Genomic DNA, 57,671 nt, shown 5'->3' with positions numbered 1-57,671 from the left:
AGCTTCTTGTTTGTGCTTTTCATCTTTACACTGTTCATTAAGCACTACTAAATATTCCCCACAAGTTGAACAGAAACCTTTAGCAAAATCTTTTTTCTCTTCTTGCTCTAATTGTTGGTTAAAACAGGCTCAAGAGCAATAGTAAACAGTATTGATAACTTTCCTGCCCTTGGGGTTTTCTTTAACATTTCCGATATAGACTTCTTTCAGGATTTGTCCGTGTTTACCTTGAAACTGATTTTCTTTAATTCATTCATTTACTGGAGGCTTGACTTTTAGGCTTTGACAGACTAAGCATTGTTTTTTATTCATGTTTATTCCTCCACTTTCCATTAATTTTCTCTACTTCATCTTGGGTTGTGAAGGTGAAGGTTGTGGGGCATTCTTTTGAGAGGTCTTTCCGGTAGTAAGTGATTTGCGGCAAAGTTAAATCTTTTCAACTTAAATCCGGAGTTAAAGCATCTGAACTTTGGTCTAGTTTAGCAAATACTCTGATTTTTTTCTTATGGGTAGTGAAAGATATTCAACCATTTTCTAACTTAAATCCTTGGCTGCCAAAGCTGCCTTGGAATTGTCGGTCTTCGGTGATTTCGTGTCAGTACTCTCCCTGTTGGTATGCTAGGGTATTATTTAAGTAGTGATATTTAAAATGAGGATACTTGGGCTGACAAGGGGCAGTAGACTTTTGATATTTACTCATTTTCTCCTGTTTCCTTCCAATCCACTAAATAATAACTCCCTTGGTAATTGCGGCAAGAGAAAAGATATTTTTTGCCTATATAACTGTCTGATTCTAAGGCTTTTCAAACGGTTATTTTGATTTTGTTTTTAAAAGCAAAGATTTTTTGGGGATGAATATAGCCTTCTAACTTTACTTTTAACTGGTAATAGTGCTGAGCATATTCGGGATTTTTACGTTGGTTTTTCTTTTGAATAGTTCCCGTGAATTTGTAGAGATATTGCGTGCGTTTTTTAGTCATTAGAGCTGTTTCTCCTCACAATTAGGGCAAGATTTGGCTTTTTTTCAGGGTTGAAAGAAGTCCTTTCAGCCTAATCATTGGTGGCATTTGGGGCAATGGTTGTATTTAAACATCTTGCCCTCCTCAGTTTAAAGGTGATTTGCCTTTCTTGATTTGTTTAGTTTGGCAAGAATGGCAAGTATAAATGAAATAGTTATTGCCATTTAGGTGAAACCGGTCATCTATTCATGCTCGACCACAGCCATTAGAGAGGGGTGGTTGGATTTGCTTTGGTCTGATGGCTAGAAAACTAAGAGGGCTTTGGTTAGTTTCCATTATAGTTGTTTCCTTTCAATGGTTCTATTTCTCTGGATAATTAAGGCTTGCTTAGTGAACTTTTTGATAAGTTTTTTATAGTGTTTTTGGTTAAGAACTAAATTACGAGAATTTTGCTGTTTAACGGGAATATTATCAAGCTGTGCTTCTAGAGCTTTTAGTTGGTTTTGGTGTTTTCTTTCTAGGTTAAATGGTGCTGATTGAAGAGGCTTTTTAACTGATTTGGGTTTAAATAAGCCTTTAATTAAGGTTAAAAAGTTAATCATAATCCTCCTCTTCTTGGCTTTCTCAGTCATCCATTAGAGAACACAATCCTTCTTCATGTAAAGGTTGACCAAATTCATCGCTCTTGCCCTTGATTTCTTGGTCTTGGAGGAGCTTTAGGGCTTCTTTAAGGTTTTCGGTGAGATTGTAAAGGGTATCACTATCTCAGGTATCAGAGTCATTGGAGTCTATGACTTGGGCTTCAATTATGCTGTCTAATAGTTTGCTTAATTTATCAAGCTTTTTTTCAATTTGTCTTTGGAGTTTTTTATTCATGGTGAACTTCCTTAGGTTTTAGAGAGTGTTTTCTCTGATAGTGTTTTTCTATAGTTTGATTATTTTTGGTTGCAAAAGAACAGCCATAAAAACAAGGGATTTGTGGTTTAATTAGAACACAGATTTTACATTTTCTTGGGGGTTGGTTTTTGAATTTAATTCACCCGGAGCCATCTCCGCACTCTGGACACTGATTTTGTGCGTATCTGCTGCCATTTATAGCACAATTACGGCAATAATCATAATTATCCTTTTGGTAGCAGGTGAAACTATCGTCACAAGCAGTGCATATTTTTTTTATTCTTTTAGGCATTTTTTGCCTCCTTATTTATTGCTTGGTTAAGCATGTTTTTTAATCCTTCACAACGAGTGGGTTCACAAGCAGAGTGGGAGTTTATTACTCTATTCATTACTTTTATCCATCTTTTGAATAGTATTTTAAGCAATGTTCTAAATACTTAGTCAAGTCTTTTTGGTTTAAAATTTCTATTCCTTGCTTTAAAAATATATCTAACTCTTCAAAAGTTCGTGGTTGATACTTTTCAATGTGCTGTCGAAGGAAATTGAAACACAACTCAACTGGGTTCAATTGAGGAGTATACGGTGGAAGATAAAGTGGTATAATCGCTTTACTTCTCAACAGTTCTTTAATCGTGACTAGACCTAAATCTAAGCAGGATTGTCTAGCCCGATGAACTGGCACATTATCCATTATCAGATAATGTTCTCTATCTGGTGGAAGCCTGAGGTTAACAATAAAGTCGTGAAATCTTTGGGTTTCCAATCCACCTTCAAATAGTTCATAGCTAATTATTCCTTGTTCTTTTACAATCTGAATACAAAGGACAAATGTTATGTTAGAGCCTTTATTGCCAGGTCGATGAGAAATAGCTCGTGAGCCTTTGTAAGAATAGCCTCTTCTAGGAGCCTCATTCAGATGGAAAGACATCTCATCTAAAGCAAAAATAAAAGAATTTGAAGGCAGAGACTTGACTTTCTTTTTAAATAATTCGATTTCTTCTATTTTTGGCTTTTGTTCTGAGTATTGATAAGCAACTTTCTTATAAGTAACTTCTTCCCTTTTCAAAAATCGAGAAATAGTAGGTTGGCTTATCTTCAATCCTAATTGCTGACAAATATAGTTAGCCATTGCCTGCTGGTTTTTAGTATTGTTTTCTTTAATAAAATCAAGTAGTAGTTTCTTTATTTCCTTATCAATCTTAGACTTTCGTCCTGATTTTTTCTTTAAACCATTATTCTTTCTTCACCTTTGAAGAGTTCTTTCGCTAACTTGGCAAAAGTTAACAACTTCTTGTTGGGTTGACAAACCCTTTTGTGGTGATGATTTACACCTTACTATATAAAACTTTTCTTTACTCATATAATTATATTTTACGCTCTATTTAGTTTTAACGATAAAAAAAACAAGTCAATTTAATCAAATTTTCTCTTTCTGCTTATAAAATAAGAATATAAGATAATTATTGAAAATCTATTTTTGTCTTATATTAAGCGAGGATAATAACCTAATTTAAAATAAAAGAATGCTACCAAGGTTCATTATCCTCATTTTTAGGACTAACTAAGAAACTAGAATATATGGTTGGAAGCAAAAGTGACCATACATCTAAACCTAGTTAGTCATGTATACCGACCAAGCAAATGGGGTAGATAGAACCAATCAAAGAACTACACGCCCAAGAGTGGTCGGTATATATTATTTTTAACGTTTCATAAAGTTCCTTATGAAAAATTGATAACAATATTCCTCATGTAAGTTAGTAATTTATTACTAACTTTTTTTCTTTTTGCTTACAAAATAAAACACTAAGCTGCCAACAATAGCACTTGCTATTAATCCACCACCAATTATTCAAGGCAAATAGTTCTTCTTTGTTTGTTGTTCTTGACTACCACTCAATAAAGCATCTAGTTCACCTTTGCCGTATTTATCCTCAAAAGTTTTCATTGCTTTTTCTTCACTACTTTTAGCTAATTCATAAAATAAGTTAGCCGTTTCCTTTTCTTCCTCATATAGTTCTTTATCAGTGACTAGCACAGTAGTCTTTTTCTCTAATTTTTTGCTAAGTGCTATTAGAATTAAGATTTCTTTTTCAGAATATTTTTTTTCTATTTCTGCTTTGCTTACACTAGATTTATCATCAACAGATAAAGTCAACGATACAGGGAATAACTTAGTTTTCTTAGCTAAAAATTTAGCAATTGTAAGTTTAGGTTTTGGTGAACTAGATTTTGTCTTTGTTGTATTAGGATGCTTACATTCACCAAANTATAATTCTGAACCTTTTAAGCCTTCTCATTTAAAATGAATTTCTTTTTTACAATCATTACAAAGTTTATCATATTTTTTGCTACCAGTTCAATAACCACCTAAGTTTGTTTCACCACATTTACTACAAATAGCATCTTTGTTTGTATCTTCATCCTCAAAAGTGGCAGAATTATTTTGTTTAGTTTGGTTTCTTTCAGATAACTTTCATATGCTTTTATCTGCTAGTTCTTTATGATATTTATAATTACAACTTGGTGAACAAAATGTTATTCTTAGTTCAAAATCTATAGCTCAACCTTTTTTCATCTCAGGTCATTCTCTTTTGCCACAGTAACCACAATCTTGTTGGTGATTTCTTTTAAATTCCTCAGCACAAGAACAATTTTTATCACTGAAAATATGAACCTCTTTCTTGAAATTACCATAAGGGTCATAATACTCATACCTTATTGTTCTGTAAAGATAAGCATTTTCACTTTCAACTCAGCAGGATATATCACATTTTTCACAAATATGTTTGCGTCTGTTTAAGTTAGGGTTATTTCTGTTTGGGTTTGGCTTATTCATGTTTTTTCTAAACTTCTCAAAGCAATCATCACAAAGTTTTTCTTGAGGTCCAGGACCAACAAGGTCTGATAGTTTATTTAACTTGTTAGTTTCTTTTTTACACATATCACATTTGGGATTTGTGGGCTTTGGTTGTTCTTTGGGTTTTTCATCAATAGTGTTTTCAGGTTTTTGTTCTTTTTCTAATGCTTTAATTTTATGTTCAATTTCAGACAAAAAACAGCCTGCTTGGCGACCATGTTGTTGCTTTCCTCTTAATGCCTTTTCTAATTCAGGAGTTGCTTTTTGATATTCATCTAAATTACTTTCTAAAAGTTCTTTAAATGCTATTAGTTCTTCTTTACTTAAACCTTGCTTGATATTTTGTCTATTTTGTGTATCAAGATATTTATCTAGTTTCCTTTCTAATTCAGCAACCTTATTTTCATCAACTTTTAGTTTCTTATAACAATCTTCACAGACATAAAGTTTTTTTTTATCCTTAATTACTTGTTTAATTTTACCATCTGTTCCTACACAAGATTTAGTTTTACACTCTTGGCATTTTAATAATTCTTGAAGACATGGGTCACAGAGATTACCATCTCAAATTTTTTCTCCTTCTATACTTAAACCAGCATGTTGGGCTTCATTTATCTGGCATCTACTACATTTAGGATTGTCATTATTTCCATCACTGGAATTTTGATTATTCCTATTAGAATTGTTGTTATTGCGAGAATTGTTGCGGTCTTCAAACCAAACTACTCTCTCTCTCTCTCTCTTGCTGTGCTAATCATACTCATATTTTTTCCATATATAAAATTTTAGTATTGTTCTTAGGAATTGTCTTATCTTTTGTCTTAGGAATCATCCCTAGAATTGTCTATGAATAATGTAATTTCCAAGTTATAAAAACATAAATAATAGTATAAAAAAACTATATGGAACGAAAATGATATAAGAAGTTTTCTAAAAACAAAGAACCTTCTGAGTTGTCTAAATTAGTAAGTAAAAGAGGACTTCCTAAACCTTTAAAAGTTAAGTGCTTTCAGTGTAAAAAAACTTTTTTTATTAAATATGTGGTAGTTAGCAAAGGATATAGCAAAAAAAACAATTGAGAATACTGAACTAATCCTGAAGCTGATAATCTTGAGTTTTGAAAAGATAAAGAAGCTAGGAAGAAAGACAATCAAGTATGCGATGCCTGTCTTTTAGCCCTTTATTACAATAAAGAATTATTTTGAGAAACTATTAAAGATCCAAAGAAAAAACAAAGAATGAGAACCTATGTATATACTGGAACAATTTCAGAATAAAAACGACGCTTAATTTGAATAATGTAGTAAGTGCTTATTGATGATTCCTTTGATTTTGAATATGATGTCTCAATCCTGCTGTTGTTTTCAATGCCTATAATCTTCTTGGATTTGTTGGCTGTGAGTTAAACAATAAAATCCTGTTGCTATTATTTGGTTGGGACAAATTAAGCATTTTTCATTTAGCCGTTGAGGGTCGTGGTCGGCCAACACCCCGTTTTGGTTTATTTCTTGTTCTGTTTCTTTCATAATTATTTGCTTGGCATAATTTTGGTCAGTTTATGCCGAAACTGTTGGTTGCCTTCATAGCTATTAAGCAGTATTCCAGGCAAGCAGGCAACCAGGAGGGCACAAATTGTAGTTTGTGGAGGATTCTTTTGTTTTAGCAAAAGGTTCCTCAGCAGATTACTCTGGATAGTCAGAAACGCCTAACCAGTAGCTTCATCCTTAAACTCACCTGGGATAAAATGTGCTTTATAGCATAGCTCCTCCTTGTTCATTTTTTCAGGGAATGTGATAATTTAGGTTTCAGTGATTTAGGTAAGCATTACGGCTTTGGATAGGATTAGAGAAGCGGTTATCTTGGAAATTTTGTTTTTCTTCAATGTCAAGAAACTCTTGGGCTTGGTTATCAAGGTTGAGGACGAATTCTTTGATTAGAGGGGCAGTTTCTTTGCTGAATTGGAAGTGGAGAACCGGCTTTTTTTGGAAATGGTTGTAACCTAATTGGTCGCATTTAGTGCTTGTTTTTGGCACTTGGGTTTGTTCGAGAGGGAGATTAGCAAAAGTGGTTTTTTTACAGAGGAGCAAAAGGCTGGAAATTAGGTATTCTTGGAAATCAATCGGGGCTATTTTGATTGCTGGTTTGCGACGAAAGGCTAAGTTTTCTTTGAGTTTGGTTTCCTGGACTAGTTTTATTAGTGGTTGAGTATTTAAAGCATGATAGCCTAAACGATAACTTTTCTTAATGATTAAGGGCTTGGCGCAGTGTCCGATTAGGGTTTCATTAGTGCGATAATAATAGGTGTTATCTTTTCTGCGAAAGATATGCTGATTATGAGCCAAGAATTGTCCGGTTAGTTGGTCGCGTTTTGAGCCGTTGATTAGAATGGCTTCTCGGGTTTCATACTCGTAGAGGTTTTTGAAGAAACGATAAGTTTTATGTTTGGCTGTTAATCCGTGTTGCTGGTAGAGGTTACGGAGATGGAAACTTTTAGAGAGATATTTGGCTAAATATTGGCTAATTGTTCTCCTTCCTGTGCTGCGACTTTCTACTCGGCCTCAGGGTCATAACTTGCTGATATAAGCCCGACAGTTCCAGCAAGATTTAAAGTTTTTGGTGAGAGTGCAGTTATGAGCATAAGGAACGATGGGCGTGGAGAGGAAATGAAAGTGTCAATGACCATTCTTTTGGAGTTCAGCAATTACTGCTCATTTTCAGTGGCTTGGTTTGAATACGCGGCGTACTTTTCTTAAAAACTGGCTTAAAACTTTGGAAGCAAGGGGTCAATTACTGGCAGTTTCTGAGGAGGTTTTCAGGATTTTAATCTTTAAAGGCTCGGCAGCAGGGTCAACAGTTTTAACTCATTTAGTTAATCAAGGCAATTTACTTTTGAGTGGTGCTCAACAGCTATCTTTTTGCGACCAATTGGTAGTGAAAGAATACAGGTTATCCTGGGTGGTATTGAAAGTTAAAGTGAGGAAAAGAAGTGGACGGGTTTCCGCTGTGCCTTCAAAATTAGCTTCAATTTTGTCTTTAAAAATGGTGTGTAAGCGTTTTTCTTTGCTGGAAAAGAGAGCAAAGTAGTGGCAGTTTTGAGCATCTTTTCGGCAATCAGAAGGCAAAGTTTCTTGGGGTTTAAGTGATGCTGGTTTAGTGGGCTTGTTTTTATCTTTTAAATAGAAACTTTTAGCACTATTTTTAGATATACTTACATATGTGCGTTGGGTGCTTGGGATTTGCTTAAAAGAGAGGGTAAGGACATTGAAATCTCGGTGGTCGCTGATTAGAAATTGGCGTAAGTTTTCTTTTTTTACTTGTTTTATTTTAGTTAATGCGTCCATGAGGATTTTTGGATCATGGAAATTCAAACTGGTAGTTATGTTTGCATTAAATAACACAACTTCCTAAATCAGCATCAGCAAGCCTATATAATAATTTTAGTATACACTCTCTAAACTATTTATTTTTTTGTTTCCATTACCTCTTTTTATTTAAAAATAAATAATTATGAATAGTAATGATCAAGAAATAAACCGAATTAAAGAAATATTAAATAATCCTAATTTAGCTAAACCAAACAAAATAATTTTAGAAAAAAGATTAAAAGAGTTGGAACAAAATAATCATGACTAAAATCTTTGCTGTTTCTTGCCCTAAGTGTGAAACAGAAACTCCTCTTTCTAGTAAAAATAAAGAAACTTTAAAAGAAATGAAAGTAGAATGTAATAAGTGTGATTGAGCAGGAATAGCCTAGGAAGGAATTATTAAAGAGAAATCTTTTGAAGAATGATTTTAAAAATTAAGTATTATGAGAGTTAGTGAAAATTTAAGAGAAGAAAAACAAGAACAACATAATCTACCTAAAAAAGAAATGGTTAGAAAAACATTAAAAAAAATGATTGAGTTATTAGAGAAAGAAGCCCCTATTTCTCAAAAATATCCTTTTTGTGCTACTTCTCACATTCAATATTACAGCCATTTAAGGACAAATTGTCTAAAAAAATATGAAGAACTCTATACTTTAAAATGCTTTGATATTCGACAAAAAAAACTATTAGAATATTTAAAAGAAGGTTTAAATAGAATGCCCCAAGAAGAAGCAGAATATAACCGACAATTATCTCTGTTAGCTTGTCAAACTATATTAAAACGAGAAGAAAAAAACGAAGTATTAAAATGTTAGGCTATATCAAGTGTCCCAAATGTCAAGAAATCAATCCTTTATATACTCCTTATCCTAAATGTTATCAGTGTGGGCATACTCAATATATTGATAAAAACAAAACAGAACAAGAAACTCAAAGCAAAGTAAAAGAAATGGTCAAATATTTAATACCTACTGGCACACCATTAGTAGACTTTCCCGAAAGCAGTATAAATCCCATAACTAACGAAAGCAATGCAGGTTGAAGTTGTAATATAATTAGCGGAGGGATTTCTACTAATACTATTTCTATTCCTCGAAATACTCTTTATATGTCAAGGAAAATAATTGTTGATACCACGGCTCATGAATCGGCTCACATTCTAACTTGGGATGAAGACATAGCTCATGGTCCTCGTCATGAAAAACAGACTGAAAAATTTGTTGGCAAGTTGAATAATAGGTTTGGCTCTTGAATTAACCAGCCAAATCCTAATGTTAAATACTTAAAAAATTATTATAAAAAACACCCTGAATATAGTTTAGAAGAAAGTGATTTATTATTTGACCCCTATGAAGACTAATCTTCAGTATCTTTACCTTTATAGCCTTCTTTTCAATTCATAATCATTTCTTTCACTTCCTCAGGCAACTTCCTCTCTTCCTTTTCACTAACTCCTAAAAATACTTGGTCATGTTTTCACTTCAAAGCCTGTAATCATTCATTAAAACTCTCTCAATCACTAAAATCACTCCCCACTTCCATTTCTAAAACTAAAAATATCATTTTACCACAATGATTACACTTTTTATAAATTCTCATAGTTTCCTCCTAAATTTCTCACAGGCTTACTACCCCATCAATACTCATCAGGTCAATCATTAACAAAATAATCACCTGTGTCAGCATTCGTTCCTGTGATAATTTCTTTAACCTTCTTTTCTTGACCAAATTCATCTTTAACAGTTCTTTCTTCAATCCCAATTCTTTTAGTAAGGGTTAAAGTTCTTGTTTTGCCATTTAGATTATAAGATAGTCGGATAACTCCATTTTCATCTTTCAAATATTTTTCTACGGGAGTTTCGTATAAATCGTCATACTCTTCTAATTTCTCTAAATAACCTGTTTGTTTATCTACTTCCAAAACCTCTAAAAATCTCACAGTAGCAGCTACATTATTAATCCCTCCTCTAATTCCTCAGGTTTCAGTTATACACATTTCAATAAATCTATCAGTGATTTTATTTAGCAAGTGTCCTAACTTAAACCTTCTCAACTCTTTCTTAAATCTGCTTCTTAAAATGCCTTTTCTTTGTTCCCAAGTTAAAAGTTCAATATTGATTGGTAATCCTCTATCTCGAACGAATTGAGGCACTTTATCTAAATAGTTAGCAGTCAATAACATCTGACACTGACTTAAATCTAACCTAAAATTAAAGTATTTATCCATAAAAGAAAAGTTCATTTCTCTATCGGTCATTTTACCAATCACATTCATTACATCATCTCGGCTACACTTTTCAAACTCATCTAATAAGATAATAGGGGCTCGGCTTCTTTGAGGTTTATTTTTGGTTAATTTGGGGTCTTTGCCTGTCCTTTGTCTTTCTTGGTTTTCTTCTTCTCAATCTTTAATATCTTCTTCCAATTTTTCTATCCTTTCTTCTTCTCATTCGGTTAAGTTTTCTTCGGGTCGTTCTTGTCGGTTGCCGTTCTCATCTACATAAGTTTTTATTTCTTGGATTTCTAGTTGTAAGTCTTGGATAGTAATTTCTGCTAAAATGCTTCTCTCGACAAAGGCTTCCATAACTTTTCCGTAGTTGGCAGATTGTAAAGTAGCTCGTTTGCCTTCTAATTCTCCTCCATCGTCCATACCTCCGACATTTATCATTTGGATAGGTCTTTTGTAAGCTTTGGCTAGATTTCGAGTTATTTCTGATTTACCTGTTCCAGGTGGTCCTAGCAAGTAAGGAAAGACTTGAAAAGGAGTAATTCCTAAACTTCTTTCTCGGTGAAAGACTTTTAAGTTTTCTCACATTTGAGACTTAAACTCCTTAAAGCCTATTACTTCGGCTTCTAAGGTATCTCCAATGTTTATGTCCATTCTTTTTTTGTTGGCTTTGGCTATCTCGATATTTTCAGCATCTACCACATATTCTTTTCAGTCATAATCAGGGCTTCCCATAATACTTTCAAAGACACTCACGGCAGGAACATAAGGACTTCGGTAAAAAGCATCTAAAAGAGTTTCACAAAGTTCTAAACGGGCTTGGTCAGTCTCATCTTTATTGGGCTTTTTTTCAATTCTTTTCTTATTTCGGTAGATTTGCTCTAAATACCAAGTAGGCATACAAGGCTTTTCTTTTTCTCTTCAGAGTTCATTTCATTCATCCTCGGAAATATCTTGGTCTGGGTCTTTTTGGGGTTTTTCTTTCTTTTTCTTGGGTTCTTGCTCCTCTATTAGTTGCTGTCGGGTAATGTAATCATATTGAAAGGTGTTAGAATTAAACCTAAACTCTCCTTGGGGTAAATAGAAAGAGTGGAAAAGATAAGAAAAATCAGTAAGGTCATCCATATTAGTTTCTACTAGTGAGAAAGAAGGCATAATCCTTGCTAATTGTTGATAAAAAACAGGTTGTTCTTGAGTAGTGATAGTTTTATCTATTTTGCCGTATTCAGTGTTTTTGCTGTCTTCTTTGGTTTTGTCGGTTTTATGAGAAGTATCTTTATTTCTTCCTCGACCTGTTCTTTTAGTTCAGTTGGGATTGATTATTTTATTGGGCTTGCCATCTTCACCTAAAACAGGGTTGCCTTNATTTTTCTATCCTTTCTTCTTCTCATTCGGTTAAGTTTTCTTCGGGTCGTTCTTGTCGGTTGCCGTTCTCATCTACATAAGTTTTTATTTCTTGGATTTCTAGTTGTAAGTCTTGGATAGTAATTTCTGCTAAAATGCTTCTCTCGACAAAGGCTTCCATAACTTTTCCGTAGTTGGCAGATTGTAAAGTAGCTCGTTTGCCTTCTAATTCTCCTCCATCGTCCATACCTCCGACATTTATCATTTGGATAGGTCTTTTGTAAGCTTTGGCTAGATTTCGAGTTATTTCTGATTTACCTGTTCCAGGTGGTCCTAGCAAGTAAGGAAAGACTTGAAAAGGAGTAATTCCTAAACTTCTTTCTCGGTGAAAGACTTTTAAGTTTTCTCACATTTGAGACTTAAACTCCTTAAAGCCTATTACTTCGGCTTCTAAGGTATCTCCAATGTTTATGTCCATTCTTTTTTTGTTGGCTTTGGCTATCTCGATATTTTCAGCATCTACCACATATTCTTTTCAGTCATAATCAGGGCTTCCCATAATACTTTCAAAGACACTCACGGCAGGAACATAAGGACTTCGGTAAAAAGCATCTAAAAGAGTTTCACAAAGTTCTAAACGGGCTTGGTCAGTCTCATCTTTATTGGGCTTTTTTTCAATTCTTTTCTTATTTCGGTAGATTTGCTCTAAATACCAAGTAGGCATACAAGGCTTTTCTTTTTCTCTTCAGAGTTCATTTCATTCATCCTCGGAAATATCTTGGTCTGGGTCTTTTTGGGGTTTTTCTTTCTTTTTCTTGGGTTCTTGCTCCTCTATTAGTTGCTGTCGGGTAATGTAATCATATTGAAAGGTGTTAGAATTAAACCTAAACTCTCCTTGGGGTAAATAGAAAGAGTGGAAAAGATAAGAAAAATCAGTAAGGTCATCCATATTAGTTTCTACTAGTGAGAAAGAAGGCATAATCCTTGCTAATTGTTGATAAAAAACAGGTTGTTCTTGAGTAGTGATAGTTTTATCTATTTTGCCGTATTCAGTGTTTTTGCTGTCTTCTTTGGTTTTGTCGGTTTTATGAGAAGTATCTTTATTTCTTCCTCGACCTGTTCTTTTAGTTCAGTTGGGATTGATTATTTTATTGGGCTTGCCATCTTCACCTAAAACAGGGTTGCCTTCTTTATCTTTCTCTATTCCGATGTATCCTGTATCAATATTAGCTTCTACACCTAGTCAATCAGCTCTATCTTGGATATGTCCGTAATCTCCATGAATAAGGTCAATTGTGCTGTAAGGCTTTTCTTTGTTAGTTATTCTTTGACTATCTCTTCGGTCTTCTCTATCGAAAGTGTTGTGAGTAGTAGTTCGGTCTCAATCTCCTGTTAAGCTTCGGTTAGCATCATATCACTTAGTTCTATCGTCTTGAGTGTATTCAGTAGTTTTAATGTCAATTAACTTGCTCATTTCTAATTTGAGGTGTTCAAAGATGTTGTTTCATAGTCTTTCTCTTTTTTTAAAAGTAAAGAATTTGCTAGCCATGCCACTTCATAATTTACTGAAAAATACTTCAGGTTGGTTATAGTGGGGGTTTAATTTCCATCTATCATAAACACAGTAGGAGTAAAAGGAGAAGTTAGTGTCATCTTCACTGCTAGAAAGTATTTTTTCCACACAATTTAAGGCTTCTTGGTGGAATTCCTCGAAAGTAGGGAATTGGTGGTAGATGGTTTTTTGTTGGATATCTAATTCTTGGTTTACCATATTTTCCTCCTTTGGTTAGTGGGACAATAACAATCAAACTCATTGCCTTAATAAGTGTCTCTTCCTTCACTGGTAAGAGGGCAATAGTAGTCAGCTTTGATGGCTCGGTAGGTTAAGCAATCTTGGCAGATTAAGGAGATTTCTCTTGGGTCATGATTAGGAAGGTTTTTGATATGACGAGGTTTTAAAGAAGTTTCAGGTTTGAGTTGGTGGCAAAATTGACAGGGTTTAGTTGGTTCAGTTTTGGTTTCTTTTTGGGTTTCGATAGTTAATTCTTTACCTGTGGCTTGGATAGTTTCTTTAAGCATTTCTTCCATACAATCAGGACAGTATTTATTTCCTTGCTTGTCAATTAGTCTTATGAATTCTTGATTTCATTCTTGTTGGCAATCAGAGCAAGTGAAGGTTTTTGTTTCTGGTTGGTTTAGGGGTTTGGCTTTTTTTAAGAGTTGGTTTTGTTTTTCTAATTCTCTTATTCTTTGGTTGGCTTCTATGAGGGCTTTTTCAGCTTCTTGGCTGAGGGTTTGGGACTTTGGTTTTGTTTCTAGTTCTTTTATTCTTTCTTCAGCATTGAATAACTCAGCAGAAGTTTTAGAGAGATTTAACAAGTGAGATTGAGCTGTTTTGCTCCAATAGTTTACTTGTTGCTGTAAGTCTTTTAGATTGTTGGCTGGTTTGCTGGGCTTGGTAGGTTTTAAGAGAGGACTGTCTGGGGGAGTAGGATATTGGACAATAGGGGAGGGTGAATTGTTAGTTTTTATTGGTTTCAAAGGTAGTGTTGGTGGGGGAGTTAGTAATTGATTAGTTTGGACTGGTCCCAATACGGGACTGTCTGGGGGAGTAGCTAATTGTTGGTTGAATTGGCTGTTCTTTTTCTGTTTTTTCAGGTCACTAGGCTTCACTCCCAACTTTACCTTCCTTTTTAATTCCTCAGCTAATTGTTGCTTAGTCATATTTACCTCCTAACTTCTTTTCTAACTTTCCAATTTCCTCTTTTAATCTTTCAATTTCAGCTAATTCTTTGCCGTTCTTTTTCTCTAATATGTCGGTTCGTTTGCTTAATTCAACACTTTTTTCTTTGAGTTTTAGGGAATAGTTGAAAAACATGGCTAACATGGCTAGTAAAACTCCACACAGAGTTAAGCAAAGGTAAAATAAAGGTAGACAGTTATTCATACTAACCTCCTATCCTTCCAAATTTAAAGTTATAGTTGCCTTTGCCTTCTTCAAATATTCGGTTGTATTCTCTAATAGACTTCCATAACAACCGATAGATTTTCTTTTCTTGGGCATCAAAATTAGCCTGTGAACTAAACACTTCACTAACACTTGCCCTCTCTTCCTTATTCTCCAAAGTATCATGCCTAATCCCATAAGCTCTCTCCATATTAGTTCACACAAAAGCAAACTGACTTCGATATTTCTCTTCATGAAACTCCTTAGGTTCATAGAATTCAGTTTTGATTTGGTGAGGAGCTATTCCTAATTTTCCTTTATCTCCCTCTTGAGATTTAGGTAAACACATAAAAAAGAATGGTTTCTTGCTAAATGATTTCATAATAAGACTAACATCAGCATCATCGGGTCACTGAGGGAGAGTGACCATGATACCTTTTTCATTCATAAAGATTTCTTTTTCCATTTGGGTTAGGATATTTACTAGTCTTTTGGTTCAGAAAGACAAGCCTTTTAGGATGGGTGTGGCTTCTTTGTTAAACTTAAAGATTACTCATTTAGTTAGGTCTTTGCTTTGGTAGGTTAGATTAGAGTTTTCCAGTAAAGTAAACTCATAAGAAATAACAGGTTCAATTGGTTCACTTCCTTTCTCCCCTTCTACTTTTTCTTTTAAAAGAGTTTGTTGGATGAGCTTAGGAATGGCTAATAGTTTTTGCTTGCCTACTTCGATAATGGCAATTTTTCCTCTTTCAATGGCTTCTTCAATGATTTCATCAAAATACTCCAATAAAGTTCCCTCACCAGTCAAATGAGCATTACCTACTAAGCAATTTAGGAGGTATTTTTTGGTAAGATTAGTAAAGGTTTCGTAATTACTCTCCACCTGTGATAAATCAAACATTTCTTTTTTAATAGTTCCATTTCAGTCATTCATAATTATTCCCTCTCTTTCCTTTCTTTATCTTTTTGTTTTTGTTTCTCTTTTTGTTCTCTCCTTGCCTTTTCTTTTTCTCTAACTCGGGCTTCTCTTTCTTTCCTATCTCGTTCTTTTTTGTCTTTTTCTCATTGCTGGTCTCGTTGTTTTTTCTCTTTTTCAGCCTGTAATTCTCGTTCTCGTTGTTTTTCCTTTTCAGTTTCTTTCTCTTGCTCTCGTTCCCGTTCTTTTTCTCTTTCAAGTTCCCGTTCAAGTTCTCTTTCTTTTTCTTGCTCTTTTTCCCGTTCTGCTTCACGTTCTTTTTCTTTTTCAAATTCTCTTTCGGCTTCACCTTGGCTTTCTTTAATATCAGTTTCTTTATCCTCTCAATCTTTTTCTTCAAGTTCTTGGTCAAATTCTTTTAATTTTTCAGCTTGTTCAGGATCAGTTTCACCAATATTAGAGTTAAATTGAGTATTATCATCAGTTCATTCGGGTTCTTCAAACTCTCTTTCCTTATATTCCTTTTCTCTTTCGGCAACTATTCCTTCAATAACAAATCGTCGATTATAAGTTCCGTCAGTGCTTTCTTTAAGTCAAGTAATAAGGTTAGTAGTAGCATCTCCTAAAATTAAAGTAAAGCCATTAATTTCTTTTCCCTCATCAGGGAAAGCTTGTAGTCCTTTACAATGTCAGTAAATATTATACTTTCCTCGGGGAATATCATAATCTTTTTCAAATGATAATCCCGACTTTAAATCTCAACCTGTGGAAGTAGAAGCAGTCATTCCTCCATTAGTAGAATTAGCATTCATATCATCAGCACACAATTCAGAAAAGTAATCTTTATTTGGGTCATTCATAGGAAAAATTCCCATATGTCCTGAACTTCCATATCACTTATATCCTCTGCTACTGTGTTCGGTTATTCTAGTAGCACCTCAATTAGGAGCTCCAATCATACTACACACTCAAGTAGCCGAATTAGCAGGAATTTCTCTATCTTTTTCTTTCTTTTCTTCACCTGGCACATACTCAACATCTTCCTGACCTGGGACAGTTCCTGAATTAAAAGTATCTCCGTGAGTAAAAGATTGTAAACCTTTATATTTTGGTCTTCATGGCTTAAATATTTCTTCTAAGTCGTCATAAAAGAAAGTTCCTGCTCCCAAAGCATTAGTTAAAGTATTATTGATATCATACATTAAATCAACATCACCTTGCCATTTTCCTACTTTTATACATTGCTTAAAAGCACTAAATCGACACTGAATGTTTTGAATAGGTGATTTGTTATTGTTATTGGCAAGATTATTATATAACACTTCGGAGTGTTCGAACCTAATCATAAACGGATTAGCTACACATCGATTAGCAAACTCTCAAAAGTCATAAGAAAAATCAACAGTGCTAGCATAGAAAATTGAAGGGTCTAAAACAAAATCTTGTCCTTTTCTTCCCGTGCTTTTTTTCTTTCGGTCAGTTTGAGCTTCTTTTTCTGGTTTGTCATCGTTCTGTTGCCTGCCTCCTTCAGGATTGATATTTAAAGCATCAGCATATTTGTCGGCTGTAATTAATCCTCCAATAGAAGCTCCTCCTTCACCTTTTCCCATATCTTTTATAGCTTGCTCAATTTTTTCTAAGGCTTCAGGTATCTTATCACCACTATCATCAGTGAAAGCTTTTCCTGCTCCTGTGGCTTCACTGCTTCCTCCAGNTTCATATCATCAGCACACAATTCAGAAAAGTAATCTTTATTTGGGTCATTCATAGGAAAAATTCCCATATGTCCTGAACTTCCATATCACTTATATCCTCTGCTACTGTGTTCGGTTATTCTAGTAGCACCTCAATTAGGAGCTCCAATCATACTACACACTCAAGTAGCCGAATTAGCAGGAATTTCTCTATCTTTTTCTTTCTTTTCTTCACCTGGCACATACTCAACATCTTCCTGACCTGGGACAGTTCCTGAATTAAAAGTATCTCCGTGAGTAAAAGATTGTAAACCTTTATATTTTGGTCTTCATGGCTTAAATATTTCTTCTAAGTCGTCATAAAAGAAAGTTCCTGCTCCCAAAGCATTAGTTAAAGTATTATTGATATCATACATTAAATCAACATCACCTTGCCATTTTCCTACTTTTATACATTGCTTAAAAGCACTAAATCGACACTGAATGTTTTGAATAGGTGATTTGTTATTGTTATTGGCAAGATTATTATATAACACTTCGGAGTGTTCGAACCTAATCATAAACGGATTAGCTACACATCGATTAGCAAACTCTCAAAAGTCATAAGAAAAATCAACAGTGCTAGCATAGAAAATTGAAGGGTCTAAAACAAAATCTTGTCCTTTTCTTCCCGTGCTTTTTTTCTTTCGGTCAGTTTGAGCTTCTTTTTCTGGTTTGTCATCGTTCTGTTGCCTGCCTCCTTCAGGATTGATATTTAAAGCATCAGCATATTTGTCGGCTGTAATTAATCCTCCAATAGAAGCTCCTCCTTCACCTTTTCCCATATCTTTTATAGCTTGCTCAATTTTTTCTAAGGCTTCAGGTATCTTATCACCACTATCATCAGTGAAAGCTTTTCCTGCTCCTGTGGCTTCACTGCTTCCTCCAGTAAAGAAAGCCATTGCTCCTCTAGCTAAACCTTTAATAGCTTTGCCTCCCATTTTACCCAATCACCTAGCTCCTTTTTTTAAAGTATCTCCAACAATCGAACCTACTACTGAATTAAGCAAAGAAATATCTTGAATAGAACCTTTTACTTTCAACTCTCATTTGTAGAAAATGTCCCCACTTTCAAAACAATAGAGAATACCACTAATGCTACTTCTAATTAGTATTCGATAACCTAATTGAAATCCTGAACCTTTTCTTTTCACTAATAAATGCTTTAAATTAGCTGTGAATAATAATTTCTTCTGAAAATAAAACTGTCCTGAGGAGTGATTTAGCAAATGAGGTTGTTCATGATAACATTTAGGAATTTCTTCTCAAAAGTAGTTTTGATTACTTTCAGGAAATCTCCTCGGAGAAGCACAGGCGATACCTTCAACCAACTGTCCACTTTCATTTTTAGCTTCATGATTAACATCCACGATAAAAAGCAAAGATGGCACCTTAGCATTGGTTAACATGTCTTGGCTATCTCCTTTTTTTCATTTCTTTAGCTTTAAATTAGAAGGCACAGCACAAACTAAGGGATAATCATGTCCTCCTTTCTCTCCTGCTTGACAATCAGGATTTTTGTTTTTACAAGCTTTACATTCATCAGCAGTAATAGTAACAATAGTTATATCTTGCTTGTCAGGTTTCAATAATTTTTCATAAGAAAGAGGAAAAACGGTATAAAGCAACTTAAAATCAGGTTGTCATTGGGCTGGTTTGCCTTGGGTTTGATAACCAACCGACACAGCTCTTTTTTCTCGTAAATCTCCACAGAAATCATAACAATTATTACAAGCTGGACACTGATAAGCAGGAGTATTTTAGTCTCCTGTTTCATCTTTTCAGTCTTCGTCTTGAGGTCAGTGTTCAGTTCGGTCTTTGATTATTTTACCTTCTTTATTCAAATGGTCGTTGTTAATTTGAGAAGTAGTAATCTGAGCTTGACCTTTGGAATTCATCATATCTCCGTAATTAGCTCAGATAGGGTCTTTGGTGACAGTGAGTTGGCAAAGCAAACTCCGATTATCAATGTAATCTCAGCTAGTTATTCAGTAAAGATTAGGGTATTCTATTCCTTTTCGATTAGCTTTTTCATTTCTTTTTTTGGTATCTTCAGATAGAGTATTCCGACCATAGAAAAGGACTATTCGAGGGTCAGAAAAGTCATATTGTCCTCGGTTTTGGAAGATGATAGTCATTTGATTGTTCTTGTTTCTTAATATGTAATGAGGAATACTTTCTAGAGTGCTTCAAGTTTCTTCCAAGAATTCTTTTTTGATTTCGATAAATTTATCAGGAGTAGGTAAGAACTTATAGTTAGGTTGTCATCATTTCCATTTAGAATAAATAACTAGATTTCGGTAGTTGGAATTAATTTCTTTGGTAATTGTTCCTCCTTTATCAGGTTTTTCAATGATGGGTTTCTCTCAATGTTTAGAACGGGTGAAAATATCCTTTGGTGATATTTTATTCTCATTAGTAGTTTGTAAGACTTTTTTATTTACTTGGTTCATTACTTACCTTCTCCTTTCACTAAGACTTCATCTGAAACAAATCACTTTCCCTTAGTAGCTCCCAATAATTCTTGTGGTTTTCTTTTCGTTCTTAAATCTACCACAGCTTTTTGTTGGGCATTGAAGTTCACAGCTAATCTTCCTTTACCAAACACTCCAAAAAACAAACAGGTATCATCAAACTTGGTAGATAATCCTGATAAATCTAATTCTTGTTTATTTTCTCCTACCGAATAGAATAAATAATAAAGTTTAGTTTGGTGTTGTTTAATCACTTTTAAAGCCTGTTCAGAAGGAGTTTCAAAAAAACTTAAAGCATCAGTTTTTTGGTAAATACTTAATAATTCTTTCATTTCTTTTACTCCTTTTTCTAAATTAGGATAAGTGTCAAAACCTACTTTTTTGAGAAAGTTAACTTCAGCTTTTTCTAATTTAGCTTTTTCTTGCTGGGCTTTTTTTATTTCTGTTTCAGCTCAATTTTTTCAGTAAATTCAGTGGGTGGTTCCTGTGGCTTTACCTTGAATGAATTGTTGCTTAATGTGGTTTTTTTGATTTTCTTTTTCGGCTAGTAAGTTATTGGCTTGCTGAATTAAGTCAGTTTTTTCTTGTTCTAATTCGTTTATTTCCGTTTGTAAGTCATTTATTTTAAGGTCTTTTTTGTGGCTTTTTTTGACTATCTCTTTAACTGTTTTGCCATTTAGAATAGTTCTAGCCTGAGCAAAATCATCAAAACCACATTCATTAAAAAAATCATATAAAGTTGCTAAAGTATCTTGGGCTTCTTTTAATTTATCTTCTAAATCTTTATGAGGTTTGCCTTTGCCTGCTTCTAAAACTTTAATTCTTTTTTCTAAGTGTTTAGTATAAGTTGGCTTAGTAAGAACTTGGTTATACTCTCTGGCTTTATTTAGCCAGTCATTAGCAAAATTTGGGTCATAGTTCATTTAGTCATACCTCCTAGGGCTTTTTCTTTCAAGCCAAAACATTGAAAGCAGTTATGAAGCCTCCATGGATTACGGGGTTTAAGAAAAATCATTGATTACCATTTTCAGGTTCTTCTTTAAAACGAAAGCCTTTGTTGTTTTTTCTTCTTCGGTAAAGCTGTAAACATCTTTCGTCAAAGACTAGCATGCCGTAGCCATTAGGTAAAGTGTCTTCCATAATGTTCTCTGAACCAAATCTTTTTTCTAGGTCTAGGGCTTGGAAATTAACATTTTCTTTATAGCCTCCAATGTCGATAGTGTTTTTAACCGAGCTGTCTAAAAGACAAATCATTCTTTTATAAGACCTGATTTTAGTTTCCATGGGTTCATAGCCTTTGGTTTTGTCGTCAGGATCTTTTTGGTAGCCTTTATTGAATTCTTTTGACCTTTTTTTTAGGGCAGAGGAGCCATCAAAAAGTTCTTTTAAGATTTGGATGGGGTCTTCTCAGAAAGTGTCTTCCATTTCTTTTAAATTACCTTTNGAGAGAGAGAGAGAGAGAGAGAGAGAGAGAGAGAGAGAGAGAGAGAGGAATTTATTGGATAAAAATAAACCAAGGAGTTAATTTATGAGTAAGTTAAATTGTTTAAAATGTAGCAAGTGATTTGATGAAGAAAACTTAATTATCATCCCAAAAGGAAGTTATTGTGAGGATTGTTATTATGAGAGCATTGGGTAAGGTTTTTGTTCTTAGCGTTCCAGTTAGAAAACACCTCTCTAAGTCTCGTGTTTTACAAGACCTAGCAGGCTTAACAAATAAACATGACACGATAAGGTATATAAGCAAAAACAGCATTGAAAGAGAACAAAATCTCTTATAAAAGACTATGAATAAACAAGATAAAAGATATCAAAGATTACAACCCGTCTTTAATCATCTAGCTAAAACTAAAATAATTATCTGAGGTAGAGCATCAGGCAAATCCTACTCTACTAAATACCGAGCCTTAACTGAAATAGAAAACCAACAAAAAGAATTCATCTGATTACGGAGACAGTTTGATAGTATTAGAACAGGTTCCCTAGAAAGCTGAAAAAGAGTAATTGCTAATTATTGCTTAGATAACAAAGTTCCAGAAAAAGATATTGAATTAGTTTGAGATGCTATCACCCGAGGAGTGAAATATAAAAACACCATGAAATGTTTTATGGTTGAACTATTCTCTTCTTATAAGAGTAGAGAAAACTACACCCAAACCATCTCTGAAATAATCTTTGATGAAGCCATAATTAATCCCAAAACTGGAGAAAGTTATTTAGATGATGAAGAGGGAAAAATAAAAGAGTTAATTGGCTCAGCATGAAGAGATAGAAGCCAACCAGCACCCAAATTAACTTATATTGCTAATCCTTATGAGAGATTTCGTCCTTTTATGGCTAGTTTTTTGCCAGTCATTCGTAAACAACTAACTACCTTAAAGAAAAGAGTATTTTCTAATGAAGTGGTAAACTTGGAAAATGAACAAGGAGAATTATTATCACTCTATAAACCCACTTCTTGCCAAAAAGAAAATGAGTGTAAATGTATAGATGAAAATTGTGTAGAAGTTTGGAATGGTTTTTTTGCCAAAGAAGAAGATTTAAAGATTACCGAGTTTATCAATGGTTCTATTCCTAAGTATGTTTTTATGAATTGTATTCTTTACCAAGCCAAGAAAGGTTTTTTATTCTTTTGCCATAAAGAAAATAAAGAAATCAGCAATAAAGAAGAAATCAAAAATATCCCTGAATGATATGTCAATAATGAAGGGAGATTAAAAAGTAAGCAAGTTTATAAAGTTCCTGTGGAGGAAGATTGTTTGAAAGAGGATTTACTGTATTGGTGAGAAAGTGGTAAGTTATTTTTCTGTGCTGATGGGAGCAGAGAGGTGATAATGGAGTTTATGGAAAAGGGTAAAATTACTAAAAGATAATTTACCAAGTTCTTTTTTAGGAACAGAAAAAGCTCACTTGTAGGTTCTTTAAATATCTCTATGAAAGGAAATAAATAACTAAAAAGCTTTATTTATCTTCTTTCTTTTTTCTCATTACTAATCAAATCACTAGACCAATAATTCCTGCTAAAATTATTCCACTGCCAATAATTCAAGGTCAGTAGTTTTTTTTTGATTGAATTTGGTTTAATTCTGTCAAACTAACAGACTTTTTACCTTGACTTTGTAAGTAAGATTTAATTTGTTTTAATTCTTTACTATTAGCTGAAATAGTTTTAGTTTGATTGTCATTATAAGTGATTAATAAGTCATCACCATTAAGTTCAATAGATTTAATTTTGTTGTCTTTTAAATACTGCTTGATTTCGTTTTGTTCGAAGTTTCTTTGATTTTCCCTTTCTCTATTTAAAGAACAATCACATCAAGCATTAGCTTCTTGAAAAATTTTTTTAGATATTTTTCTCTGCTTTTCACCAGCTTCAACTGAAAGATTGTGATATTTAACATCAGCTACCTTTCGACAACCTTCACACTCTTCAACAGTAAAATGAATGTTTTTATATTTAGCTTCAACATTTTTACTTCCACAGGAACTACAAAATTCATCTTCGGAAACATGACTAATAACCCCACAATTTAAACATTTTTGCTGACCTTCTTTAATTTCCTTTTCAACTTTATTTTTTATTTTTGGGTCATTGCTAACTCAATCTCAAATACCATTGCCATCTCTTTGGCATAATCTAAAATGTTCATTATTAACACATAAAGAACATCAGTCTTTGCCGATTTCCTCTTTAGTTTTTTTATTGACAATTTTCATAATGCCTATTGGACACTCTGTTTTGTTACATTTTGGACAAGGTCGGAAATTATTCTCTCTCTCTCTCTCTCTCTCTCTCTCTCTATGTTGTCATCATTATCATTTTTGTTCATATAATAATAATTTTAGTATACAATCACTAAACCATAAAATTAATCATTATGAAAGAAATAATTATCATCAAAGAAAATATTCCTAAAATCAAACAAATATTAGACCAAAAACACTGTCCTTATGAAATCCACTACCAAGAAAACCAAACTGAAATTACTGACCAAGAACTAGAAACAGCTTATCGAGAAGCTTGAAGTAATCCTCAACGAATGGCTGAATTTAAAAAATGAGAAGAGTTAGCTTTGGATAGTTGAAAGAAAAGAGAAAATAAAGAAAATAAGTAATGGCTCAATTAGTCTTTCGACGTGGTGATATCCATTGAGTAGAATTTCCTAAAAAAGAATTAGGGAAAGAAATTCACACTATTCAAGAAGAACATCCAGCAATCATTATCTCTAATGATAAGCAAAATCAATTCAGTTCGGTAATCACTGTCTTGCCGATTACTTCCCAATTAGATAAGGCTTATCCTTTTGAAGTTCTTATCCAATTAAAAAAACCTAGTAAAATTCTTATTGACCAGATTACTACTATTGATAAAGTATATGTCAAAAGGAGAATTACTTCTTTAACCGAAAAAGAACTTATGACTGTAGAAAAGTGTTTACATCTTACTTTGGCTTTGAAGGGTTAGTTTTTGTTCTCTGATACTTCTTTCTCATTTCCCTCTTTCTTTTCTTCTTAGGAACTCTATTAATATTACGCTTCGTAAGGTAAACCTTACTATGCTTATTATAAAGAACTCACTCTTATAAAAAGAAAATTAAATAAAAGAAAAAGGAGAAAATGGCTGACCTAAAAAGATTTTTATTTATTTTATAAATAAGTGTCATTAGTCTAGTTCAGTATACAGCACAGTATACAATCAATAACAAAATTATTCTCTCCCTGTATCTTTCCAGCAAGATTTTAAACTATTCTACTCTTGGTAAAATCTTGCCTAACTAATCATAATGGGGTGAAGTCTTTTTCGTTAATCCAGTTGGTTGAGGTGAGTCAAGTTCCTGGTAATCATCCCTTCACTAAGCCTGCTTACTTTTAATTAGTCTTTGGTTTTCCTCATCTGTTGGATTGCCAAAGAACTAACGGCATTACCTTAGTTATTCAAGGAATTCCCTGCTAAAAATAGATGGCTTGTTATTCTAAGAATAACGGGAATTGGTGGGAGTTTTTGGGTTTAGCCCAATTTCTCCCATTAGTTAGTAAATGGTCATTCTCTTTTCTTAAACTTCACTCAATAAATTCAGAAGATTAGTAAAGCATCTTTTTCATGGTCATTAAGTTCTCTATCTTTAAAATATCATACTCCTTTGGGTCTTCCTGTTTTACCTTGAATTTGCTTAAAAGATAATCCAGCAATCTTTCTCTCCTTAGCCTCTGCTTTTCACCTGTTCATATACTGATTACTGATGGGAACAAATTCAATTCCTAACTCTTGACTTATCCATTCAATTATTCCTGTTAACTTAATCAAGTCTAAAAAATGATAATTATGTCTTGATTTTTCCCATAAAGAAGAGACTTCACAGACAATTAAGTTAACTTGCTCTTTTTTGGCTAATTCTTGAATGTTTTTAGCTTGGTTTAGATAGTTTTTGTCCGTGTAGCTAATGATTTTTCAGTTAGTTCAGTTCTCAAAGAGAAATATGCCTGTTGTAGAGGTGCCACTAGGGTCTAATGCTAGTATTTTCATAGGTTTATTGTTTTTCATGTTGTTTATTTGGGGATTTTCTGCCCTCTCCCTTTCTCCTTATAATTCTTGGTTGTAGTTTCTTTAATGGGACTTCTTGTTTTCTTTTTAGCATGGGTTAATTTAAAACCACTATTTAAATTTGAAACTAGAATTTTAGTCAAAGACTAGAAATTCGTTAAGCAAATTTATTAGGTGATTTCTTCTTAATCCCCATTAAAAGAAGTCCAAGAAGCAAGAAAAAGAAAATTGCCAGAGTAAAGCGAGAAAGGTGAAGGGTCGGAAGTTAGTTGGTTTTTTTGTTTTTTACGAAGTAAAGATTTTTATTAAGGTGGTTGTTGGGTTCGGATGATTTTATTTTGTCCTTGGTAGATGGTTCAGTGTTTTACTAGACAGACATAATTATTGAGGGCTATTTGTTTTTCACTACAAAAAGCATAGTCGGTTTCTTTAATTCCTTTCTGGATACAAGAATAGCAGTAGGGTTTCTTAGCTGTATAATAATCAGTTCAGAGTTTAATTGTCTCAACCTCACTTTTGGGTTGGGACATTTCTTTTTCTGTCTCAACCTTTTCTTTTGCCTCAACCTGTCTCAACCCAATATTTTCTAATTTGGTTGTCTCAACCCGTTCAGGTGTCTCAACCTCCACTTGTCCTAACCTACTCAATCGACGTCTTTTGCTTCTTTGTTGATTTAACTTGGCTTTGTTGGCTTCATAATAAGCCTTTAATTGTTCTTTGCTGTATGGCATAACTAATAACTTACTTGGCAACTAGGACAAATACTATTTCCTTGCCTCACCTCCTTTAATTCTCCTTTTCATTTTCTAAACTTTTTATATTTGGTTAGCTTTCGTCCACAGCCACACTTAAACTCTTTGAGAGGTAATCAGTAATATTTATTTCAATAAAGATATTTAGTTCCTTTAATAGTTCGGTATTGTTTAAGCATGTTTCTTACCTCACCTTCCGTTAATTTTCTCTACCTGGTCTTTGTCTTCAAAAGTGAAGATTAGGGGACGTTGCTTAGGTAAATATTTTCGATAATAAATAGCAGGTTCAGGATTTAAAAAGTCATTTCCCTCTAAACTTTCTTTCTTAGCAAAGATTTTTATTTGCTTTTCATAGAGAGTGAAAGATATTCAACCATTATCTAACTGAAAGCCTTGACTGCCAAAGCTTCCTTGAAATTCTTCAATTATTTCATATCAATATTCTCCTTTCTGATAAGCAAGAGTGTTATTTAGGTAGTCAAATTTAAATTTAAGCATACTGACCTCCTACTCTCCTGCTTATCTCGGTCAATAATTCTTTCGTAGAATAATCTTTTAAGGATTTACTAAAATGCCTCGGACTTTCTTCAAATATTCTACTATAATCCTGATAAAGTGTTTCATGGTCATTATGAATATAACCCATGGTAGTATCTGAACTACTATGACCTAATTGTTTTTGGATTGTTTCTAATCTTCCACCTTTATTATAAAGATTAGTAGCTAAACTTCTCCTGAATGTATGAGGAGTAATATTCTTAATAATTCCTGCTTTCTCTACCTTTCTTTTAATCATTATTCTAATTCAAGTTTCGGTGAATTTCTTATTACGGGAAGTTAAGAAAAGATAATCTTTTGAATAAGGTTGAAAATATTTAATTAGAAAATTGGGTAAGAATACATAACGGACTTTATTACCTTTTCCGTGAATTCTTAAAGAATTTTCTTGTCAGTGGTGGTGTTGGATATTGGTCAATTCTTTTACTCTTAAACCTGAATAAAAGAGAAAGTCTAATATGAGATTGTTTCTTTGGTATTGTCATTCGTGCTTTTCAAAACGAATTGCTTTGAGTTTTTGGAGTTCTTTCTCGTTGATGGTAGTGTAGAATTTCTTTTGCACAGTAGGAATAACTCGACAAATTTTCTTTCATTCTATCTCTTTTTTTTGAAATTTAGCATAACTAGCTAAAGCAATTTTTTGATTTCTTAAAGTAGAAGGTTCATATTTTTTTTGATTTGCTTGGAGAAATTGGATGATTTGTCCAGTGGTTAGTTGGTTGTCATATTGCTTAATAGTTCAAGTATAATTACGGATAGTTTCAAGGGAAATATGCTGATTTTGTAGTCAGAGTTGGTATGGAGTTAGGTTCATGTTATTTCTTTGTCTCCTGTTCCTTGACACAAGAACTTGGGGAATTATTCTTTAATTCCTCTTTTCTTTCTAATTCTTCTCTACAGTCGCTACAAACTCATTGTTTAGCAATATTTACGGAACCTAATTTAAGAATATGTTGAAATTCAGCTTTATTTTGGCAATTAGGAGTTTGACATTTAGTCATGGCTTACCTCCTTGAGTTTCAATTCTTTCCAGTTCACTAATCGATAAAGTCCTTTATAATTATGGCAAAAAAAGAGGTATCTTTTGTCGTAATAATTGCTTTCTTCTAAGTCTTTTCAGATTTTTTCACTAACTAGGGAATTTTTGAAGACAAATATTTTGTTTACTTGGGGTTTATTTTCACAAATAATTTCTAACTTATAAAAAAATTCATCTAATCTTTGACTTCTTTCTTGGGCTTTTTGTTTAGCTTTTTGGCTAGGTTTTTTTGTTCTTTTTTCTTGGATAGTGCCAATGAGTTCGTAGAGGTATTGTTGTCTTTTAGCCATTAATTTTCTCTCCTTTCACAAGATGGACAGAGGTTTTTAAATATCCTTTTGAGGGGCTTTTCTCTTTTACACTTTCAGCAATCTTTATTAAAGAGCCAGTAAGTTAAGCAAAATAAACCGAGAGTGTTGAGGATAGTTAGGGTAAGGATTAACATGTTGACCTCCTTTTTTGTTTGATTTCCTTTAAGAGTTGGTGAATTAATCTCCGATATCTTTTGTAATTAATTCTTTTGAATTTGGTTGTGGGATTGATGATTTCTAACTTAATTACTTCGATTTTTGGTTTTTTAATTATTGGCTTAGGTCTAAATCAGTTGGTTAGTTTGGTTCAAAGGTTATTCATGGTGAACCTCCTTGGCTTCGGGCATTTCTTTGAGTTCTTCTGTGTAGTCGTCAGGTTCTAAATCAGGACAATTATAATAATCATTAATTGTTTCACTGGTGATTAGTTTATGAGTGATATCTCTAATGTTTACTCCTAATCAGTGTCAATTTTTTTTGAGGGGTTTAAATTCTATGTCATTGGAGATGTCCCATCAAAAGGAGAAGTTATCCTCTTTGAGGTCTTGTTCTGTGAAGGGTTGACTACATTGGGAACAATCTAACTCCCTTAGGTAGTTATGGATATTTATGTCTCGGTAGTTGGTGGAGGATCCCATGTTAATTACCTCCCTCCTTATTTTGGTAAACTTTAATTCTTCTTTCAGTGTCTTCTAATTCAGAGGCCATTCTTTCTAAGTAACTTTCCGGGGTGAAATTAGTGTGTTTTAATAACTCTTGCTGATAGTTGGCATACCGAGCATTTTTGGTTAAAAGATAAGCTTGGAGGTATTGGGAGCCAAGTTTGCTTATTTTCTCTAATTTCTCTAAGGCTCTATTTTTACTAAAAAGAAAGTCAGTTTTTTGTTGCCATTCTTGTTTTTGTTCAAGGGTGAAAGAAAGGAGGGGTTGAATTTGTTTACGGAGAGATTGGATGGTTAATTCTGGTGGACCAGTGATTATTTTAAAATCTGAACAGGTAAAAGATGGTCTGCTGTCGTTACTTTTGGCTCACTGTCCTTTTAATTCTGCTTGGCTTCCCTTCTTGATATCTGGTTTTGCTTGTTTTTTTCAAATGACAGGTATTTCTTGTTCTTGATTAGGAAACTTGAAAAAGCCGTAATAGAAAGGTTCGGTTTTGGTTTCTCTGGTTTCTATACGGGAGGTTAGAATTCCTTGAATTATTTGTTGGTCTTTAAAGCCATCAACTGGGCTGTTTTTAATTGTATTTTGTTTTTGGGCAGGTCTTGCCATTTCTACGGTTTTCATAGCTTCTTTGGATTATAGACCAAGTGCTAAATTATGATTAGAGAGTTATGTTTTCATTAAATAAAATAATTAGTACAACAACGAAATAAGAATTGAGAAAAGAAGTTAAATCTTTTTCATACTAAAGAACACTATTCTCAGTATTCAATTTTTTTGGGTCTTGGTTTTGTTCGAGTTTAGGCTAGGAATTCTTGATTAACTAAGGTAATTAAAGTTTTTGTGTAATTTTACGCGTTTTTTTGTCAAAAAGAAAGGATTTTTCGAATTTGATTCTCTTTAAAAAAATATAGATATAATGCCAAAATTGATAATTGCTAATCTTTCGCAAAAGGTTTATAATTTATGTTCGCAAATACCTAAGGGTCGGGTTTCTACTTATAAACTAATTGCTATTGCCTTAAGTGGCAGTGCTTCTTATGCCCGAACAATTGGCAAAATTTTAAGCAAATGTGAATGCGAATCAAAGTTAAATTCTTTGGATTCTCTTTGCGAACGTGTTCACTGCTATCGTGTTATAAATTCTAATTTCTCGCTTGGCGGCTTTACTCCTAATGGAGGAAAAAGCAATGGAAAAGAGATAAAGAGAAAAAAACTAGCCAGTGAGAGGGTGTTTTTTGACAAACAAGACTATTTACTAAGAAATTTGCGAAAGAAAGTTATTTTTAATGACTTTCATGAATAAAAAATTTTCTGAAAAAAGCAAAAGATATTCTTACAATGATTGTTGAAATTATGCTTTTCAGAGAAAAAAAATTTCAGTTGAAGCCAAAAGACAAAAAGAAATTATTAGCATTTGCCAAACTATTCCTGCCGAATTTTGGTTAAACTTCTCTAATAAAATTTTAACTTCAACTAATTATCGCCAAATTTGTCAAAAAATTCAACAGTACCAAAAAAATACCTCGCTGGCTTACTTAAATAAAGAAACTTATTTTTATAATTTACCTTTTAAAATTGAAAAAGGAGTGTTTATTCCCCAAAAAGATACGGAAATACTGCTCGAAAAAACTGTTGAATTAATTAACCAGTATTGAAAAAAATCAAAAAGGATAAAAATATTGGATATTGGCACTGGTTGTGGCAATTTAGCAATTTGTTTAGCCAAAATTAGCCCTCAGTGGCAAATAACTGCTATCGATATCAGCAAAAAAGCCTTAAAAGTGGCACAGAAAAATGTTCAATTGCACCAAGCAAAGAATGTTAAAATAAAAAAAAGCAACTTATTCCACGAACTAGTTAAAAATAAAAAAACTGTTAACCAGCAGCAAACCGAAAGGTATAATATAATTATTACCAATCCTCCTTATATTAGTGAAAGGGAATATAAAAAACTTCATTTTTCCACCAAACAACAACCAAAAAAAGCCCTGGTGGCCAAAAATGATGGTTATTGATTTTATGAAAAAATTATCCAGCAAGTTCAGCAACACTTAACTAAAAAATTTCTCCTAATCATGGAAGTTGGCCATCAACAAAAAGAAAAAGTTTTAAAAATTTTAATAAGAAAACTTCCCCAAGCAAAAGTAAAGGTTTTTCTTGATTTAGCCGGTAAAGAAAGAGTGATTGCGGCTTACAAGGTTTGGTAGCTCAGTCGGTAAGAGCGTCTGACTGAAGATCAGAAGGTCGGCAGTTCAATTCTGCCCCAAACCACCATAAAAAAATACAAAAAGTTGTATAAAATATATGTATATGAACAAATCGATAGGTATAAATGAATTAATAGAAAGAACGATTAAAAGCGTAAAAGAGAAAGATAAAGAATTAAGTAAACAGTTGCCAGGGGCTTGAAAAAGTTTTGTGGCTTCGGGAAAAGTTCTCGTGAAAGTAATTGAAGAGCATTTTTTTTTAGTTATCAAGGATGCTTTAAATAAGGGTGAAGAAGTAGCGATTAAAAACTTTTTTACTATCAGCCGACAAACAACGAAATCAAAAGGTAGCAAACGTTGTGATAAACACGAAAGAGAAATTGAAGGTTTTCGTCGTACAAACAAAGGCAAGGGTATCCAGGCTTACGCCAAATCAGAAGTATTTAAAAAAATAGTTAGAGACACTAGAAATTGCAGTAGTTGTAAAGCAAAAAAACAACAAATAGCAAAGTTAGCCAAACCAACTACTAGGGTAACTTTTAAAACCAGCAAAAATTTCTGAACTGTTAGCAAAACAGTTCGGAAAGGAAAATAAAGGCAAAATCGCCTTTGTGGATGTAGTTAAATGGTAGAATTGCAGACTTCCATTCTGCAGATGGGGGTTCGATTCCCCTCATCCACTCCATTTTTTGCTAATTAATTATGCGTTGTGAAGCAGAGCCTTTTCGCCTTTCTTTACACTAATAACTATTTTTTTTCAGATAACTCTTTAATTTTTTCTTGAAATTCTTCCTCATTTTCTCTGTCTAGGGAGTTATCAACTTCATCTAGCAGAAATATTAAGGATTTTATTTGAAGAAAGTAAATTTCAAATTGTTCTAAAAAAAAGATTAGTAAAAAAAGGGATATAAGTGGCTAGCAAGAAGCAACCTAACAAGGGAAATCAAAAATTTTTTCAGAGTTTAATTTTTGGTTGGTGATTAGTGTGCTTTTTGCTTTTATTATTTGCTCTTTTGGGAGGTAGGAACTCATTGGATAACTTATTTTTTTGATGGGAAATTATTTTGCTGATATTCATGAGTTAGTTATAAAAATTTTTATATGAACCACGAAAATAGAGCCTATCCTGAAACCTATATAAACCGCCTAAATAGCTTGATTGATAGTCGTTTTAGCCATCTTTGCTCTATTCAAAAAAACTTTCGTTTGTCTTTACAAGGAATATCCCGCTTAGTCATGCTGGACCGCTACTCCCAAAAAGATAAAGAGTTGAAATCTCTTCAGATAGGAGATGTAGTTCTCACTACCATTAAATATGACCCAAAATTTCCCAGTAAAGGAATTGGCAAAATAGTTGATAAATTTACTGATAATAGTATTGTTTTTTGAGTTATTGAAATCGAAGCAGAATTTGAAAATAATATTGACCCTAATCTCTTATACCAAAAAAATGGACCAAGACAAATAATTAAACAGACTTTTGAAATTGAAAAGCCACTGGAACTATTTTGAGAACAAATTGCTTGGAGGGTAGGTAATGCTATTGCTAAACCAGAGGAAAATAATGATTTAAAGGCTAAATATAGTTCTGAATTTGAAAAACAAATTAGAGAATTTAAGATTATTCCAGCGGGAAGAATACTTTATGGAGCCGGAAGTGGAAGCAATGTCACTTTCTTTAACTGCTATGTTATGCCTTATATCAAGGACTCAATCAAAGGAATTATTGGCGAACACGAGGCCCAAGTAGCCGAAATTATGAGAAGAGGCGGAGGAGTAGGAAGCAATGGCAGCACTTTAAGACCCAAAGGTTTCTTTGCTAAAAATGTTCAAGGAAAATCAAGCGGAGCAATTTCGTGACTAAACCATCTTTCTTCACTAACTAATTTAATCGAACAAGGCGGCTCTCGTCGAGGTGCCCAAATGATTATGTTAGCTGATTGACACCCTGACATTGTTGAATTCGTAGTTTCCAAAATCCAAAACCCCGATGTTTTACTTTTGTTATTGAAAAACACTAAGGATGAACTAATTAAAAGAGAAATTAATAATAAATTAGAAAAGAAGGGAGAAAGTTACCACGTTCGAGACCCTGACTTTTTAACCGGAGCAAATATTTCGATTTGTATTTCAGATAAGTTTATGGAAGCAGTGAAAAATGACCAAGAATGAGATTTAGTTTTTCCTGACTTAGACAACTATTCTGAAAAAGAACAAGAAATATATGACCAAGAATGACACCAAATAGGAGACGCTTATGAATGGGAAAGAAAAAATAAATTACCAATAAAAAAATGCTACACCATTAGAGCCCAAGAATTATGAAACTTAATTATTTCTTGTGCTACTTATTCTGCTGAACCAGGAATATTTTTCCTCGACCGAGCAAACTATTTTACTAATGCTCGGGGGTATAATCAGAAAGTGGTGGCTACTAATCCATGTGGTGAACAACCTTTGCCACCTTATTCAGTTTGTAATTTAAGTGCTATTAATTTAGTCTCTTTTGTAAATAAAGAAAATTCCGAAATTTTGTGGAATGAATTAAAAGAAACAGTAAAGATTTGCATCAGATTTCAGGATAATGTAATAGATACTACCTACTACTTTTTAAAAGAAAATACCGAGCAAGCCAAAGGAGAAAGGAGAATTGGCATGGGAGTAATGGGACTTCATGACTTTTTAATTTATGCCGGTTATAAATATGGTTCATCGGAAGCCAATTTAATTGTGGACAAGTTATTCGAAACTATTTGTTTAACTGCTTATGAAACCTCCATAGAACTTGCCAAAGAAAAAGGTCCTTTTCCTTTCCTTATCGATAAAGATGTTTTTGTAGAAAATTCGGGATTTATCCAAACTTTACCAATAGACATTCAAGATAAAATCAAAAAGCATGGTTTGCGCAATTCTCATTTATTGACCGTTGCTCCGACGGGCAGCACGGGGACTCTTGTAGGCGTTTCCACGGGTTTAGAACCTTATTTTGCTTTTTCTCATTACCGTTCGGGAAGGTTAGGAAAATGAATTAAAGTGGATTATCCAATAGTTAATGAATGGTTAAAATACCATCCAGAATATAATTCGGATAAATTACCAAATATCTTTGTTTCGACTATGGAGTTAACTCCTGAAGAACACGTTAACACTCAATGTATTATTCAACGTTGGATAGATAGTTCAATTTCTAAAACTGTTAACGCCCCAAAAGGTTATAGCATTGAACAGGTAAAAGAAATCTACAAAATGTTGTATGAAAAAGGAGCCAAAGGCGGAACCGTTTATGTAGATGGCAGTCGGGATTTTCAAGTGCTTAGTTTAGAGAAAAATGATAATTGCTTTGAAGACTTAAAAAATGAAGATAAATGTCATACTTGTGGAGAAGGAAAATTGGTTTTGGCTAATGGCTGCTATACTTGCAATAACTGTCAACTTCAAGATAAATGTGATATTTAAAGCCACAATGTTTTGTGTTGCTTTTTATCCTTCCATATTAAGAATTATAATAAGCAAAAAACAGACAAAAACCAATAACGAATTAGGCAACAATTCTGACTACTTATATAACATAATAAAAACTAATATGAAGCCAAAAATTGTGATATGTCACCAAAAGATTATCTAATAATGTAATATGAATAACGAAGAGAAAAAACCTGTTAATGAAAGAATAAATGTCGGTTGAGAGAAATTTAAACTTATTGTTCCTTATGTTATTTCTTTGCTTTTTTCCCTTGAAAAATAAAAAGATTATGTTTTTTGGTTTGGCTTTCTTTATACTTTTTTCAGTGTTTTTATTGTTAACTTCTAGTAAATTTGTAGGATTAGTTTTTTATGTTTATTATTTGCCGGTTTATTTTGTGTTTTTTGTTTTTTATTTATATTTGCTAGATAAAGAGAGAAAATAAAACTAACTATGCAAAATACTAGATTTTTATTAGTTTTGTTTTTTTTTACCACTTTTGCTAATTTTCTTAATTGGTTGGTTTTTTGTTTATTGAAAATTTTTTCAAAGGCAAGAAGCAAAAAAATGTATTAAAAATATATTATGGCTACAGAAGCACAAATTCAAAAAGCAAAAAAGACACCAAAGTTTAAGACAAGGAAACGTAATCGTTGTTTTGAGTGTGGCAGAGCTAGAGATTTTCGTCGCAAATTTCGTCTTTGTGGGCGTGATGTTCGTCGCTGAGTTTGCAATGGTTGAATACCAGGCTTTGCAAAAATTTCTTGGTAGATAAAATTATGTTGACTGACCCTATTGCTGATATGTTTACTTGTTTACGAAATGCTAACTTGCGACAAAAACGTGCTGTTAGTTTTCCCTATTCCCGCTTTAAACTAGACATTTGTAAAAAATTAGAAGAAAATAATTATTTAACAGAGCATTGAGTAGATGAAAATAAAAGAATAATTAAAGTAAAAATTAAATATTTCAATAAAGATAGTTTGCTTCACGAAGTTAAAAGAATTTCTAAGCCTTCTCAACAAATTTATCTAAGTTTATCCCAAGTTAAAAAAAAATGCTTAGGGAGAAGAACTTATTTAATTTCCACTTCTCAAGGTTTACTAACTCACCACGAAGCCTTGGTTAAAAAAATTGGAGGAGAATTAATTGGTTTTATTAGTTAATTATGACAATTGTTAATCGTATTTTAGTTATTCCTGAAAATGTTCAGGTGATTATTAAAGAAAAAGAGCAAAAAATTGAAGTTAGTGGTCCTCGAGGTAAATTGGAATTGAAAATTTTTTCGGAGGTCAAAATAGTTCAAGAAGAAAACAAAGTTTTCACTAAAAAAATAGACACAAAAAGAAGTTCAGTAGCAAAAAAGGCACAGGCCCTAACTGGGACTATGAATTCTTTAATTTACAATGCTTTAGAAGGAGTAAAAAATGGACACTCTGAACCATTGGTTATCAAAGGAACTGGCTACAAAGTGCTAGTAAAGGCAAAAAAATTAGAATTTTCCTTAGGCAAATCGCATACTGATAAATTAGTTATCCCTGAGGATTTAGAAGTAAATTGTCCTGATAATACGCAAATAATTGTTCAAGGAATAAACAAAGAAAAAGTCGGTCAGTTCGCAGCCCAAATGAGAAAACTCCGCCCTCATCGTCCTTATAAACTAAAAGGAATTTACTACAAAGAAGAAAAAGTTAAATTGAAAGCAGGAAAAACGCTTAACAAGTAAAAATTAATATTATGACTGCTTTAAATGATGGAGCCATCACCAAAGGAATTAAATTATGAAACTAATTGATAAACAGAGAAAAAGAAAACAAAGAAAATTTAGAAGTGGGCTAATAAAAGGAAACTTAACAAGGCTCCGAGTAGTGTTGTCTAAAACTAATCGTTATTTAATCGCTCAAGCAATTAATGATGAAAAAGGACACACACTGATTTACTGCAGCACTGCCGACTTAAACGAGAAAGCAAAAGAATCTCAATGTCGAAAAAGCAAGGAATGAGCGAAAAAATTAGGACAAGAAATGACCAATAAGTTAAAAGAGGAAAAAATAAAAAAAATTGTTTTTGACCGCAATGGTTATCCTTATATTACCAAAAAAATTTATACAAAAGATCTGGCTCGAGGAGACATTAAATTAGTTAAAGAAAGCAGCGGAAAAATCCATGCTTTTTGTGAAATAATGCGACAAGGAGGAATTGAATTTTAGAAAAATATGGATAATGAAAAAAATGATTTGGTTGGACAAATATCAAGGAGAAACAGGAACTATAAACAAAGGCAAAGAAGGGAACCAAAAGAACCCGTAGAGAAAATAATTTTGGCAGTCAATCCAGTTGATAAGGTAACCAAAGGAGGAAGACAACGAAGATTTACAGCCCTTGTTTTAGTAAAAAAAGAAAAAAGCGTTGCTTTTGGCTATGCCCGAGGCAAAGATGTATTTACTGCTATTAAGACAGCCACAGACAAGGCTGTTAAAGCCATTCACTTTACTGCTATTAAGACAGCCACAGACAAGGCTGTTAAAGCCATTCACTTTGCTGAAACACCACGCACCATTCCTTATGATTTTAAGGTAAAATTCTGTGCTACAAAAATTCTCTTTCGCCCTGCTCCGCCGGGAAGCGGAATTATTGCCGGTGGAGTAATTAACTCGATTTTCAAATACCTAGGAATCAAGGATGTGAGTGCTAAAATTATTAATTCTAATAATAAATTAAATGTGGTTAAATGCACCTTTAAAGCTCTTAATAAAATTGCGAAAAGGAGGAACAATTAATAATGAACACGAAAGAATATTTAATCAAAACCAAAACTAAAAACAAAAAAAATTGGCGAGGGAGCAAGACTCACGGGCGTGGCACCAAGGGACAAAAAGCCCGCAAAAGTGGTCGAGTGCGTCCGGGATTTGAAGGAGGTCAAACTCCTATTTATCGCCGTGTGCCCAAGCGAGGAGCTTTTTTTCACCCAAAAAAAGAACTTATTATCGTTAACCTTGCTCGTTTGGAAAAAGACCACAAAATTTTGCCTAATCAAACACTTGATTTTTCTCAAAGCAAAAAACCAGTAAAAATTTTGGGAACCGGGGAACTTACTAAGAACTTGATTATCCAAGCAGCAGCTTTTTCCCAAGTCGCACAAAAGAAAATTATCCAAGCCGGTGGTCAAGTCAAAATAGTTAAATAAACATGAAAAAGAAAATAAGCCAAAGAAAAAAAATTTTCTCCTTTACCTTTGTCAAAGCTTTACTTTGTACTCTCCTTGGCTTAACTTTTTATATTATTGGTAAGAAAGTAATTCCTTTTCCAGAAAAATGAATGGGAGCCACGGACCATCGTAGTTTGTTTTTTTTGGGAATTTCTATTCATTTAAGTGTTAGTTGAATTATTAGCATGTTTTTTATGTTCCTTGACCAAGAAAAATACGGGGAAAAAATTAAAAAATGAAGCGACCGCCTCAATAAAATTTTTACTTTTCTAGGCTTTGTTATTGTTGGCTTAACTAGTTATTGAAAATCAGTTAATGACAGTATGGGAAAGATTGCTTTATTAACTTTGATTTTACTGATAATTAATTGCCTAATTAATGCTTTAATACAATGAATGAACAAATACGGAGTTTGTAACGGATTTAGTTTGTTACTTTTTGTGGAATTCTTGCCCATTAAGTGAATTTCGGAAACTCTTTGACCGAGTTTACAAGGAAAAAGTGGTAATTGAGACAATGCTGGTTTGTGGCAACAGCCTTGATTTTGCATGCTCTTAATTTTAGCAATTACTATTTTTTTTATTTGAATTATTAATCTAAAATGAGAAGTGCCGGTTGAAAGCAATGCTAATCATTTTACTAATAACCCACTGGTAAAAAAACACCGTTCTAAGTTGGGCTTTCGGATGAGTTTTAGTTTTATGCATCTCTATCAACTAGCACAAATTTTAGGCTGATTTTTTATTGGAATTAAACTAACGGGAAAATGAGGAGGAGCAAATCACCCTGAGCCGAGCAGCAATCCTTTTGTAAGGATAGTTCAAAAATGGCAGTGAGTAAATAGTGATTATCGCAACCCCCAAAATTTAAGTCGCCAGTCGATAGTTTGAGAAGGAGGAAAAGAAGGTGCTGGCGAAAGTTTTTTTCTCTTAAACAATAAAAAAAGGTTATTTGGTAACTTATTTCAATGAATTGGAGGCTGAAAAGGAGTAATTGTTCTCGCTCTGTTATTATTAATTCTTTTTCGTTGGTTTGCTGTTTGACTTGGGATTCGTAAAATGAACCTAAAAACCAAAAAAATTAGTGATGAATTAAAAAAAAGAGGTGTTTATGTTAACCATCTTTCTTCTGGTAAATGAACCCGAGAATTATTAAAAAAAATAGTTAATCGCTTGGTTTTCTTTTGGTTTTGTATAATTTTACTTTTCAATATTGTTTTTGACCAAATTTTTGCTAATTTAGAAAAAAAAGAAGTATATAATGTAAGAGAAGCAGGCAAAGTAATTCCCGGGGCTTCCGAACAGCCTGGCCAATTTTTCCCCCGCTTTTTAGATTGGTTTGGTAGTGTTGGTATCGGCATTGACCTCTACCGACAAATCAGAACTAAATACAAATATAGTCAGAGAAATTAGAGAGAAAAGATTAAAAATTAAATAAACCATATGACTGAAAAGCAATCATTATTAGCCAGAAAAAAAAGCAAAATTGTTTTACTGTTAATTAATCCAATATTCAATTATATTACTTGAAAAGAAGAGCCAAAAATTTATTATTATTCTCTCCATAACCTTATTGTTGACCGCAAGGAAAAATTAATGGCTTGAAAAGAGCAGAAAAGTAATGATTTAATTTCCTTAATGGAAAAAATAAATAATTTAGCAATTTCTAGCAATGAAAAACTTAGAAAAATTTTAGAAATCCAAGAAAGCAAACTTATCTTCATTAACTATCCACGGAGCAAAGAAGACTTACAAGAATTAGAAAAATGAATACGTTTTGCCGACCAAAATCCACCAACTTTACTTTTGGTTCATTTTACTGAAAAAACGAAAGAAATTTTTGCTGAACTAAAAAATACAAGTATTATTTGTCCCCTCTGTGAAAGATCTTGAAAAAAAGAACTAACCATTAAAGCGGGAACTTTTCTTTGTCCTGCTGATGAAATATCTTTTTCCCAAAACGAAATAGAAAAGTTTAACGAACACCTGTTCACTGACCACACAAAAAAAAACATTGAAATAATTGAATATGGCAAAAAAAATAAATACAAAATACTTCAACGAGAATTATCACTCCCGACTGATTTTGAATCCGAAATTCTCCAAAAATCTTTGCAAGAGCAAATCAATAAAATTTAGGCAATAATATACAATTTTACACTAAACAATTTAAAAAAGTTATTTTATTTCTCTCTTTCTTCTAATTGGTGGAGTGCTTAACAAAACTTTTAGCATTTGGTCAAAATCCGTTTCTTGCTCTTTGCTGTCCATTGCTTCTAAATCAATAAAAGGTAAGTCTCTTTCAGGATGATATTTTTCCTTCATTAGCCTTGTAAATTTGTTTCAGCTTTTTGAAATTGAAGCCAGTGTTTCTACTGAATAAATTGTCTTTTTCAAATTTTCTTTACCAGTTGGAGTTAATGATTGATTTAGTCGATTGTAAACATTTTCTTCTTTTTTAGAGGCTTTTACTTTTAATTCATCTGAAATAAATGAGTTCTCTGGCATATTTTTATAAATCAATTCATTAGTTGACCAACCAATAAATCTAGGTCTTTTTTTTATGTTTTCAGCCGTAAAAGGTATATTTCAAAGTCTAAATATTTCCTTATAAAAATCAGTTTGAAAAGTTTTTTGTCATTTCAAGATTTCATCAGAAACAAATGTCTTCAATATTGTTTGTAATTCGGTTTTTTCTCTTTCGTGTTGGTAACCTGTGGCTTCATCAATTAAAGCGATAATTCCTACTTTGGCGAATGCTCTGACTAACATTTCACACTGTTCAGCAATTATCTTTTCTCTGTCTGTTGATAGTTTACCTTGCTTTCTTGCTTCTAAAAAAGCATCACATATATCTAACAATATAGTTGCTTCATAGCCGTTAATTTTCCTTTCCCCATCATAACAAATAATTGGGTCAAAATGGATGGAGACTTTGCCTTTATAAATAAGAGGTTTAAGTGATTTTTGCTTTCCGTTTTTATCGACCATTTTTAAAGCATTTTTCATATCTTGGCTTGACAAAACCCTAGTTCCATCTTCTAAAACAAAACAAGATAAATTAATTCCTGCTAGATTTATTTCACCCTTTTGTTTTATTCGATTTTTACTCATATTTAACTGATTAATTCCCTATAAGTCATTTTTTTTCCTATGGTAGATAAAAGTGCTAAATCAAATCTTTCTTGTTCACTGTAATCTCTAGTGTTATAGCGAAAAGTAAACTCTTTTACATAACTTTGTGAGTGTTTTCTGCTTATATAGTGATAAGTGCCGTAGGTCATTCTTTTTAAGTGAGACCAAGCATTTTCTATCCTGTTAGTAGTAGCTTCGCCATTCACATACTGTTTAGCACGGTGGTTAACTATTTTATGATTGTATCATTTACCTAAATTCTTATAAGCCAACCACTCATCAGACGAGACATTGCTTCCCTCTTTGATATTGGCTCTAACTATTGGTTCAAGAGTTCTTTTTCTAGTATTAGGAACTACTTGGCAAATTAGGTTGCCATCTAGTTCAATTGCTCCCCAAACTGGGATTTTATCTTTTCAGTTTCTGCCCTGGGTTTTAGGAGCTTTTTTGTCTCAATGTCTGTTTGAATTTGAGCCACCGATGAATGTTTCATCAACTTCTGTCGAACCTTTTAGAACAGTTTTATAAGCAGGACAATCAAAAGCACGGCGTAAACGATGTAATAAAAATCAAGCCGACTTTTGGGTGATTCCAATGTCTCTTACTAATTGGTGCGAGGAAACTCCCTTTTTACCAGATGAAAGTTTAGATAAAGCTCAAAATCATTTTCATAGTGGCAGTTTAGTATTATCAAATATTGTTCCAGTTTTGACAGTGAAATATTGGTTAGTATTCTTACATTTGTATTTTCCATCTTTACATTTATAAACTTTGGAAGTTGGGTCAAAAGGAGAGATTATAATTCCTCTCCAAATAATCCTTTCTAAATGTTTGATACACTTTTTTTCGGTTGGAAAGGCTTTTTGTAGGTCGGCTACGCTTTTGTATTTAACTGTTTTTCGTAAACTTTGACGAAGTTCATTTAGATAACGAGACTCGTGCTTCATAAAGTTAGGTAGTTTTGTCAACTTTCTTATTTTTCATTGCTAATCAAACAACTAAACCAATAACTATTCCTCCTCCGACTACTATTCCGCCAATAATCAAAGGCAAATTTGATTTTTTAGGATTATTCCTAGTTTGCGAAGAGCTAATTAAAGAGTTTAATTTTTGCTGTAATTGTTGAGTAGTAGTCAAGGAACTTTGAAGATTGTTGATTGGACTGTTAAGATTGCTAATGGCGGTTTGTTTTTGTTGCGAAGTTAGTTGAGGATTAGCATTAGTCTTTTGAACTATATTTTGCTGTAAATTCTGGGCTACTTTGCTAATTACACTTTGGAGATTATTAAGTACCTGCTGTTGTTCCTGAACTAATTGTGGGTCAGGTTGTCCTTGAAAATTAGGACAATCATAAAGCTCATGGTATTTTAAATGGCTTCAAGTATAAGTTTTATTACAGTGTGGACAGGTCGTCGAAGTTTGATTTTGATTATTTCCTGTGATATGATTAACTACCGAAGCATGAGATTTCATAACAGGGCTATTGTTGGTTGCGGAAGTAAAAGAACTGCTAATACTAATTTCAACCTTTTTTAAGGCTTGTTCAGGGTTATCTCGAACTAACGGAATATACCAATCAAAAGTTTCGCTTTCTGCTGGTTTAGTATTGGAGAGTTCAGGTTCTTCCCTAGTTGAAAAATGCTCTCTCTCTCTCTCTCTCTCTCTCTCTCTCTCTCTCTCTCTCTCTTGCTTGATTGCTTACATGCTCTTGTTTTTCCAGTTCTTCAATTTTTTTCTTTACTTCTAACCAGTAGCAGTAAGGTTGGCGAATGCCATCTGTTCCTTCGGATTTTAAGGCTTCTTCGATTTCAGGCGTGCCTCTTTTTCAACCTAACCATTTGCCGCCGTTAGTTGGAGATGGTTCTCCAGTCATATTGTCTTCTAGCAATTTCTTAAATGCTGATAATTGTTCTTTGGTTAGTTTTTCTTTGATTTTCCCAAATACTTTCTTGCCAGCTACATGATAATCATCGTAATCTTCAAGGTATTTTTCTAATTCCTTTCTCAATTCACGAGATTTTTGAACACTTTGCTTAACTTCTTGGATTTTTTGATAACAAGTTTCGCAAGTTCTAACTATTGAACCATCACTTTTAGTAGTTTGCTTGATTTCTAGGGTTTTAATCTCTTGCTTACATTCTTGGCAAGTCGTTTCTTCTTTACAACAGGTATCACAAAGAATTAAAACTGTTTTTTCTCCCTTATTTTTATCATTAATCTCAAGTTGAGTTGTTGCTTTGGCTCCGCATTTTTGACACTTACTCATAATATTCTGCTATCTTTGATTTCAATGATTCAATTAGTCCTTTTATATTGCCTTTGATTACTTTTACAAGGTTTGCGAAAAACCATAATCAACTTTCAGCGTGCTGTGGACAAAGATACTTTCCATTAATGTTTAGTAATGCTGTTTTATCTATTGAAAATCAGAAGTGGCGAAAATCCTCACATTTTTTAGATTTTTCCTTATACACAGTTGCTTCGAACCTTCCTACTTCTCCATTTCATCTTTCGTATTCAATGATATCATTAAATAACTCGTTGTTTTTTAATTTTTTATCTTTTGACTCTGTCATAATAACTTATTATATTATTTTTACAACCCAAAGAACTTTCAGGGTTGAATTATGATAGAAAATTAAATACGATTTGAATTTAAGTAAGCAGACAGTATCCTTTTTTTCTTAATGTCAAATTCTAAATATTCAGACCTTTCATCTCTTATAGCACGGAGGCAAGAATTACAGATTTTGTTCCTAGATTTTTTGCCAATTCAGTATTCCCAATTTGAAAGTTTGCTATGACTTTGAGTGGCGTTATTTCACTTAATTCAGAACCCTTGATGGCATTTAAAACACATTGCCTTAATCGGTAAGCCTTTCTTACTTTTAGAACGATAAATAATTTCGGCTAATAATTCTTCATCAGTAAATTTTTTTAATTCTTTATTTTTCGTTTTCATATTTAGTTGGTGTAAAATTGTATATTATTGCCAAAATTTAAATAAGATGGAACCTCAGGAATTGGCAAAAATGCGAAAAGTAGGTCAAGCATTAGTTGACATTTTAAAAACTTTAAAAAAAGAAATAAGAATTGGTATGACTGGCCAAGGTTTAGCACAACGAGCTCAACAGTTAATGAAAAAAAACAAAGTCAAATCTTCAATCAAAGGCTATTTAGGATTTCCCGCGGCAATTTGTGTTTCTTTAAATAATGAATTAACTCATGGAATTCCGGACCATCGCCCATTTAAAGAAGGAGACTTAGTATCATTTGACGTAGCTTGTCATCGCAAGGATGAAAAAGGCATTGCTTACCATGCTGACGCTGCAATGACTGTTTTGCTCAGCGAAGGAAAAGAAAAAAACGATGAAGAAAAAAAAAAATTAATCTCGGTTACCAAAAATGCTCTCCAAAAAGTTATTGAAAATATCAAGCCTAATATTACTACTACTCAAGATATTGGAAAAATAATTGAAGATTATNATGTCAAATTCTAAATATTCAGACCTTTCATCTCTTATAGCACGGAGGCAAGAATTACAGATTTTGTTCCTAGATTTTTTGCCAATTCAGTATTCCCAATTTGAAAGTTTGCTATGACTTTGAGTGGCGTTATTTCACTTAATTCAGAACCCTTGATGGCATTTAAAACACATTGCCTTAATCGGTAAGCCTTTCTTACTTTTAGAACGATAAATAATTTCGGCTAATAATTCTTCATCAGTAAATTTTTTTAATTCTTTATTTTTCGTTTTCATATTTAGTTGGTGTAAAATTGTATATTATTGCCATAGTTTATTATACTTCCTCTGGTTCAGGAGTAGAAAGAGAAGTAGAACAAATCAAACCGCTTATTACTCAATTAGCAAACCAAAATGTTGCTAATAATATCCAAATAATCCACGGTGCTAAACAAAATAATGATTATGATTGTGGAGTTTATTTAGTTAAGTATATCCAAGAACTCTTAGAAACTGGCAATTTAGCCTTAAATAGAAGCATTACCGAGCAAGATTGTCAAGTTTTTCGTCAAGAGTGAAAACAAAAAATTGGCGAAAATGAATGGTGTAAACGGGACATAATTAGCGATAATGATATTCGTGGAGACCAACCTCAGTTAAGTTGAAAAGAATTTCATAAATGATTACAAAGAGCAATTATTATCCAAGGAGAAGGAGAAAGAGTGAAGTTAAAAGTAGAACAACAGGTTAATTATTCTAATCTAAGCGAAAATGCCTTAAATCGATTTATAGATAGTTTAGAAGCCACTTTGGATAAGGATAATTCTTTTTACTTGTTTCCAACTTATAGCGGAGAGAAAAGTTTTGAAGAATTGTTTAATCCTGATAAAATATTTTGCGGAAAAAAGACTGATAAAAAGAAGATTGGAGGAGCAAGTTATAGCGAATTGAAGAAATTATTTTTAAATTGAAAGGAAAGTTCAAGAGTTTCCCAAGAAATTCCTCAATCTCGCCAAGAAGTTCAAGCAGATTCTAATCAAGCAGAAGAACCAAAAGATGCAAAATCCACTCCTGAATTTATTAAACATTTAAAAACCTTATACGAAAATTGCTCAGTTTATTTTGACATTCAAGAAAAAAGGATAGTAATCAAACATCAACGCACCAAAGAAGAGCGGGAAGAAGAAATTAAATATACTGGTGAATTTAAGCAGATACGAGTTAGATACCAAGAATTACGTAGTTTAGGAAAAACTGATTTGCCGGAACTTCCTACTAGCAGCGAAGAATTTTATGATGATGCTGCTTATCAGCCCGAAGAAGCCCGTTTTCAGTGGTTAGTTACTAAATTAGATGAATGGGAAACTCAGCAAAATAAAAAAGTAGAAAAGGTAAATTCTTTAATTGAGTTCTTGGAATGAACAACGGCAGAAGAAGAAAGACTAGCCAAAGAGGCTTATAATGAAGCGTCTAGAGAAAACTTTATCGGCTTAATTAAACAGTTTCACGAATACCAACGGCAAGCCGAAGAGGAAGAAAAGAGATTAACGCCAGAAGAAAAAGAATTCCGGAATAAAAAAATGGATTTGCTGAACCAATTGGCTTCTAAGGAATCAGAAATAGCTAATTATCAAAGAAAAATCCAACAGTTAACTGGTAATCCAAATGAAAAAGCCCAAGAGTTGGTTAGTGTGTATGAGAAATTAGTCGTGTTCTTTGAAGAAGAAATAGAAACAATTGGCTTAATGCTACAAAAGTTAGAAAACGCAAAAGAAAGAGCCAAATTAATAAAAAGAAATGAAGAACTTCTTGCGGGGGCGAGAAATCGGCAAAAAGTCCGTAATGTTCTCTTAGTTGGCCGCACGGGCAGCGGAAAATCTACTTTGGGAAATGTTTTGGTGAATAAAAACGGACAATTTGAAGAAGTTTTTAAAGAAAGTGATGGTAGTATTAGCGAAACTAAACATATTCAGACTGAAAAATTTACGATTGATATAAGCAAAGACAAAGACGAACAAATCCATTATTTGGTAATTGACACTGCTGGCTTTGGAGACACACAACTAGAAACTAAGGATATTCTTCAATTATTAAAAGGATTAGTGCCAATTATTAAAAAAGACGGAATTAACCAAATATTTTTGGTAAATAATGGTAGATTTAAGGAAGAGATTGATATCTATCGTATATTGGAAGAAGTTCTTTTTGATAAAAACGCTACTAATTATACTACTATTGTAAGGACAAAATTCCCTCGATTTAATGATGACCAGGCTCGTGAAGAGGATAAAAGGCAATTACAAGCCGAAAACGACGAAATTGCTAGAATTTTGCGAACCAGCAAGATAATTTATGTTGATAATCCACCATTAGAAGGTCGAGCCAGAGAATTAAATAAAGAAACTCGGGAAATGTCTCGTAAAAGATTGTTAACTCATTTAGGGGGTTGCGAGGATAATTATAAGTCGACTAATTTAGAAAGTTTAAGTGCCAGAATTGATAATTATATGACTCAAGAACAAAAACTAAACCAAGAAATAACTGAGAAAGAGCAACAAATAAAAGAGCGTGAAGCCGAATTACAAAAAGAAGTCCAAAACATTCAAGAACAAAAAGCTCGTGATTTAAGAATTACCGGCAGAAATTTTGAAAGACAAGTCCAAGAATTACAAAGCCAAAGTGAGAAAAAAGTTCAAACAATTCGGCAAGAAATCGAGGAAGTTAACCAAAAGCAATTAAGTCAATCCCGGGAAGCTCATAATCAGGCTTTAAACCAAATAAATAATGCTTGTCAAAATAATTTAAGCCAAATTCGTAACAGTTTTAATAACGTCCAAGTTGGTAAGCCAGTTTGCCGTTATGGTCATGATAATAATATCCAAGTTTATAATAAAGCAGGAGTATTAATTCCTGGTTATCAATCTGATTTTATTGGACACATTTATTGTCCTACTTGTGGCACTAATGACTATAATTATATTCTCCGTGATGCCACTACTTACACGTTAGAAGAATGAAGTCGGAAATCAGCCGAGCAAGCGGCAGAAAGAAGGCGAATAATGGAAGAGGAGATTAGGGAACAAGAACGAGAAAGGCAGGAAATGATTGAAAGGATAAGGCAAGCAAAAAACAGTCGAGATGCTACTTTCCAAAGAGAATTAGACCAGCAAAGGGAATACCAAGAAAGTTTACTTTCTCAGCATTTAAGTAATAATGAGACTTATTTGCGAAGCCAAAGGCGGAATTTAGAAGAACAAATCAATTCCAGTGCTAGTTCTCGGGAAACTAATCTAAGAAACCAAAGTCAGCAGCAAATTAGTAGTTGACAGGCACAAATCCAGCAATCCGAGCAAACAAGACGTGATTTGCTTAATGGTTGTAAGCAAAGTTAGGAATTAAAAAAAAGTAACAAAAAATCCTAATCTTTATAAAATCTTATATATTTTAAAATAAAATATTATGCTTCCTAGTTTACCACTTTTAGAACAGATTAGCAGCAAAATTCAGAACACTCCTAACCGACAGGGAGAATACAAAAAACCTACTCACTATGGCTTATTTTTGCTTTTTTAGCCTTAAACTATAAAGGAGGAAATAAAGGCTCTTTTAAAAATTTTATTTTTTTACCTGCTATCAATTGAAAATTTTTGATGTTTTCCCAATTACAATCATCAGGGCTTAAATTTAGATATTCAAAAATAACTTTACTACTGCTAGGAGCAATAGGAGTCAAGAGAAAAGCAATTATTCTAATGCCATTTCTCAAATAATTAAGAGTTAAATTTAATAATTTCGTTTTTTTATTAGCAAATAAGTTTCAAGGAGCAAGTTCTTGAATTAGTTTATTGCTAGCATTCAATAAATTCTCAATTTCCTGAAAAGCACTAGTTAATTGGTAGTTATCCATTTTTTGTTGGTAATTTTCAATAACTGTTAAGCAGGTTTGATAATAATTTCACAAATAAACGTTTTTTGTTTCAGCAAAGTTAGGAACAATACCGTTTTCATATAATTCAATTATTTTTCCTTTTCCTACTCGTTGGCAAAGATTGCCTAAGTTATTAATAAAAAAATCCCGGTAAAATTCTTTTAATAAATCTTCATTAAAATTTCCATCTTGTAAAAAACTGATTTTAGCGATAAAATAAGTTCTTAAAAGGTCTTGGGGATATTTTTCTAATAACTTTAGGGGGTCAACAACATTGCCTTTACTTTTGCTGGCTTTTTCTCCTTTAGGGTCCAACAGCAAACCATGGGCAATAACTTTATCTGGCAAGCGTCTACCAAGAGCAAAAAGAATAACCGGCCAATAAAGAGCATGAAACCTCACAATGTCTTTTCCTATTAAGTGAATGATTTCGCTATCTTCATTAGCAAACATTTTCTCTCCTTTTTCAGAATTTAAATAATTACACAAAGCTTCAAATCAAACATAGATAATCATTTTAGACTCGTCAGGAACCGGAATTCCTCATTTAATATCACTTCTGGTAATGCATAAGTCCTGAATCTTATCTTTTTGGAGAAAATTAGCAAAAAGTTCTTTTTTGGCCGCAGTAGGAATTAGAAAATCAGGATTTTTTTGATAATAATCTAATAATTGTTGGTAATATTGAGAAACTTTCAAAAAATAAGCCGGTTCTTCCAGTATTTTGGTCTCTGAATGACAATTAGGACAAACTTTTTCTTTTACATAGTCTTCACAAGCAATACAATAATTACCCTGATATTTGCCAAGGTAAATAGTGCTTTGTTTAAATAATTGTTGAAAAATATTTTGAACTTTTTCTTTATGAGAAAGAGAACTAGTACGGTAAAAAAAATCGTATTCAATTCCTAATTTTTGCCATAATTTTTTAAATAACTCAACATTCTTGTCCACTAATTCTTGGGAGCTGATGCCTAATGACAAGGCTTTTTTTTCAATTTTTTCGCCGTGGTCATCGCTGCCAGTTTGAAAATATACTTGGTAGCCTTTACTTTTTTTGTAGCGAGCAATAATATCAGCAATAGTGGCGTTATAAGCATGACCTAAATGTAATTTATCATTAGGATAGAATATTGGAGTAGTAAGATAAAAACTTTTTTGTTTCATTAAATTATTTTTTTGCTCTTTATTGTATAATTTGCTGAAATTTGGCTTAGAAAGGGTTAAATTAACAGAAGAATAAGAAAAGCAAAAAACATGCGTGTTGTAAAAAATGCTTATATGGTAGTTAATTTAAATATTCAAGACAAGAAACAAAAAAATTTGTTAACCTTAAAAGTAGTTACAGAAAAAGAAAAATTTCCGGAATTAGTGGAAAAAAAAGATGGTAAACTTACCCTTATCTCCGAAGAGAAAATTTATTATCTTTATTTAGATAAGCAAGCAGAGAGTTACAATTTCCATAAAATTTATAATTTTTTTGTTAATTTTTCCCAGGATAATGAAAGAAATCTTAATATTGATGTTAAGTCTTTTGTTACTCCTAGCTTGAAAGAAGAAATAATTTTACAAGCCATTATTGAAGGAACTTTATTTGGTGGTTATTCGTCTGCCACTTACAAAACTGATAAAAAAAAACTGAAATTTATTGACTATTATTTAATAACTGCTAATAATCAAGCTAAGAATATTTGAATGAACTCACTTGCTAAATTAACATCAGTTAATTTTGCTCGCAATTTACAAGACATGCCTCCTAATGAATTACACGCCAAAGAATTTGCCGAGGCAATAAAAAAATTATTTAGAACATCTAATTACAAGGAACTACTGGGAAAAACTATTGTAGAAACCAAAAAACCCACCGTTGCTAAAAAAGCTCGAGAACTACAAAAAAAAAACCCGTTTGGACAAATTGAAGTAGAAATTTTGGATAAAGAAAAAATTGAAGAAAAAAAAATGAACTTATTATTAGCAGTAAATGCTGGTAGTCATCATGAACCAAGAGTAGTAATTTTACGCTATAAAGGAAATCCAAAAAGTAAAGAAGTTTTAGGATTAGTAGGAAAAGGAATAACTTTTGATAGTGGTGGTTATGATTTAAAGCCCTCTCAACATTTACAGTGTATGAAATTTGATATGTCCGGAGCTGCAGCAGTTTGTGCTTCTTTTTTCGGTTTAATTCAGAAAAGCCCGAAAATAAATGTGGTAGCGGTTGCTTGCTTAACTGAAAATGCTATCGGAGGACACGCTACCCTTACGGAATCAGTAGTAAAATCAATGAATGGTAAAACAGTGGAAATTAATAATACTGACGCGGAAGGCCGTTTGGTGCTGGCTGACGGAATTACTTACGCTATTCACGAGGAAAAAGCCACCAAAATCATTACTGTTGCTACCTTAACCGGAGCAGTAGTAGCAGCACTAGGAGAAAATTTAACCGGTGTTTTGACTAATGACCGCAAATTTTACCGAGAATTACGACAAGCTTTTGCTAAATCGCAAGAAAGATATTGAGAATTGCCAATAATTCCAGAGAACACCAAAGCCCTAAAAGAAAACACTTCTATTGCTGATATTAGTAACATTAGCAGCAGCCGCTATATGGGTGCTTCTAACGGAGCCGCTTTTTTACAAGAATTTGTGGAAAAATTACCGTTTATTCATTGTGATATTGCAGGAACTGCCTGAAAAACTAAAACTAAACGGGGAACCGGAGTGATGGTGAAAACTCTAATTGAACTTATGCTAATAGAAAAAGACAACTCTGGAAAAAAGTAAAAATTAAATATGTATATATTCGAAATAAAAGGTCAAGTTGAAATAATAAAAGGCCAAGAATCCATTATTAATAAAGTTCTTTCAATTGACTATCAAAAAAATGAAAAACTAGGAAATAAAATTGTCTCTGACAAAGTTTTAGTTTATGGAGAGGAATTTGGTCAACCTTATCTCAGTAATATGCGAATAATTACCAAAGTAGTGAAAGAACGTAGCAGAGAAAAAAAAATCATTGTTTTTAAAAAAAAGGCTAAAAAACGTTATGAAGTAAAAAGGGGTCATCGCCAACCATATACATGAGTTAAAATAATTGAAGTTGAACGAACATAATTTTAAACTTAAGTAAAACACAGAAAAAAGAATGCTGCCTAATTACAAAGAAAACAATTAGAAATCCAAATCATTATTTTTTACTCATCAAAGTCTTTTAGTGTAATCGTATTTAAGGAAAATTTAGAAAATGAATCTAAGTAAGCAGTATTAATCCTATCAAAACATTTTATATAATTATTGAGAGTTTTTGAAGTTCAGCAATAAAATCACTTGCTGTTTCTTCGTTTGTTTCTACTGCCATTTCTACAGCCCTTTTTGCAATATTTAATAATTCTTTTGATTTGTTGTATGCCTCTTCGCCTTCACGAATAGTAATTTCGATTTGTTCTTTAATTGACTTCTCTAGTATGGGTATTGGTACTTTTTTTGTATCACAAGGGTAAATACATTGTTGCACTGACCCTCTTAAATTTCTTCTTGTTAGCAATTGCCCAATTGAAGAGTTGAGAAACACCAATAAATAATAAGGATTTATTAAGTTTTCTATCGAACGCACAAGTGTTAAGGAGCTTCCGCAAATCGCTCTTATCGATGAGTTATATAAATTAAAGCCTTTCCTACATATGCAGCACCTACTGAATAAATAATGATATCATTTTTACTTAGCAGGTACTTTTTATTTTTTATGACAAATTCGTCCGTTGTATAAGAAGATTCTTGATTATTCCAAAACTTGTCGCTAGGAAAGAACTCGCCAAGGTGTTTCTCGGTAATAATGAATGTCTTTTCTTTAGCCTTGTTTAGCCCAAAAGGAGGATTAGTGGGATGACCGATAAGAGAAGTTAAGTCTTCCAAATTTTTGTATCCACTTTTGTATTCTCTTACTCTTTTAATAATTTCATCAAATTTTGGTTGAAAATATTCGGCATCATATCGCTCAACTTGTTTAATTTCTGAAAATCTTTTAGTAAAAGTCAATTTATTTTCTGGTTGAAATTCATTTAAATCAAGAGCCTTTGCTAGAATCTTTTCTGCCTTGTAATATTGTTGTTTCCTGGCAGCGTTAAGTTTGATAGATAATATCAATGATTTCCTAAATTTTTTTTTAATGCTCGATACAAAACTTCCTTGTTTCGCTTACTTTGGTGTTCATCGTAAAGTTTAGTAAAAATTAACTTAAAAACTTCTTCAAACTCATCAACTCCGGCATTGGCTAAAACCTCATCTTCTAAAGATAGTATAATTTGTTTAAGAGACCTACCTTCATTAGGAATTTTGTCCTTGATAATTAAGTTTTTTAAAGTGTAACGTTCTTTTAAAATATCTGAAAGGCTTTGTTCGGAATTTGGTAAGGCGGTTATTTCTTCAAAGTAATTGGGATTTTTACGATTATATTTTGAAATTTGACTTCCGTTGGTTCAAACTCCAATTGGACAACCTGTAGCGTTACAGTAAGATTTTAACTGCTCTTTTCCAAGTTTTTCATTTGGTTTTTTAACTTCGATTATAATATATTCAACATTAGGTCTATCTTTATCGAAAATTACAATATCGGCTGATTTTTTTTCTCGTCCGAAGTGGATAGAATGTTCTAATTTGATTCTCGATTTTGGGTAATTATAATCCTCCATCAAGGCAACAATGTATAACTGCCTTACTATTTCCTCTGGTTTTAATAAAATTTCTTTATTCCTTATAAGACAAATGACGTAGGGCTTTTTTAAATCTCCTTTTCAAAATATTTTATTTTCTAATTGCTTAACTCTCTCCGGCTCAAAAATATTTAGTCCATAGGGGGTATCTTTAAGGATTTTGTATATTGGGGATTCACTCATATGTTTTTTTGCTGGAATATTCTATAAGTAATTTTATGACCTTTATATATTGATTCCTAATGCTTTTGATAAGGATAATTACTTGCTTTTTAGTGATATTTACCTCATGAGAACATTTATAAACTAAAAAAGTTTATTATTTATCATTTAAAATTTACATTATCAACATGGAAAAAAATAACTTCATCGTTTCTTGTAAAGAGCAAGTGAAAACAAAAGACAAATTAGAAAATATTATCTATCTAGCCAAGGACAATTTTTGAACCGAAGCTCTGCCAACTACTGCTAGTTCAAACTTTTTGGCGGATTTTGTGCCCGGAGAAAATGCTACAGTAATTAAATTACTAACCAAATCAGGAGCAATTTTAAAAGGAAAAACTGCTATGGATGAATTTGCCTGCGGCGGTACAGGTTTATTGGCTAACACTGGAATAATTACTAACCCTCATAATTTTCAACATATTGTCGGTGGTTCTTCCTCTGGCTCTGCCACAGCAGTGGCAAAAGGTTTAGTTTCTTTTGCACTAGGCAGTGATACTGGCGGTTCAGTAAGGCAGCCAGCGGCTTATTGTGGTATAGTTGGTTTTAAGCCTTCTTCAGGATTAGTTTCTCGCTATGGTCTCATTCCCATGGCTTCTTCTTTGGATACTGTGGGGATTTTGGCTAATTCTGTGGCTACTACTGAAAAAGTTTTTTTGGTAATTGCTCAACCTGACCCCAGTGACCTTTTAACTATTGATGCTGAGCAAACCACAACTAAACCAGTTTCTTTTTTTGTTGCCAAGAAAATAACTATTTTAAAAGGAATAGAAAAATTTCTGTCTCCCCAATTTGCCGAATCATATCAAAAAACGATTAACATTTTAAAAAAAAAGAATTATCAAATCAAAGCCATCGAAATTCCTCCTGAAATAAGGGAAAATCTTCAACTTTGCTATTTAATCATTTGTTCGAGTGAACTAGTTAGTCATTTAAATTCTTGCCAAGGAATAACTTACGGGCAAAAAGTAAATAATGCTGAAAATGTTGGGGCAAAAGTATGCCAAATAAGAACTGAATATTTGGGAAAATCTGTACGGCAAAGATTGTTACTTGGCAGTTATTTTCTGCAAAACAAAAAAGATTGTGAAAAGGCTTATCTTTTTCGGCAAAAAGTAAAGAATTGAACCGAAAAGATTTTTCGCAAATATGATTTTTTGCTTTTCCCGAGCCCAAATAGTGAGGCTCCGAAAGTTGAACATAGCAGTTTTTTTTTTACTGGCAGTGAAACGCATTGGAGTGATAATTTACTGCTTTTAGCCAGTTTGGGTGGTTTTCCTAGTTTAAGTTTACCGATTGGTTTTGTGAATGGTCTGCCAATAAGTGTTAATATTAACGCTTCTTACAAGCAAGATAAATTATTGTTTCAATTAGCCAAGTCAATAGAAAAAGAAATTAAGGCTTTCTCATAATAAAATAAAATATGTTTGCAGGTGTAAAGCCATAAAAAACCTAATGAAAAATCAATATTTATCGTAAAAGTTGAGTGACTATGTAGGCGGAGAAGTAAAATATGATTGTCACTTTCGTTACATTATATTACTGATTTTGTTAAAAATAATATATGGATTTGGTAAGATTTTTAGAGAAAACAGCTTTTGGCTTTTTAGCCTGTTTACCTTTGATTCTTACCTTTTGTAATTATTTTACAGTTTTGAGAACAAAGGAACAAAGAAGCAGCAATTTGGGCGTTTTCTTTTTGATTGTCAGCATTGTTTATGGTTTGCTTTGTCTATATTTCTTATGCAAAAATTGAGACAAGATAGTTAACTAAAAAAACATTATAAAGCTGGCTTGGCTGAATGGTAAAGCGCCCGCCTTGTAAGCGGAAGATTGGGGGTTCGATTCCCTCAGCCAGCACCAAAAGAATTAAAATTAAAACTCTGAAAATAATTATTCTCGTTTCAAATTTCCATAATAGGATACAATTTTACATTTTCAACTAAACAAATTAAGAAATTCGGTTGTTTGCCTTTACTCCTCTCGGTTTTGTTCTTTTTTTGGTTTAGAAGTAATTAATTGTCGAATGTTGATAATAGACTGCTCTAAAAAATTTGTCATCATTATCAAACTATCCTGGGCACTAACACTTCCATTAGTAGTAATTGTAAGGATTAAATTTTCTTCTTGCTTATTTAAATCAATAATAGCTGGTTCAGCTCGCCAACTTATTGTTTTGACTGGACAATAATTGCTAGGAAGAAGAATTACATTTTCTTTATCCGAAAGCAAATATTTTTGGTCTGCTTCTTTAATAAATCCCCAATAATAGCGGCAATGTAAAGTAATTTTTAATTCTGAATGTTCTTCAACTGTTGCTAAATAAGTTTCTGGGTTAATTACTTTCAAATCACCTTTTATATCTTTTCCTGTAACTATATAATTTTCTTTGTTTTGGGAATTGTTAATATCAATTTGCAAGGTACAAACTTTTCCTAATTGCGCAAAATCTTTCTCCGGAGATTGAAAAACTAATTTCATAAGGTGAAAAATTAAATAACTCGGGATTTCTTTTATTCCTTTTAATATAGCCTCATTGCCAAATTCACTAGCAATAGTTTTTTCCTTATCACTGATTTTTACTGCAAAAATTGCTCATCCCGGAACTTGGTTTCCTAAACGTTTGAAAGTATTTCCTAAAGTAACTGCTAAGCCATTTTCTAAATGTTCAAAAACGAATTCAGTAATTAGCGGGGATTTAATTGTTTTTTTGATTTCCATAATTGGAAGGGAAAATAATTCTTGATTCATATCTTTATTTACGGGGAGCTTTTCGGGGTCGACAACCATTGAAAGCAAGGGGAGTTTTGTCGAATAATCCTTCTTTTGTGAGACCTGTAGCACCGCGAAACTTTTTGTAGGCCGCATCTCGTCCAACGCCAATTCCCCAAAAAATAATTTTTACTGACGAAATACCGAATTCAGTCAGCCTGGCTAAGGCGACCTCAGCAGCTTTTTCAGCAGCAACAAAAGTAGCCCCTTTAGCATTACGATATCCAGTGGCAGTACGAGAACTAATTTGTTCCAGTTTTTCCCCATTTTCTTTGGTAATAGTGATGATGAGATTGTTGAAACTAGAATGAACATGTAAGCAACCCCGACCGCCCGAAATTTTCTTTATCTTTTTTATTTTTTTACTTTTTTCTAAATTATCTTTTGGCATATTATCCTTGTTTTGGTGCTTTTTTCTTACCCGCCACGGCTACTCGTTGCTTAGTAAAACTAGTAATTCCGCTTGGTCGTGTACGATTGTTATGTCGAGTAGGTTGACCTCGCACTTTTTTACCCATCGAGTGAAGTCGACCTTGTAAACAGTTAATCCGAATTTTTTCTTCAATATTCTGCTTTTTAATTTGTTTTAAATCTCCTTCTACTTCGAATTGCTGAACCTCGTGATTAATTAAGTTAATTTGGTCATCAGTTAAGTCTTTAGTTTTCATTAAAGGGTTGATTTTTAATTTTTCTAAAATTTGTCGAGCACAGGATTTCTTTTTAAATTTTTTACCAATCCCATAAATGCCACTTAAAGCCACACGAATGTTTTTTTGTGCCAAAACATTAACATTACCAATTCGAACCGTCTGAGTCATATATTTATATTTTTATTAACCTTGCCTTTGTTTATGTTTTGGGTTAACTTTACAAATAACCCGCAAAATTCCTTTTCGACGCACAAATTGACAACCTTTTTTACAAATTTTTTCGACAGAACTGCGCACTTTCATATATATTATTTTTAGGATAAAAGACCAATAATTCTTCCCTTTAAGTCTCCCAGAGGAATTTCAACCAAAACTTTGTCTCCTTCCATAATTTTTTTCCACCTTTTATCTTTGCTCTTCAAGCGATTAGCAATATCAGCAGTAACTAAAAGATTATTTTTAGTCAATTGAACTTGAAAGGAATTAACATTGTATTTCTTGACTATTTTTCCTTCTTCTTCTAAAAAAATCGTTTTTTTACTCATCATAATTGGTTAAAACCTCTACTTTTTCTTTGCCTACTCAAATAGTATGTTCAAAATGAGCATTAAATTGATCCTGAGCAGAAAGCACAGTTCAATTATTTGGGGATAGTTTAATTTCAGCATTGCCGATTTGGACTAATGGTTCTACACAAATGGCAGTGTTTTCTCTGATGACTACACTTCTTTCAGAAGGGATTTTATAATTGGGAACAAAGGGGCTTTCGTGCATAAATCTACCAATGCCGTGTCCACCGTATTCTTTTACTGGATGATAACCCTGGCTTTGAACATAATCTTCAATTATTTTTCCAATATCTTGAGTAGTAGTAATATTAGGCTTGATATTTTCAATAACTTTTTGGAGAGCATTTTTGGTAACCGAGATTAATTTTTTTTTTTCTTCATCGTTTTTTTCTTTTCCTTCGCTGAGCAAAACAGTCATTGCAGCGTCAGCATGGTAAGCAATGCCTTTTTCATCCTTGCGATGACAAGCTACGTCAAATGATACTAAGTCTCCTTCTTTAAATGGGCGATGGTCCGGAATTCCATGAGTTAATTCATTATTTAAAGAAACACAAATTGCCGCGGGAAATCCTAAATAGCCTTTGATTGAAGATTTGACTTTGTTTTTTTTCATTAACTGTTGAGCTCGTTGTGCTAAACCTTGGCCAGTCATACCAATTCTTATTTCTTTTTTTAAAGTTTTTAAAATGTCAACTAATGCTTGACCTACTTTTCGCATTTTTGCCAATTCCTGAGGTTCCATCTTATTTAAATTT

71 protein-coding genes and 3 tRNA genes (1 of these 74 running past the window's edge) are annotated in these 57,671 nt (G+C 32.9%); 28 read left to right on the top strand and 46 right to left on the bottom strand.

Annotation, left to right across the window (positions count from 1 at the left end; all coding sequences use genetic code 4):
- From GvMRE_RS07140 to GvMRE_RS13680, 9 genes are all read right to left on the bottom strand, one after another.
- On the bottom strand, window positions 1-312 hold the 5' portion of the coding sequence (locus GvMRE_RS07140) for a hypothetical protein (protein WP_147410532.1). 33 nt of this gene lie to the left of the window's left edge; only the first 312 of its 345 coding nucleotides appear in the window; it begins with the start codon at window positions 310-312; the stop codon falls past the left edge of the window.
- On the bottom strand, window positions 305-700 hold the full coding sequence (locus tag GvMRE_RS07135; protein WP_147410531.1) for a hypothetical protein: 396 nt from the start codon (window positions 698-700) through the stop codon (window positions 305-307). Before GvMRE_RS07135 ends, GvMRE_RS07140 begins: the two co-directional genes overlap by 8 nt.
- The gene (locus GvMRE_RS07130; RefSeq protein WP_147410530.1) at window positions 693-980 is read right to left on the bottom strand and encodes a hypothetical protein; all 288 of its coding nucleotides are present in this window, start codon (window positions 978-980) and stop codon (window positions 693-695) included. Before GvMRE_RS07130 ends, GvMRE_RS07135 begins: the two co-directional genes overlap by 8 nt.
- A gap of 105 nt (window positions 981-1,085) precedes the next feature.
- Complete coding sequence (locus tag GvMRE_RS07125) at window positions 1,086-1,295, bottom strand: hypothetical protein (protein ID WP_147410529.1); 210 nt, start codon at window positions 1,293-1,295, stop codon at window positions 1,086-1,088.
- On the bottom strand, window positions 1,295-1,561 hold the full coding sequence (locus GvMRE_RS07120; protein ID WP_147410528.1) for a hypothetical protein: 267 nt from the start codon (window positions 1,559-1,561) through the stop codon (window positions 1,295-1,297). The genes GvMRE_RS07125 and GvMRE_RS07120 overlap by 1 nt, the downstream gene beginning before the upstream one ends.
- Window positions 1,554-1,835, bottom strand: a complete 282-nt coding sequence (locus GvMRE_RS07115) for a hypothetical protein (RefSeq protein ID WP_147410527.1) — start codon at window positions 1,833-1,835, stop codon at window positions 1,554-1,556. Before GvMRE_RS07115 ends, GvMRE_RS07120 begins: the two co-directional genes overlap by 8 nt.
- Window positions 1,828-2,148, bottom strand: coding sequence for a hypothetical protein (locus GvMRE_RS07110; protein ID WP_147410526.1), 321 nt, complete (start codon window positions 2,146-2,148; stop codon window positions 1,828-1,830). Before GvMRE_RS07110 ends, GvMRE_RS07115 begins: the two co-directional genes overlap by 8 nt.
- 102 nt (window positions 2,149-2,250) lie before the next feature.
- Window positions 2,251-3,216 carry an IS630 family transposase gene (locus tag GvMRE_RS07105; RefSeq protein ID WP_147410525.1) on the bottom strand — a complete coding sequence of 322 codons (966 nt, stop codon included), beginning with the start codon at window positions 3,214-3,216 and terminating at the stop codon, window positions 2,251-2,253.
- 2,188 nt (window positions 3,217-5,404) lie between these two features.
- The gene (locus GvMRE_RS13680) at window positions 5,405-5,548 is read right to left on the bottom strand and encodes a hypothetical protein (protein WP_172575304.1); all 144 of its coding nucleotides are present in this window, start codon (window positions 5,546-5,548) and stop codon (window positions 5,405-5,407) included.
- A gap of 70 nt (window positions 5,549-5,618) precedes the next feature.
- Between GvMRE_RS13680 and GvMRE_RS07095 the strand changes: the two genes are divergently transcribed.
- Window positions 5,619-5,993: a hypothetical protein gene (locus GvMRE_RS07095; protein ID WP_147410523.1), complete on the top strand. Its 375-nt coding sequence runs from the start codon at window positions 5,619-5,621 to the stop codon at window positions 5,991-5,993.
- Window positions 5,994-6,002: 9 nt separating this feature from the next.
- Here the strand turns inward: GvMRE_RS07095 and GvMRE_RS07090 are convergent, their stop codons facing one another.
- Together GvMRE_RS07090 and GvMRE_RS07085 are read right to left on the bottom strand one after the other, a co-directional pair.
- Complete coding sequence (locus GvMRE_RS07090; RefSeq protein WP_147410522.1) at window positions 6,003-6,242, bottom strand: hypothetical protein; 240 nt, start codon at window positions 6,240-6,242, stop codon at window positions 6,003-6,005.
- Between the two features lie 225 nt (window positions 6,243-6,467).
- Window positions 6,468-8,057, bottom strand: a complete 1,590-nt coding sequence (locus GvMRE_RS07085) for a rolling circle replication-associated protein (protein WP_147410521.1) — start codon at window positions 8,055-8,057, stop codon at window positions 6,468-6,470.
- Between the two features lie 166 nt (window positions 8,058-8,223).
- On the opposite strand from GvMRE_RS07085, the gene GvMRE_RS14365 reads away from it, so the two are divergent.
- The 4 genes from GvMRE_RS14365 to GvMRE_RS07075 are packed head-to-tail and all read left to right on the top strand — an operon-like array spanning window position 8,224 to window position 9,444.
- Window positions 8,224-8,349: a hypothetical protein gene (locus tag GvMRE_RS14365; protein WP_281267943.1), complete on the top strand. Its 126-nt coding sequence runs from the start codon at window positions 8,224-8,226 to the stop codon at window positions 8,347-8,349.
- Window positions 8,342-8,470 carry a hypothetical protein gene (locus GvMRE_RS14360; RefSeq protein ID WP_281267955.1) on the top strand — a complete coding sequence of 43 codons (129 nt, stop codon included), beginning with the start codon at window positions 8,342-8,344 and terminating at the stop codon, window positions 8,468-8,470. The genes GvMRE_RS14365 and GvMRE_RS14360 overlap by 8 nt, the downstream gene beginning before the upstream one ends.
- Before the next feature lie 54 nt (window positions 8,471-8,524).
- A complete protein-coding gene (locus GvMRE_RS07080) occupies window positions 8,525-8,899 on the top strand; it encodes a hypothetical protein (RefSeq protein ID WP_147409884.1) in 375 nt (124 codons plus the stop codon).
- Window positions 8,893-9,444 (top strand): hypothetical protein, encoded by a 552-nt coding sequence (locus GvMRE_RS07075; protein WP_147409883.1) that lies wholly within the window; start codon window positions 8,893-8,895, stop codon window positions 9,442-9,444. The genes GvMRE_RS07080 and GvMRE_RS07075 overlap by 7 nt, the downstream gene beginning before the upstream one ends.
- Here GvMRE_RS07075 and GvMRE_RS07070 read toward each other — a convergent pair.
- The 8 genes from GvMRE_RS07070 to GvMRE_RS07020 all read right to left on the bottom strand — a co-directional run bounded on the left by GvMRE_RS07070 (window position 9,441) and on the right by GvMRE_RS07020 (window position 21,150).
- The gene (locus tag GvMRE_RS07070; RefSeq protein ID WP_147409882.1) at window positions 9,441-9,683 is read right to left on the bottom strand and encodes a hypothetical protein; all 243 of its coding nucleotides are present in this window, start codon (window positions 9,681-9,683) and stop codon (window positions 9,441-9,443) included. The genes GvMRE_RS07075 and GvMRE_RS07070 overlap by 4 nt on opposite strands.
- The gene (locus tag GvMRE_RS07065) at window positions 9,670-11,466 is read right to left on the bottom strand and encodes an AAA family ATPase (protein WP_147410520.1); all 1,797 of its coding nucleotides are present in this window, start codon (window positions 11,464-11,466) and stop codon (window positions 9,670-9,672) included. Before GvMRE_RS07065 ends, GvMRE_RS07070 begins: the two co-directional genes overlap by 14 nt.
- Before the next feature lie 2,007 nt (window positions 11,467-13,473).
- On the bottom strand, window positions 13,474-14,379 hold the full coding sequence (locus GvMRE_RS07055; protein ID WP_147410518.1) for a hypothetical protein: 906 nt from the start codon (window positions 14,377-14,379) through the stop codon (window positions 13,474-13,476).
- Complete coding sequence (locus tag GvMRE_RS07050) at window positions 14,372-14,602, bottom strand: hypothetical protein (protein WP_147410517.1); 231 nt, start codon at window positions 14,600-14,602, stop codon at window positions 14,372-14,374. The genes GvMRE_RS07055 and GvMRE_RS07050 overlap by 8 nt, the downstream gene beginning before the upstream one ends.
- A gap of 1 nt (window position 14,603) precedes the next feature.
- Entirely contained in the window at window positions 14,604-15,536 is a 933-nt protein-coding gene (locus GvMRE_RS07045) for a hypothetical protein (RefSeq protein WP_147410516.1), read from the bottom strand.
- Window positions 15,537-19,011: 3,475 nt separating this feature from the next.
- Window positions 19,012-19,704 carry a hypothetical protein gene (locus GvMRE_RS07030; protein WP_147410514.1) on the bottom strand — a complete coding sequence of 231 codons (693 nt, stop codon included), beginning with the start codon at window positions 19,702-19,704 and terminating at the stop codon, window positions 19,012-19,014.
- The gene (locus GvMRE_RS07025; RefSeq protein WP_147409877.1) at window positions 19,704-20,648 is read right to left on the bottom strand and encodes a kinetochore Spc7 family protein; all 945 of its coding nucleotides are present in this window, start codon (window positions 20,646-20,648) and stop codon (window positions 19,704-19,706) included. The genes GvMRE_RS07030 and GvMRE_RS07025 overlap by 1 nt, the downstream gene beginning before the upstream one ends.
- A gap of 13 nt (window positions 20,649-20,661) precedes the next feature.
- Entirely contained in the window at window positions 20,662-21,150 is a 489-nt protein-coding gene (locus GvMRE_RS07020) for a hypothetical protein (RefSeq protein WP_147410513.1), read from the bottom strand.
- 362 nt (window positions 21,151-21,512) lie between these two features.
- On the opposite strand from GvMRE_RS07020, the gene GvMRE_RS07015 reads away from it, so the two are divergent.
- On the top strand, window positions 21,513-22,598 hold the full coding sequence (locus tag GvMRE_RS07015; RefSeq protein WP_147409873.1) for a phage DNA encapsidation protein: 1,086 nt from the start codon (window positions 21,513-21,515) through the stop codon (window positions 22,596-22,598).
- An 88-nt stretch (window positions 22,599-22,686) separates the two neighbouring features.
- Here the strand turns inward: GvMRE_RS07015 and GvMRE_RS07010 are convergent, their stop codons facing one another.
- Entirely contained in the window at window positions 22,687-23,442 is a 756-nt protein-coding gene (locus GvMRE_RS07010; protein WP_147409872.1) for a toprim domain-containing protein, read from the bottom strand.
- 161 nt (window positions 23,443-23,603) lie between these two features.
- On the opposite strand from GvMRE_RS07010, the gene GvMRE_RS07005 reads away from it, so the two are divergent.
- The gene (locus tag GvMRE_RS07005; protein WP_147409871.1) at window positions 23,604-23,840 is read left to right on the top strand and encodes a hypothetical protein; all 237 of its coding nucleotides are present in this window, start codon (window positions 23,604-23,606) and stop codon (window positions 23,838-23,840) included.
- On the top strand, window positions 23,840-24,190 hold the full coding sequence (locus GvMRE_RS07000; RefSeq protein WP_147409870.1) for a type II toxin-antitoxin system PemK/MazF family toxin: 351 nt from the start codon (window positions 23,840-23,842) through the stop codon (window positions 24,188-24,190). Before GvMRE_RS07005 ends, GvMRE_RS07000 begins: the two co-directional genes overlap by 1 nt.
- Window positions 24,191-24,751: 561 nt before the next feature.
- Here the strand turns inward: GvMRE_RS07000 and GvMRE_RS06995 are convergent.
- The 10 genes from GvMRE_RS06995 to GvMRE_RS06950 form a co-directional block, all read right to left on the bottom strand.
- Window positions 24,752-25,267, bottom strand: coding sequence for a hypothetical protein (locus tag GvMRE_RS06995; protein ID WP_216361606.1), 516 nt, complete (start codon window positions 25,265-25,267; stop codon window positions 24,752-24,754).
- Between the two features lie 305 nt (window positions 25,268-25,572).
- Window positions 25,573-25,998 (bottom strand): hypothetical protein, encoded by a 426-nt coding sequence (locus GvMRE_RS06990; protein WP_147409868.1) that lies wholly within the window; start codon window positions 25,996-25,998, stop codon window positions 25,573-25,575.
- Between the two features lie 2 nt (window positions 25,999-26,000).
- Window positions 26,001-26,198 (bottom strand): hypothetical protein, encoded by a 198-nt coding sequence (locus tag GvMRE_RS06985; protein ID WP_147409867.1) that lies wholly within the window; start codon window positions 26,196-26,198, stop codon window positions 26,001-26,003.
- Window positions 26,191-26,517, bottom strand: a complete 327-nt coding sequence (locus GvMRE_RS06980) for a hypothetical protein (protein WP_147410512.1) — start codon at window positions 26,515-26,517, stop codon at window positions 26,191-26,193. Before GvMRE_RS06980 ends, GvMRE_RS06985 begins: the two co-directional genes overlap by 8 nt.
- Window positions 26,510-27,391, bottom strand: coding sequence for a tyrosine-type recombinase/integrase (locus GvMRE_RS06975; protein ID WP_147410511.1), 882 nt, complete (start codon window positions 27,389-27,391; stop codon window positions 26,510-26,512). Before GvMRE_RS06975 ends, GvMRE_RS06980 begins: the two co-directional genes overlap by 8 nt.
- A gap of 1 nt (window position 27,392) precedes the next feature.
- Window positions 27,393-27,578: a hypothetical protein gene (locus tag GvMRE_RS06970; protein WP_147410510.1), complete on the bottom strand. Its 186-nt coding sequence runs from the start codon at window positions 27,576-27,578 to the stop codon at window positions 27,393-27,395.
- Window positions 27,571-27,906, bottom strand: coding sequence for a hypothetical protein (locus GvMRE_RS06965; protein ID WP_147410509.1), 336 nt, complete (start codon window positions 27,904-27,906; stop codon window positions 27,571-27,573). The genes GvMRE_RS06970 and GvMRE_RS06965 overlap by 8 nt, the downstream gene beginning before the upstream one ends.
- Window positions 27,907-28,054: 148 nt before the next feature.
- Window positions 28,055-28,249, bottom strand: a complete 195-nt coding sequence (locus GvMRE_RS06960) for a hypothetical protein (protein WP_147410508.1) — start codon at window positions 28,247-28,249, stop codon at window positions 28,055-28,057.
- Window positions 28,242-28,565 carry a hypothetical protein gene (locus GvMRE_RS06955; protein WP_147410507.1) on the bottom strand — a complete coding sequence of 108 codons (324 nt, stop codon included), beginning with the start codon at window positions 28,563-28,565 and terminating at the stop codon, window positions 28,242-28,244. The genes GvMRE_RS06960 and GvMRE_RS06955 overlap by 8 nt, the downstream gene beginning before the upstream one ends.
- Before the next feature lies 1 nt (window position 28,566).
- A complete protein-coding gene (locus tag GvMRE_RS06950; protein WP_147410506.1) occupies window positions 28,567-29,214 on the bottom strand; it encodes a hypothetical protein in 648 nt (215 codons plus the stop codon).
- A gap of 295 nt (window positions 29,215-29,509) precedes the next feature.
- On the opposite strand from GvMRE_RS06950, the gene GvMRE_RS06945 reads away from it, so the two are divergent.
- From GvMRE_RS06945 to GvMRE_RS06880, 14 genes are all read left to right on the top strand, one after another.
- Entirely contained in the window at window positions 29,510-29,896 is a 387-nt protein-coding gene (locus GvMRE_RS06945) for an MGMT family protein (RefSeq protein ID WP_147410505.1), read from the top strand.
- On the top strand, window positions 29,880-30,800 hold the full coding sequence (prmC, locus tag GvMRE_RS06940; RefSeq protein ID WP_147410504.1) for a peptide chain release factor N(5)-glutamine methyltransferase: 921 nt from the start codon (window positions 29,880-29,882) through the stop codon (window positions 30,798-30,800). The genes GvMRE_RS06945 and prmC overlap by 17 nt, the downstream gene beginning before the upstream one ends.
- Window positions 30,791-30,867: transfer RNA gene (locus GvMRE_RS06935), tRNA-Phe, on the top strand. Before prmC ends, GvMRE_RS06935 begins: the two co-directional genes overlap by 10 nt.
- Before the next feature lie 36 nt (window positions 30,868-30,903).
- Window positions 30,904-31,395 (top strand): hypothetical protein, encoded by a 492-nt coding sequence (locus GvMRE_RS06930; protein WP_147410503.1) that lies wholly within the window; start codon window positions 30,904-30,906, stop codon window positions 31,393-31,395.
- Window positions 31,396-31,411: 16 nt separating this feature from the next.
- Window positions 31,412-31,485: transfer RNA gene (locus GvMRE_RS06925), tRNA-Gly, on the top strand.
- Between the two features lie 416 nt (window positions 31,486-31,901).
- The gene (locus GvMRE_RS06920; RefSeq protein WP_147410502.1) at window positions 31,902-34,256 is read left to right on the top strand and encodes an adenosylcobalamin-dependent ribonucleoside-diphosphate reductase; all 2,355 of its coding nucleotides are present in this window, start codon (window positions 31,902-31,904) and stop codon (window positions 34,254-34,256) included.
- A gap of 592 nt (window positions 34,257-34,848) precedes the next feature.
- Window positions 34,849-35,034 (top strand): uS14 family ribosomal protein, encoded by a 186-nt coding sequence (locus tag GvMRE_RS06915; RefSeq protein WP_147410501.1) that lies wholly within the window; start codon window positions 34,849-34,851, stop codon window positions 35,032-35,034.
- Entirely contained in the window at window positions 35,028-35,429 is a 402-nt protein-coding gene (locus GvMRE_RS06910) for an uS8 family ribosomal protein (protein WP_147410500.1), read from the top strand. Before GvMRE_RS06915 ends, GvMRE_RS06910 begins: the two co-directional genes overlap by 7 nt.
- Window positions 35,430-35,431: 2 nt before the next feature.
- Window positions 35,432-35,989 carry a 50S ribosomal protein L6 gene (gene rplF / locus GvMRE_RS06905; protein ID WP_147410499.1) on the top strand — a complete coding sequence of 186 codons (558 nt, stop codon included), beginning with the start codon at window positions 35,432-35,434 and terminating at the stop codon, window positions 35,987-35,989.
- A gap of 55 nt (window positions 35,990-36,044) precedes the next feature.
- Window positions 36,045-36,473, top strand: a complete 429-nt coding sequence (locus GvMRE_RS06900) for a 50S ribosomal protein L18 (RefSeq protein ID WP_147410498.1) — start codon at window positions 36,045-36,047, stop codon at window positions 36,471-36,473.
- Between the two features lie 6 nt (window positions 36,474-36,479).
- Window positions 36,480-37,043 (top strand): uS5 family small ribosomal subunit protein, encoded by a 564-nt coding sequence (locus GvMRE_RS06895; protein WP_147410497.1) that lies wholly within the window; start codon window positions 36,480-36,482, stop codon window positions 37,041-37,043.
- Window positions 37,044-37,045: 2 nt separating this feature from the next.
- On the top strand, window positions 37,046-37,450 hold the full coding sequence (gene rplO, locus GvMRE_RS06890) for a 50S ribosomal protein L15 (RefSeq protein ID WP_147410496.1): 405 nt from the start codon (window positions 37,046-37,048) through the stop codon (window positions 37,448-37,450).
- Between the two features lie 2 nt (window positions 37,451-37,452).
- A complete protein-coding gene (locus GvMRE_RS06885; RefSeq protein WP_147410495.1) occupies window positions 37,453-38,883 on the top strand; it encodes a hypothetical protein in 1,431 nt (476 codons plus the stop codon).
- A 30-nt stretch (window positions 38,884-38,913) separates the two neighbouring features.
- Entirely contained in the window at window positions 38,914-39,609 is a 696-nt protein-coding gene (locus GvMRE_RS06880; RefSeq protein ID WP_147410494.1) for a hypothetical protein, read from the top strand.
- Window positions 39,610-39,648: 39 nt separating this feature from the next.
- On the opposite strand, the gene GvMRE_RS06875 is transcribed toward GvMRE_RS06880, so the two are convergent.
- From GvMRE_RS06875 to GvMRE_RS06850, 6 genes are all read right to left on the bottom strand, one after another.
- Window positions 39,649-40,584 carry a P63C domain-containing protein gene (locus GvMRE_RS06875; protein WP_216361631.1) on the bottom strand — a complete coding sequence of 312 codons (936 nt, stop codon included), beginning with the start codon at window positions 40,582-40,584 and terminating at the stop codon, window positions 39,649-39,651.
- Window positions 40,585-40,586: 2 nt separating this feature from the next.
- Window positions 40,587-41,552, bottom strand: a complete 966-nt coding sequence (locus GvMRE_RS06870; RefSeq protein WP_147410493.1) for an IS1595 family transposase — start codon at window positions 41,550-41,552, stop codon at window positions 40,587-40,589.
- 4 nt (window positions 41,553-41,556) lie between these two features.
- Window positions 41,557-42,078 (bottom strand): hypothetical protein, encoded by a 522-nt coding sequence (locus GvMRE_RS06865; RefSeq protein ID WP_147410492.1) that lies wholly within the window; start codon window positions 42,076-42,078, stop codon window positions 41,557-41,559.
- Window positions 42,079-42,232: 154 nt separating this feature from the next.
- Window positions 42,233-42,871, bottom strand: coding sequence for a hypothetical protein (locus tag GvMRE_RS06860; RefSeq protein WP_147410491.1), 639 nt, complete (start codon window positions 42,869-42,871; stop codon window positions 42,233-42,235).
- Complete coding sequence (locus GvMRE_RS06855) at window positions 42,864-43,181, bottom strand: hypothetical protein (protein ID WP_147410490.1); 318 nt, start codon at window positions 43,179-43,181, stop codon at window positions 42,864-42,866. The genes GvMRE_RS06860 and GvMRE_RS06855 overlap by 8 nt, the downstream gene beginning before the upstream one ends.
- 62 nt (window positions 43,182-43,243) lie before the next feature.
- Window positions 43,244-43,567: a hypothetical protein gene (locus tag GvMRE_RS06850; protein WP_147410489.1), complete on the bottom strand. Its 324-nt coding sequence runs from the start codon at window positions 43,565-43,567 to the stop codon at window positions 43,244-43,246.
- A gap of 46 nt (window positions 43,568-43,613) precedes the next feature.
- Here GvMRE_RS06850 and GvMRE_RS06845 point away from each other — a divergent pair, with 46 nt between their 5' ends.
- Both GvMRE_RS06845 and GvMRE_RS06840 read left to right on the top strand, forming a co-directional pair.
- Window positions 43,614-44,105, top strand: coding sequence for a M24 family metallopeptidase (locus GvMRE_RS06845; RefSeq protein ID WP_147410488.1), 492 nt, complete (start codon window positions 43,614-43,616; stop codon window positions 44,103-44,105).
- 278 nt (window positions 44,106-44,383) lie between these two features.
- Window positions 44,384-47,461, top strand: a complete 3,078-nt coding sequence (locus GvMRE_RS06840; protein ID WP_147410487.1) for a Ulp1 family isopeptidase — start codon at window positions 44,384-44,386, stop codon at window positions 47,459-47,461.
- Window positions 47,462-47,649: 188 nt separating this feature from the next.
- Here the strand turns inward: GvMRE_RS06840 and metG are convergent, their stop codons facing one another.
- Window positions 47,650-49,194, bottom strand: coding sequence for a methionine--tRNA ligase (gene metG, locus GvMRE_RS06835; RefSeq protein WP_281267965.1), 1,545 nt, complete (start codon window positions 49,192-49,194; stop codon window positions 47,650-47,652).
- An 84-nt stretch (window positions 49,195-49,278) separates the two neighbouring features.
- On the opposite strand from metG, the gene GvMRE_RS06830 reads away from it, so the two are divergent.
- Both GvMRE_RS06830 and rplU read left to right on the top strand, forming a co-directional pair.
- Window positions 49,279-50,778: a M17 family metallopeptidase gene (locus GvMRE_RS06830; RefSeq protein WP_147410485.1), complete on the top strand. Its 1,500-nt coding sequence runs from the start codon at window positions 49,279-49,281 to the stop codon at window positions 50,776-50,778.
- Window positions 50,779-50,787: 9 nt separating this feature from the next.
- Window positions 50,788-51,108, top strand: a complete 321-nt coding sequence (rplU, locus tag GvMRE_RS06825; protein ID WP_147410484.1) for a 50S ribosomal protein L21 — start codon at window positions 50,788-50,790, stop codon at window positions 51,106-51,108.
- Between the two features lie 169 nt (window positions 51,109-51,277).
- On the opposite strand, the gene GvMRE_RS06820 is transcribed toward rplU, so the two are convergent.
- From GvMRE_RS06820 to GvMRE_RS06810, 3 genes are read right to left on the bottom strand one after another with little or no spacing between them, the layout of a single operon-like run.
- The gene (locus GvMRE_RS06820; protein ID WP_147410483.1) at window positions 51,278-51,607 is read right to left on the bottom strand and encodes a restriction endonuclease subunit S domain-containing protein; all 330 of its coding nucleotides are present in this window, start codon (window positions 51,605-51,607) and stop codon (window positions 51,278-51,280) included.
- 29 nt (window positions 51,608-51,636) lie between these two features.
- Window positions 51,637-52,029, bottom strand: a complete 393-nt coding sequence (locus tag GvMRE_RS06815) for a hypothetical protein (protein ID WP_147410482.1) — start codon at window positions 52,027-52,029, stop codon at window positions 51,637-51,639.
- 41 nt (window positions 52,030-52,070) lie between these two features.
- Complete coding sequence (locus tag GvMRE_RS06810) at window positions 52,071-52,886, bottom strand: type I restriction enzyme HsdR N-terminal domain-containing protein (RefSeq protein WP_147410481.1); 816 nt, start codon at window positions 52,884-52,886, stop codon at window positions 52,071-52,073.
- A gap of 167 nt (window positions 52,887-53,053) precedes the next feature.
- On the opposite strand from GvMRE_RS06810, the gene GvMRE_RS06805 reads away from it, so the two are divergent.
- On the top strand, window positions 53,054-54,337 hold the full coding sequence (locus GvMRE_RS06805) for an amidase family protein (RefSeq protein ID WP_147410480.1): 1,284 nt from the start codon (window positions 53,054-53,056) through the stop codon (window positions 54,335-54,337).
- Between the two features lie 376 nt (window positions 54,338-54,713).
- Window positions 54,714-54,788 (top strand) — tRNA-Thr (locus GvMRE_RS06800).
- A 111-nt stretch (window positions 54,789-54,899) separates the two neighbouring features.
- Here the strand turns inward: GvMRE_RS06800 and GvMRE_RS06795 are convergent.
- The 6 genes from GvMRE_RS06795 to map form a co-directional block, all read right to left on the bottom strand.
- Window positions 54,900-55,676, bottom strand: coding sequence for an RNA polymerase alpha/RpoL/Rpb11 family protein (locus tag GvMRE_RS06795; protein ID WP_172575302.1), 777 nt, complete (start codon window positions 55,674-55,676; stop codon window positions 54,900-54,902).
- A gap of 4 nt (window positions 55,677-55,680) precedes the next feature.
- Complete coding sequence (gene rpsK / locus GvMRE_RS06790) at window positions 55,681-56,088, bottom strand: 30S ribosomal protein S11 (protein ID WP_147410478.1); 408 nt, start codon at window positions 56,086-56,088, stop codon at window positions 55,681-55,683.
- A 1-nt stretch (window position 56,089) separates the two neighbouring features.
- A complete protein-coding gene (locus tag GvMRE_RS06785; RefSeq protein ID WP_147410477.1) occupies window positions 56,090-56,515 on the bottom strand; it encodes a ribosomal protein uS13 in 426 nt (141 codons plus the stop codon).
- Between the two features lie 15 nt (window positions 56,516-56,530).
- Entirely contained in the window at window positions 56,531-56,650 is a 120-nt protein-coding gene (gene rpmJ / locus GvMRE_RS06780; protein ID WP_147410476.1) for a 50S ribosomal protein L36, read from the bottom strand.
- An 11-nt stretch (window positions 56,651-56,661) separates the two neighbouring features.
- Complete coding sequence (locus GvMRE_RS06775) at window positions 56,662-56,895, bottom strand: S1 domain-containing protein (RefSeq protein WP_147410475.1); 234 nt, start codon at window positions 56,893-56,895, stop codon at window positions 56,662-56,664.
- Window positions 56,885-57,671: type I methionyl aminopeptidase (gene map / locus GvMRE_RS06770; protein ID WP_216361630.1), on the bottom strand; the 787-nt coding region annotated here is incomplete at its 5' end. The genes GvMRE_RS06775 and map, both read right to left, overlap by 11 nt.

The organism is endosymbiont GvMRE of Glomus versiforme (assembly GCF_003546845.1).
The sequence above is the reverse complement of the archived record's forward strand: the minus strand, read 5'-3'. Positions and strand labels throughout refer to the sequence as shown.